The organism is Glutamicibacter soli (assembly GCF_003309065.1).
Classification (GTDB): Bacteria; Actinomycetota; Actinomycetes; order Actinomycetales; family Micrococcaceae; genus Glutamicibacter; species Glutamicibacter soli.
Genome location: NZ_POAF01000006.1, coordinates 225,134 through 279,528, shown reverse-complemented (window position 1 = coordinate 279,528; position 54,395 = coordinate 225,134). Strand labels below are relative to the sequence as shown.

The following is a 54,395-nucleotide window of genomic DNA, read 5'->3' as shown; positions in this document are numbered from 1 at the left end:
ACGGCTGGCGCTTGGAGGACTGCACCCTGGTGGTCACGCTGGAACCCTGCGCGATGTGCGCCGGAGCGATCGTGCTCGCGCGCATCCCGCGGGTGGTGTTCGGCGCCTGGGACGAGAAGGCCGGGGCCTGCGGCTCGGTGTTCGATATCGTGCGCGAACCGCGGCTGAACCACTGGGTCGAGGTCTATCCCCGCGTCAGGGAGCAGGAATGCGCCGGCCTGCTGCGCGACTTCTTCAGATCCAAGCGCTGAGCCGCAGCCGGGAAAACTGTGTTTCGGGCCACTTGCGCCCGATTGGAGCCCCTTCGTTTTGGCATTCGCCAGATGTTCGTTATAGAGTTATCAGGTCTGGTGACGTGTCCGAGCGGCCGAAGGTGCAACACTCGAAATGTTGTGTACGGTAACCCCGTACCGTGGGTTCAAATCCCACCGTCACCGCCAATGAAAACCCCTAGTTAGCTAGGGGTTTTCTTCTTTTAACGATCCGACGCTGCGCACCGGGCGCGGGCGCGTCGTCCAGTGGAAGGTCGCCGTGGCATGCCCCTCATGCGTGGCGAGAACGGCTTCCACCACCACGCCGGCCCGCACGCTTGCGCCCAGGAAACCTCAGTCTGAGGTGTCCTTTGTGAGCATCGCGTAAGCAGGACGAAATACACCACTAGCCTGCCGGGGCTGCCGGACGGGCTACGCACGCGTGCCCTCAGGAGCCCGGGTGCAGAACCCAGTCCTCCTCCGGCTGGATGAGGCAAGGGGCTCATCGGGTCGGAGAAGGAACAGGCATTGCCTACTGGGCCCGAAACACCTCCACACGCCGACCAGCTCCCGCCTCAATACGCAGGATCCTGTTTTTCTTTGGCAACGGCAGGACTTGAACACTAAGTTTCCCCGACACCCCCTAACCCTGTTCACCCTTCCCAGAATGCCAGGGCGATAATCTGTGGCGTCGAACTGAACCGTGCACCGAACAATCGAGGCACGCAGATGGATTGCTTTACTCTGCAACCAGTTGTCGCAAGCCGATATCGTAGACACAACGGATGCTGTCGCGGATGGCACAAGCGTCAATATTGCGCAGCAGACAACCGAATTTCGGCGAATGCCTAATAAATGCCCTCGTGTCCATGCTTACCACATACTGGTCGGTACGCTATCGTTCATAAAGTGCATCTCAGTCCAGATGCTGAACGAAGTCACTCGATCCACTAGGAGGAAGTTATGGGTTTCATTGGTTGGATTGTTTTGGGCCTCATCGCCGGTGCGATTGCTAAGGCGATCAAGCCAGGCGAGCAGGGTGGCGGCTGGATCGCCACGTTGCTCCTCGGCGTTGTCGGCGCCGTCATTGGTGGCTGGATTGGTTCCGCGGCATTCGGTGTCGGAGTGAACGAATTCTGGTCGCTTTCGACGTGGTTGCTGGCCATCGGTGGTTCGCTGCTCGTCCTCATTATTTGGGGACTGCTTACGCGTAAACGGGCCTAGCCTGCACGACAAGGACAGGGGTCCTACTTTGCGAAGTAGGACCCCTGCTCCATTGATCGCTCTCCACCAACTCAGGATTGGCTCTTCAATGCCACTTTCGCCGTCCGGCACGGTCACGGGGAGGGTCTTGGCTTTCAAGCATGCTCGCGACCCATATGCACGAGAAGAGGCATCTTTGGCATTCTGTTGGGGGGGCAAATTAGAAAGCTGGTCTCTGCCGCCATCACAGCACCAGAGACCAGCCGAAGAAGTGGTAGATCACCGTATCCCCCCAGATATCAGTCGCCTGCACAGAGGCCTCTGCGCGCCTACGTGGCACGGCACTTCTTGCAATGAGAATACCTGCGCCTGGATGGTTGGCCATGGGCAATCCCATTCTCCGCAGATGCGTGATGCTGGTTGCTTCGGCGAAAATCGAAATCCTTTCCTGTCGAAGATCGCTAGCCTACTGACTTTTCCACTTCCTGAAAATCCAAAATGAAACGGATGGGGAAGCAAGTATCGACGGTAGGGATTTCCCGCCAGCGCGCCACAGTTTAGATCGCGTCAAGTATCGACTTCTTCCGCTCGGGAAGGTCGGAGGCCGCGGTTGTTCCGCCGTAGATATGATGATGGTGCCTTTCGCATCGTCGTGCTTGAGCCATATGTCGCAGCCAGCGATACCCGCAAGACGAATCGCGGACCAAACGCCACGGCGAACCAAAAACCCCGGCGGACCGGTCGCATCCAAACGGCCCGTGGCCACCGCGCCCGGGAGATGCCATTCGGTTGCCGCGCGGTTCCATCCGCGCGCACTATCTGCAGATCAACAACATTTCAGAAGGATCGTATCCATGGGCATCGAACCCGGAATCTATGAGCATTTCAAGGGACAGCGCTACGAGGTGCTCGCCGTGGGCAGGCACAGCGAGACCGAGGAGCAGTTGGTCTTCTACCGCACGCTCTACGGCGACTACAGCTTCTGGGCCCGCCCGCTGGAGATGTTCGACGATCTCGTCGAGCGCGGGGACTACGAGGGCCCCCGCTTCCGACGCATCGCCTAGCCGATCTGGTGTTCCTGCATCTGGGTTTCCAGCGAGGCGCCGTTGAGCTCCAGGTAAAGCTGGCCCTCGGTGACCGACAGGGACATGATGTTGCGGCGGGTCAGCTCTGCCGCGGCAGCGTCGACGAACTTCGAGTCGAAGGAACGCACCACGATGTCCTCGGCACGGTGGATGGTTTTCCCGCTCCAGGAGGCCAGCAGCCGCTGCGGGTCGCGGTGGGTGTAGACGGCCGCACGGTCCGCCAGCTTGCTGCCGGCATGCAGGCGCTGCGCGTCAGGCGCGCCGACCTCGATCCAGGCGGTGGTCAGGCCCGTGAGGTCCTTGACCAGCACGGCCGGCTCCTCACCGTTGGACACCCCGGCCGCGGCGAAGGCGATGCCCTCCTCGAATTCCAGGCAGTACGCCAGCACCCGGGTGACCAAGTAGGCGTCGGTTTCCGAAGGGTGCTGCGCCACGCGCAGGGACAGTTCCTCGTACACCCCTCGATCCATGTCGGAGAGCTGGATGTCAAAGGTCCGTATAGTTGCGCCAATAGCCATGGTTCACGATTTTACCGGCCGGCGGCCGGCGGCAGCGCCGCCAAGGAAGCAAGCCACGGCAGGAATAACGCGACCGCGTCGGGCATGAAGCGCCAGCGCTCGGCGTCGACCTGGGCGAGCAGCTCGGAAACCTCCATCCATTCCCCGCCCAGCACCTCCGCGGCCTGCAGTTCCAGCGGGCCGGGAGCGATCGTCCAATAGCGGAACGCGCGGTACCTGGCGTGCGCGTCGGCGTAGTCCGCCTCGCCCAGGCTCACCAGCTCGCCGCGCACCCCGAGCTCCTCGGCCGCCTCCCGGCGCGCCGAGTCGAACGGGTCCTCCCCGGCCTGGATGACCCCGCCCGCGGTGAAGTCGAACAATCCGGGGTACAGGTCCTTGCTCCAGGTCCGCTGGTGGACGTAGACCTGTCCCTGCGGGTTGAACACCACGATTCCGGTGGCGCCGTGGCGCAGGTTCTCCCTCCGCACCCGGGACCGCGGGGCCCGGCCGATGACGGCTCCCTGCTCGCTGTACAGCGCCGCCTGCTCTTCCATGAGTCCAGCCTGCTACGCGGCCTTGTCCCGGGAGCCGCGCAGCATTCCGGCGACCACCAGCGCGAAGGTGCCGACCAGCACCAGCAGCCAGAGGCCCAGCGCGTAGGAGTTGGTTTCTGCATGGTAGGTCGCGCCCATGGCCAGCGGCGGGAAGTAGCCGCCCAGGCCGCCGGCGGCCGCGACCACGCCGGAGACCGCTCCGACCTTCTCCGGCGGGGTGGACGGGCCGATCCAGGCGAACACCGCGCCCATGCCCAGACCCATGGCGGAAGCCATCAGGATGAACACGGTTCCGGTGAGGATGCCTTCCTCCGGCTGCTGGCCCACGATGTAGGCCAACGACACGATGCCGGCCAGCGAGATCAGCGCAATGACCTTCGGCCCGAACTTGTCCGCTAGCACGCCGCCGATCGGACGGGCGATGACCGCGGCCACCGCGAACAGCGCGGTGCGCGTGCCGGCGCCCACCGGGTCCACCTGGTCGGGATAGATGGTGGTCAGGTACTTGGGCAGGAAGGTGGAGAAGGCCACGAACCCGCCGAAGACTATGCCGTAGAGGAAGGACATCTGCCAGGTGATCGGCAGTTTCAGCGCTCCCATCACCTTGGGGACCAGCGGCTGGGCGTTCGGCGTCCAGGCCGGGGACTCGCGCAGGAAGAACCACACCAGCGCGGCCATGGCCACCAGTAGCCCGGCGATGAACAGGTGGGTGCCGAAGTAGCCCAAGCCGCTGAGCAGCCGTGGGGTGAAGAACGCGGAGACCGCGGTGCCGATCATGCCCATGCCGAACACGCCGTTGGCGAAGCCGCGCCGCTTCGGCTCGTACCAGGCGCTGGAGAACGGGACGCCCACCGCGAAGATGGTGCCGGCGATGCCCAGCAGGGTGCCTGCGACGATCAGCAGCACGAAGCTTCCGATCGTTCCGGCGAGCGCCACGAGCAGCACGGCCGGCACCGACGCCAGCAGCACCACGGTGAACATCTTGCGCGCCCCGAAGCGGTCGGTCAGCGCTCCGGTGACGATGCGCCCGAGCGCTCCGACCAGCACGGGAGTGGCCAGCATGAGGGAGATCTGGCCCTCGGAAAGGTTCATGCCTTCGGAGTAGTACTTCTGGATCGGGGCGATCAGCATCCATGCCCAGAAGCCGACGGCGCTGGCCAGGGTGGCCAGCAGAACCTGCGGAAATTGGCCGCGCAGCTCGGGCTGGGCGGTCGCCGATGACGGTGCGGAATTCGTGCTCATTTCAACCCTCCACGGGGCAAAGTTACAGAGTTTTCACACAGCTTCTATTGAGCACCCTAAACGCAGATCCAGCCCCGCGCCAGAGTCCGGGACTAAATTCGCGCCAGTGAACACCGGGTACTCGATCTACACCTTTTAGAACCCCACCCCTTGAAACTCTCGAACTTTAGGACGAAGCTGGTGGCACGAGCCACAGTTAGGGAGACCCAGCCATGACAGATCGGCCACACCGCACACCGCCGGCCACTGATGGCCCTCTCGCTGATTCGCTGCTTTCCATGGGCAGATTCCTGCGCCGCGGCGATACCAGTGAAGACCTGCGAGCAATGTTCCTTTCCGGAGGGCGCCAAGGCGACGTCTTCTACCGCGACCGATGGTCTCACGACAAGGTGGTCCGCTCCACCCACGGGGTGAACTGCACCGGGTCCTGCTCCTGGAAGGTGTACGTCAAGGACGGCATCATCACCTGGGAAACCCAGCAGACCGACTACCCTTCCGTCGGCCCGGACTCCCCCGAATACGAACCCCGCGGCTGCCCGCGCGGCGCGGCGTTCAGCTGGTACACCTACTCCCCCACCCGGGTCCGCTATCCGTACATCCGCGACGTGCTCGCCAAGCTGTACCGCGAGGCCAAGGCCGCGCACCCCGACCCGGTGGAGGCCTGGGCCTCGATCGTCGAGGACCCGGCCAAGGCCAGGAGCTACAAGAAGGCCCGCGGCAAGGGCGGGCTGATCCGCAGCACCTGGGACGAGGCGCTGGAAATCGCCGCGGCCGCCCAGGTCTACTCGGTCAAGACATACGGCCCGGACCGGATCGCCGGGTTCTCCCCGATCCCGGCGATGTCCATGGTCTCGCACGGCGCCGGCTCCAGGTACCTGAACCTCATCGGCGGCACCATGCTCTCCTTCTACGACTGGTACGCCGACCTCCCGGTGGCCAGCCCGCAGGTGTTCGGCGACCAGACCGACGTGCCTGAATCGGCCGACTGGTGGAATGCGCAGTACCTGATCATGTGGGGCTCGAACGTCCCGGTCACGCGCACCCCCGACGCCCACTTCATGGCCGAGGCGCGCTACCGCGGGCAGAAGGTCGTCACCGTCTCCCCCGACTACACCGACAACACCAAGTTCGCCGACGAGTGGGTCGCACTGCAGCCGGGCACCGACGCGGCGTTGGGCATGGCCATGGGTCACGTGATCCTCAAGGAGCACTACGTCGAGAAGCGCACCGCGCCCTTCGAGGACTACATGCGCCGCTACACCGACTCTCCGTTCCTGGTGGAAATCGACAGCGCCACCGGCACCCCGGTGCCCGGCAAGTTCCTCACCGCCGCGGACCTGGGGCTGGACCAAGAAGAGAACGCGGCGTTCAAGCCCGCCCTGCTGGATGCGAGCGGCACCGCCCGCGTCCCGCGCGGCACCTTGGGCCACCGCTTCTCCGGCGCGGACAAGGGCCAGTGGAACCTGGATCTGGGAGACATCACTCCCATGCTCTCGGTCATGGACCTGGACAGCTGGGACGGGCAGGCGGCGGCGATCAGCCTGCCGCGCTTCGACCTTGCCCCCGAGGCCGGGCAGGAGCATGCCGGCGGATCCGGGGTGCTCTCCCGCGGCGTGCCGGTGGTGAGGATCGCCGGCAAGCAGCTGACCACGGTATTCGATCTGATGCTCGCCCAGTACGGCGTGGGGCGCGATTCGCTGCCCGGCGACTGGCCGAGGGGCTTCATGGACGCCTCCACCGTCGGCACGCCGGCCTGGCAGGAGGAACACACCGGGGTCCCGCCGCAGCAGGCGATCCGCATCGCCCGCGAGTTCGCCGACACCGCCCAGAAGTCCGGGGGCCGCTCAATGATCCTGATGGGCGCGGGCACCAACCACTGGTTCCACTCGGACACCATCTACCGCACCTTCCTGGCGCTGACCATGATGACCGGCACCCAGGGCGTGAACGGCGGCGGCTGGGCGCACTACGTCGGGCAGGAGAAGGTCCGCCCTATCACCGGCTACCAGCAGTACGCGGCCGCCGGCGACTGGGGCCGCCCGCCGCGGCACACCATCGGCACCGCCTTCTGGTATTTGGCCACCGACCAGTGGCGCTACGACGGGCTGCCGGCCACTTCGCTGGCTTCCCCGCTGGCCACCGGCAAGTTCGACGGCCGCACCACCGCCGACTGCCTGGTCGAATCGATCAAGCGCGGCTGGATGCCCGACTACCCGACGTTCAACCGCAATCCGCTGGACCTGGTGGACGAGGCGGAGGCGGCGGGCAAGGAGCCCGCGGCCCACGTGGTGGACTCGCTGAATGACGGCTCGCTGGCCTTTGCCTGCGAGGACCCGGACTCCCCGCAGAATTTCCCGCGGGTGGTGCTCATCTGGCGCGCGAACATCCTGGGCTCCTCCGGCAAGGGCAACGAGTACTTCCTCAAGCACCTGCTGGGCACCGACGCCTCGGTGCGCGCCCCGGAAACCCCGGAAGGCTCGCGCCCGGTGGACATGGCCTGGCACGAGGCGGCGCCGGAGGGCAAGCTCGACCTGCTGGCCACCGCGGATTTCCGCATGACCAGCACCACGCTGTTCTCCGACCTGGTCTTCCCGGCCGCCACCTGGTACGAGAAGTACGACCTGTCCTCCACCGACATGCACCCGTTCATCCACTCCTTCAACCCGGCGATCGCCCCGCCGTGGCAGACGAAAACCGACTTCGAGCTGTTCGGCCAGATGGCCAAGCGCTTCGGGCAGTTCGCCGCGACCCACCTGGGCAAGCGCAAGGACCTGGTCGCGACCCCGCTGCAGCACGACACCCCGGATGCCATGGCCACCGTTAAGGGCCAGGTGCCGCAGGATGCGCCGCGGGTGCCGGGGCTGACCATGCCCAAGCTGGCGGTCGTGGAGCGCGACTACCCGAACCTCTACGAGCGCTGGAGCACCCTGGGACCGCTGACCGGGAAACTCGGCATGGTCACCAAGGGAGTGAAGTACCAGGTCGCCCCGGAGATCGAGACGCTGCGAAGCCTGAACGGGGCCACAGCCGAGGGCGCGGTCAAGCTGGACACCGACCAGAAGGCCTGCGAGATGATCCTTGCCTTCTCCGGAACCTCCAACGGACGGCTGGCCACTGCAGGCTTCAAGCAGCTGGAAGAGCACACCGGGCAGCAGATGGCGTTCCTCTCCGAGGAGCACGAGGGCTCGCGCATCTCCTTCAAGGACGTGCAGGTGCAGCCGCGCAGCGTCATCACCTCCCCGGAGTGGTCAGGCTCGGAGCACGGCGGTCGGCGCTACACGGCGTTCGCGATCAACGTCGAGCACCTCAAGCCCTTCCACACGCTCACCGGGCGCATGCACTTCTACCTGGACCACGACTGGATGCAGGAGCTGGGCGAGACGCTGCCGATCTACCGGCCGCCGCTGGACATGCACCGGCTGTTCGGCGACGCGCGGCTGGGCGAGGTCGGCTCGCACCAGTCCGGCAACGCCGAGGTCGCGGTGCGCTACCTGACCCCGCACTCCAAGTGGTCCATCCACTCCGAGTACCAGGACAACCTGTTCATGCTCTCGCTCTCCCGCGGCGGCCCCACCATCTGGATGTCCCCGCAGGACGCGGCGAAGATCGGAGTGAGGGACAACGAGTGGATCGAGTCCTACAACCGCAACGGCGTGGTGGTCGCCCGCGCGATCGTCTCGCACCGCATGCCCGAGGGCACGGTGTACATGTACCACGCGAAGGACCGCACTGTGGATGTGCCGATCGCGGAAACCAGCGGCAAACGCGGCGGCATCCACAACTCGCTGACCCGCATCCTCATGAAGCCCAGCCACCTGATCGGCGGCTATGGGCAGCTGGCCTGGGCGTTCAACTACCTCGGCCCCACCGGAAACCAGCGCGACGAGGTCACCACGATCCGCCGCCGCAACCAGGAGGTGCAGTACCGATGAAGGTCATGGCCCAGATGTCCATGGTGATGAACCTGGACAAGTGCATCGGCTGCCACACCTGCTCGGTGACCTGCAAGCAGGCCTGGACCAACCGGTCCGGGGTGGAGTACGTGTGGTTCAACAACGTGGAGACCCGGCCCGGCGTCGGCTACCCGCGCACCTATGAGGACCAGGGCAAGTGGCGCGGCGGCTGGACGCTGAACAAGCGCGGCCGGCTGAGGCTGCGCGACGGCGGGCGCCTGCACAAGCTCTCGCGCATCTTCTCCAACCCGAAGCTGCCCGAGATCCACGACTACTACGAGCCGTGGACCTACGACTACGACATGCTGCTGAACTCGCCTTCCGGCGAGCACACCCCGGTGGCCACCCCGAAGTCGCTGCTGACCGGAAAGGACATGAAGATCTCCTGGTCCGCGAACTGGGACGACAACCTGGGCGGCTCGCTGGAGACCATGGACCAGGACCCGCTGCTGGCCAAGATGAGCGAGGAGGTGAAGGCCGAGTACGAGAAGGCCTTCATGTTCTACCTGCCGCGCATCTGCGAGCATTGCCTGAACCCCTCCTGCGTGGCTTCCTGCCCCTCGGGCGCGATGTACAAACGCGCGGAGGACGGGATCGTGCTTGTGGACCAGGACGCCTGCCGCGGCTGGCGCATGTGCGTCTCGGGCTGCCCGTACAAGAAGGTCTACTTCAACCACCGCACCGGCAAGGCCGAGAAGTGCACGCTGTGCTACCCGCGCATCGAGGTCGGCCTGCCCACGGTCTGCGCCGAAACCTGCGTGGGACGGCTGCGCTACCTGGGCCTGGTGCTCTACGACGCGGACGCGGTGGCCGCGGCAGCCAGCGTGGAGGACGAGCACCAGCTGCTCGACGCCCAGCGCAACGTGCTGCTGGACCCGAACGACCCGGCGGTCATCGAGGCCGCCCGCGCCGAGGGCATTCCGGAGGACTGGATCGCCGCCGCGCAGGCCAGCCCCATCTGGCGGCTGATCCGCGACTACGAGGTCGCGCTGCCGCTGCACCCGGAATACCGCACCATGCCGATGGTCTGGTACATCCCGCCGCTCTCCCCGGTGGTGGACGTGGTCACCAACACCGGCAACGACGGCGAGGACGTGAACAACCTGTTCGCCGCGATCGACAAGCTGCGCATCCCGGTGGGCTACCTGGCGGAGCTGTTCGCTGCCGGGGATCCGGCGCCGGTGGAACTGTCGCTGCGCAAGCTGGCGGCCATGCGCTCCTACATGCGCGGCATCTCGTTGCACGATACGCGCGAGGAGTCCATCGCGAACGCGGTGGGCATGAGCGGCGCGCAGATGGAAGAGATGTACCGGCTGCTGGCCATCGCGAAGTACGAGGAACGCTACGTCATCCCGGCCGCACACGCCGAGCAGGCCCACGACTTGGAGGAAATGGGCTGCTCGCTGGACTTCGAGGACGGCCCTGGCATGGGCGGCGCCGGACCATTCGGCTCCTCTTCCGGCGCCTCGGTCCCGGTGGCGGTGGAGAACTTCCACTCGCTGAAGAACCGGCAGACAGCGGACCGGCCATCCAGTCCGGGGCGCGTGAACCTGCTGAACTGGGACGGCAACGGCAAACCCGAGGGATTGTTCCCGCCTGAGGAGAAAAAATGATTCCGCGGCTATTCAACCGGGCGACCCCCACCCGCCCGCTGCCCGGGCGGCTGGAGCCGGTGAGGATGAACCGCTCCGAGCGCTCCAGGGTGCACATGCTGGCCTCTCTGCTGCTGGACTACCCGGACGAGGCCTGGTTCGCCCGGCTCGACGAGCTCGAGTCCCATCTGGTCCGGGTTCCCCCGCAGATCGCCGGCTTCTTCGCCGGGTTCATCGACGCCGCCCGGCAGACCGGGGCCGGGCAGCTGCAGCGCGACTACGTGGACACCTTCGACTTGAAGCGCAAGTGCAGCTTGTACCTGAGCTACTTCGCTACCGGGGACACCCGCAAGCGCGGCACCGCGTTGGTCACCTTCATCGAGGCGTACCGGGCCGCCGGCTGGGACTTCGAGGCCGAGGAGTTGCCGGACTACCTGCCCGCGGTGCTGGAATTCTCCGCGCGCAGCGAAGACGAGATCGCCGAGGCCCTGCTGGCCGCCCATGTGGAGGGCATCGAGGTGCTGCGCGCCGCGCTGGAAGCGACTGGCAGCATCTGGGCACCGCTGGTCCGCACCATCACTCTGTCCCTGCCTCCGGTCGACGCAGCCACCCAGGAGCGGGTGCTGGCGCTGGTCAGCGAAGGGCCTCCCACCGAAACCGTGGGCCTTTCATTCCTTGGAAACCTTCCACCGTTCAGTCCTAGGGGGAACCCGTGAGTACCGGATCGCTTCTGCTGTGGGTAGTGCTTCCCTACGCCTGCGCCGTGGTCTTCATCGTCGGGCACATCTGGCGCTACCGCTTCGACAAGTTCGGCTGGACCACCCGTTCCAGCCAGACCTACGAAAGCCGGCTGCTGCGCTGGGGTTCGCCGATGTTCCATCTGGGCATCCTGATGGTGATCGCCGGCCACGTGGTCGGCCTGCTGATCCCGCGCGAATGGCTGTACGCCATCGGCATCGACGAGCACATGTACCATCTGGGCGCGACATGGCTCGGCACCGCGGCTGCCATCCTGACGCTGGCCGGCCTGGCGATCCTGATTTACCGCCGCCGCACGGTCGGCCCGGTCTTCCTGGCAACGACCCCAATGGACAAGATCATGTACGTGTTCCTAGGGGCCACGCTGTTCTTCGGCACCTTAGCCACGCTGGTGTACCAGGTTTTCGGGGCGGGCTACTCCTACCGCGAGTCGATCTCCCCGTGGATTCGGCAGATGATCATCTTCCAGCCCCACCCGGAAATGATGGAGCAGGTTCCGATCTTCTTCCAGCTCCACGTGATCACCGCATGCCTGTTGTTCGCGTTGTGGCCATTCACCCGTCTGGTCCACGTGTTCTCGGCGCCGATCCCGTACCTGTTCCGCCCGTACATCGTCTACCGTTCGCGGGATGAGTCCCGGGGTGCCGGCGCCCGCCCGGTACGCCGCGGCTGGGATCCGATCACGACTCCTCCGAACAATCGCGGACGGCGCCGTCGATAACCGTATAAGCATTTGTGCCGGTTCCACCACTCTGGTGGAACCGGCACAAATGCTTAAAACGTTGTGGATCAGCTACTCACCTGCTTGAAGGAGAACCTGGGCTGCAGCACTCCGAAAATCAGATAGAACAGAAGCCACAAGGCCGCGCCGACCATGAGGAATATGCCGGGCACCTGCAGATAGTCCATGGCGTTGCCCAAGGCGAACCAGCCGCTGAGATACATCGCGGGCAGCACCGTGACCAATATGATCCCGAAATGGATCACTGACTGCGTCTGGAGCTTCCACGCCTTGACTTGGTAGACCGTCGGCGCGCCGCTGACGGCCCCACGATCATGCCGAGGGCGAAGGTGCTCCGGGCATTTGCGGCATCTCCTTGGAGAAGTAGAGCCACCCCTATTATTGCCATGACGATGAGCGTGATACCTGCAAGGCTGAGGCGTAATGGCTCCATGGCTCCATGGCTCCATGGCTCCATGGCTCCATGGCTCCATGGCTCCATGGCTCCATGGCTCCATGGCTCCATGGCTCCATGGCTCCATGGCTCCATGGCTCCATGGCTCCATGGCTCCAGCCTAGGACACCAGGGAAATTTATTCTACGAATTTGAGGATCTCGCTTCGGTGCGATCCATCTGTGTGTGATGGATCCACCGGACCACTGCGTCATCCTCAGACGGCGGCATTTGCTGTACTGCGAATTCGAGTGGCCGTTTTTCGCACGCGCGCGTGGTGGGCAGGCTCCAGCCCCGGAATAGGGGGTAGGGGCCTGCCCACAGGGCATAGCGTCCATGCCGTCATGCCAGCGTGGCGGGTTGGTGGTGGGTTAGTAGATGGTGATGCCGTCGGGATCGGGTGGCGGGTATTTCACCGGGACCGGCGGGATGAGGTGTTCCCCGTCGTAGAACATGCGGTTCAGCCGTCCCATTCCGGTGGTCGGCGGGCTGGAGGAAACGTATTCGACGCCGGAGGTGGGGCGGATGCGGATGCGGTGCGGGGCACTGGATTCGACTTCTTCTTCCCAGCCGGGCGCTTCCTTGGCGAGGTTGCAGCTGGCGCATTTGAAGGCGCCGTTGCCGAAGCTGGTGCGCCCACCCCTGGCGGCTTGGCGGACGTGGTCCAGGTGTTCGGGCTTGTTGGTGCAGTAGGGGGTGCGGCAGAACTGGTCGCGCAGCTGGATCAGGTGGCGCAGCTGGCCGCGGTAGCTGCGTTCGTGGGAGTCCATGGTGACCAGGTCCTGGGAGTTGGGGGCCATGAACAGGCGACGGAACATCGGGTAGGCGTGCACGCGGGCGGAGAAGTTCTCCTGGATGTGCTGGGGCGGGGTGGCACCGAAGGAGGCTTTAATGTCGGCGATGAGCTGGCGGGCGTATTCGGCCGGAATGCTGCCGTAGCCGGGCAGGCTGGCGGTGTCTGGGGTGCGCATGAACAGGGCCCGGTCGGTCATGACCAGGTTCACGTGCAAGGTGACCGGCAGGGGTTCATCGAGTTTGTGGCCGGTGATGGCGCGGGTGAACAAATCGGCGCGTAGTTGACTGCGCGAGCGGGGGTCGCCGGCAGCCAGGGCCTTGTCGACTTCGCGGGTGAGGAAGTCCTCCAGGGCCAACCCGATCTCAGGAGAGACTTTCCCGTTAATGTGCATGCAGTCCTTACCCTTGCGGATGCGCACGTAGCGTTCGGCGGTGGCGTGTTCGATCTCTTCGGTGCGTGGGGTTTCGCGCATGAGATCGACCGCTTTTTGGGCGGTGTCCTTGGCTTGGGTGGTGCTGGCGCCGTCGAACAGGTCGGGGTGCTGCTCGTAGAAGCGGTCGAATTCGCGGCGCTCGGCGGTGGTGGAATCGTCCAAGGGGGTCATGATGGCCAGAATCATCTCTTCGCCGAGGTGGCCATGTTCGAAGCGCGAGAAAAGGTAGGGCATGTCGGGGATGAGGTTGCGCATACGACGCAGGTAGACCAAGGAGCCTTGGGGTGTTTGGTGGCGGGCCAGGGCAATGGCGTGGGCGGTGCCGCGTTCGACGCTCAACGGGTGGTGCTCGGGGGTGGTGCCGGTCAGGGAGTCCAGGCGGGCGGCGGCGCGGGCCTGGATGGAGGCGTAGAAGGATTTGAACCGTTCGCATTGTTCCAGCACCCGCAGCTGCAGAGCGGGGTCGGTAGAGCCCAGGGCGGTGTTGATGAAGGTGGCATCCCAGGGGTCCAGACAGGGGTTTTGTTCGAAGGTCCCGGCTTTCCAGGGAGTGACTTCGAAGTAGTCTTCCTCTGCTTCGTATGAGTCGAACATACCTCCATTATATGACGGAATAACGGGAATGTGAAGACTTATTTTGACCTGAAAGCGCCCCGCATGTTATAGGTGTGGTTCGAAAGTTGGGACATAGTGTAGGTTGATGAGGCTGGGTGTGGGGGCGGTTGGTGGCGGGATGTGGACAACCACTCGGGCAACAGCAAACGCCCTCCGACCCTGCGGTGCAAAAGCAGCCCGGTGCCGGAGTGCGTTCAATGCCAATCGTCCAATGCCGGCCATCCACAGAAAAGCAGGTTGACTGGGTGGGCTTATTCGTCGGGGTGCTCGTCGGCCCAACGGTGCGCGCGCTCGATGAGCTGGGCGGAGAGCCCGGCGAGATCACCCTTACCGCTGCCGACGGCCAGACCGAGCAGGAAGGTGCTCAGCGGGGCGGCCGGACGGGCGACCTCGTGGGCGACGTGCTTGGCGGCGTCGAGCACGGTGGCGATGTCCACGGCGGAGGCGTCGAGCTCCAGCTCCGCGGCGGCCGCGGTCAGCCAGGCCTCCAGGGCCTCGGGCGGCAGGTACTGTCCCATAGTGTTCCTCTCCTTCTGGCGGGCGCGCTCCAGCGCCTGCGGGGTATCGATGTCGCTGCTGGTGTCGTTGTCCACCGGCAGCTGCTGCAGGTCCAGTTCGCCCAGCACCCGGCGCACCGGCGCGTTGGCGACCCCGTCCCCCAGGGCGGTGCAGGCCGTGCGCAGGGCCTGGGTGCGGTAGATCCCGGCGAGCCACTGGATGCGGCCGTCCGCATCGCGCAGCAGCGCGCCGTCGCCGGCCGAGCCTTCCGCCAGGGCGGCGGCGTGCGCGGCGGCCAACGCGGAGGCCACTGCGGCCGGGCGCTGCAGGTCGCAGGCCAGCACCATGGTCCACGGCGCGGTGAGCTCGGGCAGGCCGGCGGCGATGGCCGCCAGCGGTCCGGAAAAGGGCGGGTCCTCGCGCAGCACCGCGTCGGCCAGGGTGCCGGCGGTGGCCGGGCCGATGACCACCACGCGCGAGGCGCCGGCGCGGCGGGCGGCGTCCACCGCGCGGTCCACCAGCCGGCGCCCGTGCAGCAGTAGCCCTGCCTTGTCGGCCCCGCCCAGCCGCGAGCCGCGCCCGCCGGCCAGCACCAGCGCCTGGAACTGCCCGGCGCTCACGGCTGCAGCCTGAGCACGTCGACGGTGTCGCCCGGGCGGACTTGGGAAGTGTCCGGGCCGATCAGCGCGTAGCCCTGCGCGGCGCCGAAGCCGCCGACCGAGTGGGAGATGCTGGCGGCGTCCACGGCCGGGGCGCAGCCGCCGTGCTCGTCGAACACCACCGGCAGCGCCTGCAGCCGGCCCGGCGGGGATTTCCAGCCACGCAGCACGGTGCTGCGCAGCACCGGGCGGCGCAGGGATGCATGGCTCTGCAGGGCGCGCAGGGCGGGGCGGACGAACAGCTCGAAGCCGACCGCGGCGCTGACCGGGTTGCCGGGCAGCGCGAACACCAACGCGCCGGCGCGCAGCCGGCCCACGCACTGCGGGGCGCCGGGTCGCAGGGCCAGACGCACCGCGCGCACCTCAGGCTCCTGCTCGAGGACCTGGCGCATGACGTCGTATTCGCCCGGGCCCACCCCTCCGGTGGAGATCACCGCGTCATGCTGCGCGCCCAGCGCGTCCAGCCGCTGGCGGACCAGCCCGGGATCGTCGGGACAGTGCTCGACGGTGGCCGCCGGCAGCCCGGATTCGGCCAGCAGGCCTGCCAGCAGCAGCGAGTTGGACTCCGGGATCTGCCCGCGGGACAGCGCGCTGCCCGGGGTGCGCAGTTCCGCGCCGGTGACCAGCACCGCGATCTTCGGGGCGGGGCGCACCAGCAGGGCTGCGGCCCCGGCGGCGGCCAGCGCGGAGAGGCGGGCGGCGGTCAACGGTTCCCCGGCCAGCGCGACCGGGGCGCCGGCGGCGCGGTCCTCCCCCGCCCGGCGCACGTCGCGCCCGGGCTGCACGGCGGTGTTGATGCGCACCGTGCCGGGGTGGAAGCCGCTGGTGTCCTCCACGCGCACCACCGCATCCGCGCTGCTGGGCAGCGGGGCGCCGGTCATGATGCGCACGGTCTGCCCGGGACCCAGCACCGGGTCGGCCCCGCTGCCGGCCGGCACCACGCCGAGCACCTGGAGGTCCACCGGGGCCTGCGCGGTGTCCGCGGCGCGCACCGCGTAGCCGTCCATCGCGGAGTTCTCCCACAGCGGCAGCGGGTGCGCGGCGGCGACATCCTGCGCCAGCACGGCTCCGTGCAGGGCGGCGAAGTCCCCCGGCTCGGCCAACGAGAGCTGCACCGGCGGCAGCGGGCGGACCAGCTGGAGCACCGCGCGCAGGTGCTCTTCGGGCGGGACCGGGGCGGCGCCTGGGCCTGCGCCGGAACGGGAATCAGGCGCCATCGATGGCCTCCTTGAGCTGTGCGGGGGCGCCGGCCGGCAGCGTGGCGACGACGGCGCGCATGAAGCGGGTGGCCGGCGCGGCGAAGACCTGCGCCACCGGCCCGTGGTGGGTGGCGGCTCCGCGTTCGAGCACCAGCAGCTGGTCGGCGAGCGCCTGAGCGTCGGCCGCGGCGTGGGAGACGATGACCGCGCTGATGCCGGTGCGCTGCAGCTGTTCGCGCACCAGCAGGCGCATGTCCACGGCGGCTTCCACGTCCAGCGAGGCGAAAGGCTCGTCGATCAGCAGCACCCGCGGCTCGGCGGCCAGCGCGCGGGCCAGGGCGATGCGCTGGCGTTGGCCCCCGGACAGGGCGGCGGGGCGCTGCCCGGCGATCTCCCCCAGGCCCAGGCGCGTGAGCCAGCGGGCCGCCTCGCGGGCGGCGGCGGCCTTGTCCATGCCGCCGGCCCGCGCCCCGAAGGCGATGTTCTTCGCCGCGTCAAGGTGCGGGAACAGGTGCGGATCCTGCCCCAACAGGCCGATCTGCCGGCGGTGCGGGGGCACGTGGGTGCGGGCGTCGGCCAGCACCGCGCCGTCCAGCTCGATCCGCCCGGCGCCCAGCTTCTGGATGCCTGCCAGCGCGTGCACGATCGTCGACTTGCCGGCGCCGCTGGGGCCCATGAGCGCCAGCACCTGGCCGGACTCCACGGTGAATTCGGCGCGCACGGTGAAGCCGGTGCGCGGGATCTCCAGCCGGGCGGTGAGCGTCATTTCAGCGCCCCGTTCATTTAAGGGCTCCTGGCCGCCAGGCGCGCACGCAGACCAGCACCAGCACCGCGGCGCCAAGCAGCAGCAGGGACAGCGCCACGGCGGCGTCGCGCCCGTCGCCGGCCCCGTTGAACGCGGTGTAGATGGCCAGCGGCATGGTCTGGGTGATGCCCGGGGCGTTGCCCGCGAACAGCGCGGTCGCGCCGAATTCGCCGATGGCCCGCGCGAAGCACAGGATCACCCCGGCGACCAGGCCCGGGGCGGCCAGCGGCAGGGTGATGCGGGTGAGCACCATCCACCGCCCGGCGCCCAGGGTCGCGGCGGCCTGCTCGTACCCGGTGCCCAGCGAGCGCAGCGAGCCCTCCACCGAGAGCACCAGGAAGGGCAGCGCGACGAAGCTCTGCGCGATCACCACCGCGGCGGTGGAAAACGGCAGCGTGACCCCCCAGACGGAGTCGATGAACTGCCCGATGGGGCTGGTGCGCCCGAACAGGAACAGCAGCGCCACGCCCCCGACCATCGGCGGCAGCACCAGCGGCACCGCCACCAGGGCGCGCAGCAGCTGGGCGAGCTTCGGGCCGCTGCGGGCCATGAGCACCGCCAGCGGCACCCCCAGCAGCACGCACACCACGGTGGCCGCGGCACCGGTGCGCAGGGAAAGCCACAGCGCGTCCAGCGCGGCGGGGCTGGTCACGTCGGTGAGGAAGGTGTCCCAGCCGGCGCGGCCCACCAGCGCCACCAGCGGCATGACCAGCAGGGCGATGCCCAGCAGCGCCGGGGCGATGGCCAGCCCCGGGGCGCGCACCCCGGTGTCGCTAGCCATCGGCGCCCGCCGAGGCGCTGCCGAAACCGTGGTCCTTGAGGATCTGCTGGCCCTCGAGGCCCAGCACGAAGTCCACGAAGTCTTGGGCGCCGGGCTGTTCGCCCAGCGCGGTGATCGGGTAGGAGTTCACGACCTGCTCGGCTCCCGCGGGCACGATGGATTCCACTGCATCTTCGCCGGCCACGTCGGTGGCGTAGACCAGGCCCGCGTCCGCCTCCCCGGCGATGACCTTCTGCAGCACCGCGGTGACGTTCTGCTCCTGGCTCGCGGCCTTCACCTCAACCCCCTGGTTCTGCAGCAGCGTGGCGGAGGCCGAGCCGCACGGCACCTGCGGGGCGCACAGCACGGTGGTCGCCCCGGCCAGGTCCGCCAGGGACTTGACCTTGCCCGGGTTGCCCTTCGGCACCGCGATGACCAGGGTGTTGGTCGCGAAGATGACCGGGTCGCCGCCCAGCCCGGCGTCGGTCACCACTGCCATGTTCTTCTCGTCGGCCGAGGCGATCACGTCCACCGGGGCGCCCTCGACGATCTGGGTGGCCAGCGTGGAGGAGCCGTCGTAGGCGATGGTGGAGATCGCGGTCTCGGGGTGCGCGGCGGTGAACTCCTTGGCGATCTCGTCGAAGGAGCGCTGCAGCGAGGCGGCGGCGGAGATGGTCAGCGTGCTGGTGGGCGCCGCGGTGGCCACTGCGTCGCCATCCTGAGAGCCCGGCTGGCCCGCGCATCCGGCCAGCGCCAGGGTCCCGGCGGCCAGCAGGGCGAGGGCGCGAAGTGCGGCGGGCGGCGAAAGGCGCATGGGGTTCCTTAGAAGTGGCGGACGGTTCTCTCCTGTCTGCCATGCTACAACCGCCAAGGCCGCTGACGGGAGCAAGGTGACCGCCGGTGAGCTGGAACTTTCGCGCCTCTTCGCAGCGGCCGGGCAAGGGGCTACGCTGGTAGGATGAAGGCACAACCTGCGGCAGCGCTGCTCGACGCACGCTCCCGGCCGCTGCACGACCTGCGGATCTCGGTCACCGACCGCTGCAACTTCCGCTGCGTGTACTGCATGCCCAAGGAGATCTTCGGGCGCGATTTCGCCTTCCGCGAGCGCTCCGAGCTGCTCAGCTTCGAGGAGATCGAACGCCTCGCCCGCGTGGCGGTGTCCCTGGGGGTGCACAAGCTGCGGCTGACCGGCGGCGAGCCGCTGCTGCGCCGCGGCATCGTCGACCTGGTGGGCATGCTTTCGAAGCTGGCGACCCCGGAGGGCAAGCCGGTGGACCTGGCGATGACCACCAACGGCTCCGCGCTGCCGGTGATGGCGCAGCAGCTGAAGGCCGCCGGGCTGCGGCGCGTGACCATCTCGCTGGACTCGCTGGACGATGCGCGCTTCAAGGCGATCAACGACGTGAACTTCCCGGTCTCCCGGGTGCTGCAGGCCATCGACGCGGCCGAGCAGGCAGGGCTGGGCCCGGTCAAGGTCAACACCGTGCTCAAGCGCGGGGTCAACGACGACGAGATCCTGTCCCTGGCCGAGCACTTCCGCAGCTCCGGGCAGATCCTGCGCTTCATCGAGTTCATGGACGTGGGCACCACCAACGGCTGGAAGCTGGATGCGGTGGTCCCCTCCAGCGAGGTCGTCTCGCGCATCAACGAGCGCTGGGCGCTGGAACCTGTGGTCAAGACCGAGCCCGGGGAAACAGCGAACCGCTGGCGCTACGCGGACGGGGCCGGGGAGATCGGCGTGATCTCGAGTGTCACCAACGCGTTCTGCGGGAACTGCTCGCGCGCCCGGGTCTCCGCCGAGGGACAGCTGTACACCTGCCTGTTCGCCGGCTCCGGGTACGACCTGCGCGCGCTGCTGCGCGGCGGGGCCGATGACGCGGAACTGGCCCGGGCATTGACCGGTCGCTGGCGCCAGCGCGACGACAACTACTCGGAGCTGCGCGCCGCGCTCACCCCTGGCAACCGCAAGCGCATCGAGATGTCCTACATCGGCGGGTAGCTAGCTTGGAAGTTGCCCGCTGTGGGCGCCAAGCAATTCGTCAATTGAACGAATCCTCCGAGTCGGGAAGGCTCGGGTGATAGGCGACCTTGAACCGCTCCGACCAATCAGCGGGACGGTGGGGCCAAGCCTCGACCAGCCATTTCGGCGGCTTGTCTGCGAAATCGATGAAGATGCTCTCCGCCCTCAAATCCCATAGTGAGGAGCCGGCGTCCAACAGCTTGACGCCGTTCAGGTACAAGTGCTGGAAAGGCCGAGTCTGCGACGCTTCGACGAGGCCCCTCACCGAATTGGCCCAGCGGATGCTGACGCTGGGAGGCCATCCATTTTCCGGCGGGTAGGCCTTGAACGCTCCTGCCTGATCGATGTTGAGCTCCTGAAGTCCAGAGACTTCGTTCCACGCCGCAGGGCAGTCGGACTTTCGGGTCCGGAACAATGTCAGTTCCCGAAGGTCCGCACGCACGTCGAGCAATATGTCGATGGTGGAGCCGTCGACTTCCAGGGCATTGAGTCGCGGTGCGCCCACCAGATTCTCGGTCATTCCCGGAAAATATCCGGTGGACAGCCTACGCAGTCGAAGATCCGAAACCTCAATTCGCTCCGAGACGACGACTTCGCCATGCGGCGCCGCACTCAGGAATTCCAGATTCTCCAGTGCTTCAAGTCCCGACAGGTCGGCAACGGCTGTTCCGCGGGCGTCGGATTCGTCCAACTCCACGGTGAGGGCCCCGACCTCGGGGCAAGCCGCAGCGAGTTCCTCGATGAAATAACCATTTTGGGGAAGCGAGCGGACACGAACATGAACCAGCTTTTTCTTGATGCCCGAGCCCAAAAGAATTTGTTCCTTCTGAGTGTTCCAAATCAGACCGCTGGCGGATTCGGTTCGGACGGACATTTAGACCCCTTGTGACTTTGGCTCAGCCATAAATGGCCAGAATAAGGCTCAATTATCCTTGTCCGCTCGCCGAACCGTAAGTACCGTCTTAGCCCATGGACTTCTGGCCGTCCAGGGACTCGCGGATGATGTCCGCATGCCCGGCGTGCTGGGTGGTCTCCGCGATGATGTGCAGCAGCGTGCGGCGTACGGACCAGTGGGTGTCCACGAACCACGGAGCCTTGGGCAGCTCGTGCGTGGCGTCCAGATCGATGTCAGCCAGCAGCGCATCGGTTTCTGCGGCGATCTGAGCGTAGCTTTCCAGCAGCCCTTCAAGTGTCTCGCCGGGCTGCATGGTGAATTCGACGGCGAAGGCTTCCCACTGTTCCGGCGTCGGATTGCTGAAGTCCATCCCGTCCCAATTCATGGCCGCCTTGCCCTTGACCATGAACTGTTGCCACTGGCGCTCCACCGCGCTCACGTGCTTGACCAATCCGCCGAGGGTCAGTTCGCTGACGGTGGTGCGGGTTGTGGCCTGCTCGTCGGTCAGGTTCTGGGCGGTGAAACGCAGGAAGTGGCGGGCGTTGGCCAGGGCTTGGTGCAGGTCGGCGCGCTCTCCGGTGAGCGTGGTTTCGGTGGCCTTCATGGTGGTGCTCATGGTCTTGCTCCTCGTTCTTGATGTGCTGATAAATCCACGATAGGAGCCATAAGTGCCAGTTTCTGTCCTAAATAGAGGCAGAATATTTTTATGAGTACCAGCCAACGATCCCTGCGCCTGCTCTCGCTTTTGCAGACCCGGCGCTACTGGTCCGGCGAGGAGCTGGCGCAGCGCCTGGAGGTCTCGCTGCGTACCCTGCGCCGCGACGTGGACCAGCTGCGCGAACTGGGCTACCCGGTGCAGGCCGAACGCGGTGTGGGCGGCGGCTACCAGCTGGCCGCCGGTGCGGCGCTGCCTCCGCTGGTGCTCGACGACGAGGAAGCGGTGGCACTGGTCGTCGGCCTGCAGTCGATAATCCACGGAGGCGAGGATGCGCTGGCCGATGCGGGGCTGCGCGCTCTGTCCAAGGTGGTTCCGGTGCTCCCGGCCAAACTTCGGCAGCGGGCCCAGGCGCTGGCCGCGAGCACCGTCCCGCTTGACTCGCAGCATTCCACCCCGGAACCGGTGGATCCGCAGGTGCTGGTGGTATTCGCCCAGGGATGCCGCGACCGCGAACGTATTGCCTTCGACTACCGCGATGCACGGGGCAATGCCAGTTCACGACGAGTGGAGCCGGCCAAACTGGTCAACGTAGGCAACCGCTATTACTTGGTGGCCTACGACCTGGACCGTGCTGATTGGCGCAGCTTCCGGGTGGATCGGGCGGAAAATGCCGAGCCTCGGGCGCTACGCTTCGCACCCCGGGAAATCCCGGGCGGCGATGCGGCGCAGTTCGTCCGCGCCGGACTGCGCGGAGCCGGAAACCTGCGGGTCAGCGCCCGGGTGCATGCCAGAGCGGACGAGCTGGAGTCGCGGATCGGCAGGTGGTTCGAGATTCAGCAGCTTGATGAGCACAGCTGTTTGGTACGGGCCGAGGACTCGGACCTGCGCTGGGTGGCGTTCGGTCTGGCGCTATGCGAGGCGAAGATCAGCGAGGTGCAACCTGCAGAACTGCGCGAGCTGCTGAATGGTTGGTCCTCAAGACTGCTGCAGGGTTCTGAAACGTAGACAGATGTCTTGGTTGACGCTAACCCGGCTCGTCGCACCTCCGGAGGACTGCCGGGCCTACTTTCGAGCGCTACTGCCCTCAACTCTTCAATTATGCCAAGTTGATTCGACCGGTGTGCACATGTCGTGCCCCATGCGTACGTCCTGCATACGTCGACCGAGCGCGGTCCATTACCTTCCTGAATCGAACACCCGAACTAGGCGAAGTTAATAATCTTCGAAGGGTTGCGCATCTAGCGGCGAGCCTACAGGCCCACCCATTCAGAAGACCCGGAAGCAAAATGCTGGCGCTTCCAAATCGGTACCTCCGCCTTGATGCGTTCCACCAGGTTCTCGATCGCGTCAAAGGCTTCCTTGCGGTGCGAGGCGGCGCTGGCCGCGATGAGCGCGGCATCCCCGATGGTCAAAGGGCCGACACGGTGCACCGCGGCAAGCCTCAGGCCGGTGCGCGCTTCTTCTTCGGCAATGATGTTCTCTAGGAACTTCTGGGCTTCGGGATGGTGAGAGTAGTCCAGGGAATTCACCGACTTCCCGCCGTCGTGGTTGCGGATGATGCCATGGAACATGACCACGGCGCCCGCGGTGTCGCTGAGCACGGCAGCCTGCACGGCGGCTTCATCGATAACGTCCTCGGTGATCAGCGCGTAGCTCAATCCATTCCTCTTTTCGAGACGGTCAGTTCGGGCGCGAGCGCGGCCACCGCCGGTACTCCCCCGGGCACGTAGCGGGTCGTGATGCCCCGACGCGCCAACAGCTGGGCGGCGCGGATGGCACGCGGTCCCTTGGCACAGTATATGGTCAGTTCTTCGGGCAGTTGTGGCAAGTCCTGCCCCGCGTCCACCGCAGCTTCCAGCTGTGGCAGCGGCAGGAAGATCGATCCGGGGATGCTCAGCTCCTCGCGCTCGTCCTGGTTCCGCACGTCCAGGAGCACCGGAGGGTTCTGGGAATGCAGGGCGGCAACCAGGTCTTCGGGAGCCATCTGCGCCGGTTCCTGCAGCCCGCCCGCGCAGAACAGTTCGTAGTCGATCAGCCTGGTCACCGGTGTCGCGGCAGGATCCCGCGAGTACTCCAAGGTGCGGGTGTTGGCACCCAGCGCGTCGTAGACCAGCACCCGGCCCACCAGCGGCGCGCCGATACCGGTGATCAGCTTCAGGGCTTCGGTCGCCAGCAGCGAGCCGATGGTGCCGCACAGTCCCGGCAGCACGCCCCCGGTGGCGCAGTCGGCCACGGTGCCCGGGGCCGGAGGAACGGGGAACAAGTCCCGGTAGCCCGGGCCGTGCTCATGCCAGGCGACGGAGACCTGCCCGTGGTGCTGCAGGATGGAGCCCCAGACCAGCGGGATGCCGGTCAGCTGGGCTGCATCATTGCTCAGGTAGCGGGTCGGGAAGTTGTCGCTGCCGTCGATCACCAGGTCGTAGCCGGAGAAGATTTCCAATGCGTTCCGGGAAGTCAGCCGCAAGTTGTGCTCGATGATCCGCACGCCAGGATCCAGCGCCCGCGCGGCGGCGGCCAGCGAGGCGGTCTTGGGCAGCCCGATGTTCGCGGTGGTGTGGGTGATCTGGCGGTGCAGGTTGGACAGTTCCACCACGTCGTCATCCACGATGCCCACGGTGCCAACCCCGGCTCCGACGACGTACGGGATGCTGGCGCTGCCCAGTCCCCCGGCGCCGATTACCAGCACGCGGGCGGCGGCCAGGCGGCGCTGGGCAACGGGCCCGAATCCGGGCAGGGCAAGCTGGCGTTGGGCCCGGGCCTGCTGCTCGTCGCTCAGCGCCGGGGCCGGGTCGACCAGGGGCTTAAACGCGCGATCACTCATAGTCGGATCCTACGCGCCCGGCCGCGCCGGATGATAGGCGATAGCATGAAGTCATGTCGCAGATTACGATACGCTACTTCGCCGCCGCGGCGGCCGCGGCGGGCACCGAGCAGGAGAGCTGGCCGCGCGCCGAGTCCCTGGCCCAGCTGCGGGCCGAACTGGTCGGCGCCTACGGCGATCCCATGGCCCAGGTCCTGCGCGCCGGAAGCTTCCTGATCAACGGGGTGGTGAGGCGCGATGACGGCGAGCTCGGCCCGGAAGGCGAGCTGACCGTGGACGTGCTGCCGCCCTTCGCCGGCGGATAAGCCATGGCCTGCACCCTGGATGGACACCGCGCGGAAATCGCCGCACTGCTGGTCCCGGCGATCGCGGCGCTGGGTTCCGAAACGCTGTCGGTCGAGGCCGCGGACCTGCCCGGACGGGTTGCCGCGGCCCAGCTGCCTGCACTGCTTCCCATCCCCGCCTTCACCAATTCCCAGATGGACGGGTATGCCGCCCGCAGCGCGGAGCTGTCAGGCGCCAGCAACGAGCACCCGGTCGTCCTGCCGCTGGGCTTCACCGCCGCGGCCGGGGATCGGCAGATCGAGCTGCTGCCCGGCACCGTCTCCCCGGTGATGACGGGGGCAGTGATCCCGGCCGGGGCTGACACCGTCGTTCCCGTGGAAGCCACCTCGGACGGCGTTTTCGGGCAGCTGGTGCGCGCCGGCGAAGGCGGGCCAACTGGCTCTGCGACCTTCACCGCACCGTCCGAGCCCGGGCGTTTCATCCGCCCCGTCGGCCAGGACCTGCAGGCAGGCGCACTGGTCGCCGAGGCCGGGGCGCGGCTGACCCCCACGCTGATCGGCGCGCTGGCGGCCAGCGGCGTGCGCGAGGTAGCGGTGCGCAGGAAGCTGCGGGTGCTGGTGTGCACCACCGGCAACGAACTGATGGGCGGAACCGCTCAGGCCGGACGGATCCCGGATTCGAACTCGCCCATGCTCGCCGCCGCGCTGCGCGGCTACGGCGCGCAGGTGGACACCCTGCGGCTGCCCGACGACGCGCAGGCACTGGGCCTCGCGCTGGAGGCGCAGGCCCGGCAGGTCGATCTCATCCTCACCGTGGGCGGCATCAGCGCCGGCGCCTACGAGGTGGTGCGCGAGGCGCTGGCCCCGCGCGGCGGCAGCTTCCACCACGTGGCGCTGCAGCCCGGGGGACCGCAGGGTTTCGCGCAGCTGGACGGCACCCCGGTGCTCTGCTTCCCGGGCAACCCGGTCAGCGCGCTGCTCTCGCTGGAACTGTTCCTCGCCCCGGCCCTGCGCCAGCTGGCCGCACTGCCCGAGCCGGTCCCCGAACCGTACGAACTGGCTGCGGAGGTTCACTCGCCTGCGGGCAAGCACCAGGTGCGCCGCGCGCTGCTGGAGCAGGGAAAGGTCCGGGTGCTGGATCCGGGATCGCACCTGGTCCACGACCTGGCCCGTGCGGACGCGCTGGTGCACATCCCGGTGGGAGTCGAGCAGCTGGCCGCCGGAACAACGATCGATGTTTGGAGAATGAATGTCTGAGAAACTCACCCACCTGCGCGAGGACGGCAGCGCCCACATGGTCGACGTCAGCGACAAGGCCGTGACCAAGCGCGTGGCCACCGCGCAGGCGCTGTTCACCACCCGCCCGGAGGTGGTGCAGATGCTGATGACCGGCAACCTGCCCAAGGGCGAGGCGCTGGGCACCGCGCGCATCGCCGGCATCATGGCCGCCAAGCGCACCTGGGAGCTGATCCCGCTGTGCCATCCGCTGCCGATCTCCAAGGTGTCGGTGGACTTCGAGGCGCAGGACTCCGCGGTGCTGGTGACCGCGCAGGTCACCACCAAGGGCGTGACCGGGGTGGAGATGGAGGCGCTGACCGCCGCCAGCGTCGCGGCGCTGACCTTGTACGACATGGTCAAGGCCGTGGACAAGCAGGCAGAGGTCACCGAGGTGAAGGTGCTGGCGAAGTCCGGCGGCAAGAGCGGGGACTGGGCCCGTGATGCAGGTGAGTAGGCGCGCCTCGGTCATCGTGGCCTCCACCAGCGCCGCGGCCGGGCGCGCCGCGGACACCACCGGACCGGTGCTCGCCGGCTGGCTGGCCGAGCGCGGCTTCACCGTGGCCGGCCCGCTGGTGGTCGCCGACGGGCAGCCCGTGCGCTTCGCGGTGGACGCGGAGATCGCCACCGGCGCCTCGGTGGTGCTGACCACCGGCGGCACCGGGGTCTCCCCCGATGACCAGACCCCTGAAATGGTCGCCCCGCTGCTGGACGTGCAGCTGCCTGGCATCATCGAGGCCGTCCGCCGCCGCGGCGAAAGCTCCACGCCCATGGCGGTGATCACCCGCGGGGTGGCCGGATTCGCCGGCCGCACGCTGGTGGTGACGCTGCCCGGCTCCTCGGGCGGGGTGGAGGACGGGCTGGCAGTGCTGGATCCGATCCTCGAGCACCTGCTGACGCAGCGTTCCGGTCCCCGCGCCGACGACGGGCACGGCCCGCGCCGCTAACGAGATGCAGGTCCCGGGTATTCGCCCGGGACCTGCTGCTTTCCGACCGCTCCTAGTTGGCGTAGGTGTCCATCAGCTTCGCCTTGGCGTTCCACAGCGCCAGCGAATCGCCGCCGTTGTTGAGCACCGCGACGCCGCCGTCCAGGTAGACCGCCTGCACGCCGTTGGTGCCCGGCCCCGGGTAGAGGCGCAGCTGCTCGCCCGGCTCCAGCTGGTAGCCGGCCGGAATGCGCATTACGTTGTTCGCCGCGTCGCGCACCAGGTAGCCCTCCAGGGACAGCGTGCGCCGCCCGGTGTTCTCCAGCACCACATGCTCCCCGGTTTCAGGCTGCAAGTCGTTGCCCGGCACGTCGTTCACCGATTCCGCGATCACCAGCCCGTCGTTGGACGGGAAGGGCTTGCGCCCGGACAGGTGGCGCGCCACCTGCTGCGGGAAGTCGCCGGTGATGCGCTCGACACCCAGATCCAGCGACTGCTCGGCGGCCTCGGTCGAGTTCACCGTGTAGACCCCGAGCTGAAGTCCGGCGTCCTTCACGCGCTGCGCGCCGGAGGCATCCAGCGTGCGGTAGCTGGTGCCGAAGGAGTCGGCGAACTGCGCGTAGCTTTCAAGGGTCGCGGCGTCCGGCACGCTTCCGGCCAGCTGCTGCAGCGGCACCTCGGGAGCCAGCTGGGCGAAGGTCCGGTTCGAGGCGGCATCGAAGCCGAGCACCTCGATCCGGTCCTGCTCCAGCAGCCGCGACCAGCCCTTGTCCTCGGCGAGTGCGTCGGCGACCAGCTGCTCCACCCCCGGGGACTTCGCCGGGGACTTGATTTCGATGTAGACGCCGGTGGTGCCGGCCAGGGCTCCGGGCACGCTGTCGAAGTGCGGGATCTTCTCGCCGGCGAAGGCCGCGGAGAAATAGGATCCGGCATCCAGCTGCTGCAGCTCCTCCCAGGTGAAGGAGGTGATCGGGTCGTTTTCCCGGCCCGGGAACACGTCCTTGGCGTTGGTGGTCCGGTTCGGGGTTTCGTCGTGGAAGATGAAGGGCACGCCGTCCTTGCTCAATTGGACGTCGATCTCGATGTAGTCGGCGCCCGACTGGCTGCCGGCCTTGATGGCGGACAGGGTGTTCTCGGGGGCCACGCCGGCCGCCCCGCGGTGGCCGATGAGGGTGGCGTCCTGCGCCGAGTGGTCCACCGGAGCCGCCGCCGCTGGAACCGCGATGCCTGCTGCCATGCCCAGAGCCAGGGTGCCGAGTGCGAGAGGTCGCAACGTCATGGGTTTGTTCCTCCTGTAGGTCTCCTTGATGCCGTCAACTGTGCCGAAGTCCGGCAAAGGACCAGCCACGGAGGAATTAACGCTGGATGAGAATCGAGGAAACACTTGATTCATCCTGAGGTCGAAGGGACCGCCGCGCCGCCGGATCCGCAGCCCGCGGAAACACCGCACCGGGAAGGTTTCCTTGAACGATTCAAAGTAACCCCGCCCACACCCGGTGGTGCAGCGCGTCACCCGGGAGTGTAACTTGACTCACTTCCCCGAAGTTGGCAGGATATAGCAGACCAACCAGTTGGTTGGTTAAATTTCAGGCTTGACGTATTTCCCGGGAGGACTTCCACGTATGACGACGACGCAGCAGCACACGAGCAGACCCCCGAAGCTGACCAGCAAGGGGCTTGCGGCGGGAAAGCTCGGGCTGATGCAGTCCACCGTCATCGGCCTGGCCTCCACCGCGCCGCTGTACTCGCTGGCCGCGACCCTGGGCTTCATCGTCATGGCCGCCGGGGCGCAGACCCCTGCGGCGCTGATCGTCGCGTTCATCCCGATGTGCCTGACCGCCTTCGCCTACCGCGAGCTGAACACCGCGATCCCCGACAGCGGCACCGCCTTCACCTGGGCTGCCAAGGCCTTCGGCCCGAAAACCGGCTGGATGGCAGGCTGGGCGGTGATGGTCGCCGGCGTGATCGTGATGTCCAGCCAGACCGAGGTCGCTTCCAAGTACCTGTTGCTGCTCATCGGCGACGGCTCGATCGCCGACTCCAAGGTGCTGGTCACCGCGTTCGGCGCGCTGATCATCATCGCCATGACGTGGATTTCCTACCGCGACGTGGAAACCGGCGCGGTCACCCAGTACCTGCTGATGGCCCTGCAGTACGCGGCGATCATCGCCTTCTGCATCGGGCTGTACTTCGCGATCCAGACCATGCCGGAACTGGGCCTGAAGTTCTCCTGGGACTGGTTCAACCCCTTCGCCACCGACAACCCTGCAGGCTTCGTGCAGGGTGTGCTGATCGCGATCTTCATCTACTGGGGCTGGGACACCTGCCTGGCGCTGGCCGAGGAAACCAAGAACCCGCGCACCACCCCGGGCCTGGCGGCACTGCTGTCCACCGCCATGCTGCTGGTGACCTACATCGGCATCACGGTGCTGACCATGATGTTCGCCGGCATCGACGACACCGGCAAGGGACTGGGCAACCCTGAAGGCGCGGACGACGTGTTCTTCGCGCTGCGCTTGGACGCCATGGGATCCTGGGGCTGGCTGCTCGTGCTTGCCGTGGCGATCTCCGCGTTGGCCACCTGCCAGACCACCATCCTTCCCACCGCCCGCGGCACCCTGTCCATGGGCGTCTACGGCGCGCTGCCCAAGCGCTTCGGCGTGGTCAACGAGGCCTTCAAGACCCCTGCATTCTCGACGCTGTTCACCGGCTCGGCCTCGCTGGTCTTCTACGTGGGCATGACCATCATCTCCGGCGACATCCTGGCCGACACCATCGAAAGCACCTCGCTGGCAGTGGCCCTGTACTACGCGATCACCTCCTTCGCCTGCATCTGGTACTTCCGCTCCTCGCTGACCGACTCGCTGCGCAACCTGTGCTTCCGCCTGGTCATGCCGCTGGTCGGCGGGCTGATGATGTCAGCGGTGTTCATCTACTCGGCCATCAGCATGCTCGACCCGGAATACGGCACCACCACCATCCTGGGCATCAGCGGCACCTTCGTGATGGGTGTCGGCTCGCTGGCCCTGGGCCTGGTGGTCATGGGACTGTGGGCGCTGCGCCCGGCGTCACGCGACTACTTCGCCGGCCGCTCGCTGAACCGCGACACCCCGGTACTGGTTCCGGAGCAGTAGGCGTCCCGAGAACTAGGCGCCCCTAGCCCCGTTACCCGAGCAACTTCCTCCACCCGGCTACTCCACCAAAGGAACACCTTCCATGCAGATCCTGATCATCGGCGCCGGCGGCGTCGGCTCCGCCGCGGCCCGCATCGCCTCCCGCCGCAGCTTCTTCGAGACGCTCACCATCGCCGACTACGACCCCGCCCGCCCGCAGCAGCTGATCGAGGCCATTGGCGACGCCCGCTACGCCGCCGCCCAGGTCGACGCGTCCTCCGAGGACTCGCTGGTGGAACTGATCCGTTCCACCGGGGCCACCCACGTGCTCAACGCCGTGGATCCGCGCTTCGTGATGCCGATCTTCAACGCCTGCAAAACCGCCGGGGTCACCTACCTGGACATGGCCATGAGCCTGTCCCAGCGCCACCCCGAACAGCCGTTCACCCAGACCCACATCAAGCTGGGCGACGAGCAATTCGCCGTGGCCGATGAATGGGAGCGCGACGGGCAACTGGCCTTGGTGGGCATCGGCGTGGAGCCGGGCCTGTCCAACGTGCTGGCCCGCTACGCGGCCGACGAGCTGTTCGAAACGATCGAGGAGCTCAGCGTGCGCGACGGCGCCAACCTGAGCGTTGAGGGCTACGAGTTCGCCCCGTCCTTCTCCATCTGGACCACCATCGAGGAATGCCTGAACCCGCCGGTGATGTTCGACAAGGCCAAGGGCGGCTGGTACACCACCGCGCCGTTTTCCGAGCCGATCCTCTTCGAGTTCCCGGAGGGCATCGGCGAAGTCGAATGCGTGAACGTGGAGCACGAGGAAGTCACCATGATGCCGCGCTGGCTTGACGCGCAGCGCGTGGACTTCAAGTACGGCCTGGGCAACGAATTCATCGAGGTGCTCAAGACCCTGAACAAGCTGGGCCTGGATTCCACCGACCCGGTCCCGGTGCGCGGCGTGCAGGTTTCCCCGCGCGACGTCGTCGCCGCCTGCCTGCCGGATCCCGCCACCCTGGGCCCGCTGATGAAGGGCAAGACCTGCGCCGGCGTGCTGGTCACCGGCACGCTGAAGGACGGGTCCACCGGCTCGCGCTACCTGTACCACGTGGCTGACAACGAGGACACCATGGCCCGCGACGACTCCCAGGCAGTGGTCTGGCAGACCGCGGTGAACCCGGTCATCGCCCTGGAGCTGCTGGCCAACGGCACCTGGTCAGGCGCCGGCGTGCTCGGCCCGGAGGCCTTCGAGGCCACCCCGTTCCTCGACCTGCTGGCTGCGGCCGAACCGGCGGGCTATGGCTCGCCGTGGGGTATCGTCGAAAAGTAAACTTGCAGCCCTGAGCCCCTGGAGAAACCGCGCCCATGAGCACCGCAACCAAGCAGGAGATCATCCTCGACGCCTACGTGGCGCTGCTCTACGAGCACGGCGCCCGCGAGGCAACGATCGATGCCACCGCCAAGCGCAGCGGCTTGTCCAAGGCGGGGCTGCTGCACCACTTCCGCTCGCGCCAGGCGCTGGACACCGAACTGGTGAGGCGCCTGAACGAGCTGATCGACGCGGACGTGGCGACGATGAGCGCGGATCCCGCGCAGGCGGTGCACTACTATTTCGCCTCTTCTATGGAGGAGGACTCGCCGCTCGAACGCATGGTCGTGGCTGCCACCCGGCTGGCCCAGCGCGGCAACGAGGATGCCTCCGCGGCGCTGCGCCGCGGGCGCGACCTCTGGTACCAGGTGCTCAACGACGCGCTGGGCGACCCGATGCTGGCCAAGCTGGCACTGCTGGCCGGCGACGGGGTCAGCTACCACCTGGACATCTCGCGCGGTCACCAGGACGGCTTCCTGACCGCCGACACCCTGCAGCAGCTGGTGAGGCAGCTACTGGCCTGCAGGCCGGCGGCCGAGACAGCTTGAGCGCGATCCTGCTCCTCGACGGACTTGCTTGTCTGCGGGCCCGCCCCTGGTCCAGTCGTAGCCGGAATCGGTGACGATGGTTTTCCACGGCCCATCGGGCACGTCCACCTCGTCCACGAAGCGCCAGGACACCCCCGCCTGCGTGCCGTTCAGCTCGGCGTCGTTGTGCTTGGTGCCCTTCGGACCGGTGCCGCCGTCGCCGAACACGTAGTCGAATTCGTCGTATTCGGCCGGGCCGGCGTCCTGCATCTGCGCGAAGCAGGTGTTCCCCTTGTACTGCAGTTGCACCCAGCGGTTCTTCTTGCAGGAGAACTCCCGATTCTCCAGGTCCCCGGCGTAACCCGGATCCTGCGCCTACGGGGTCTGCCCGCGCAGGGCGAAGGCGGCGACGTTGTTCACGTCGGCGAAGGGCAGGTCCAGGTAGAAGGGGGTCTGCTTCGGAGTCATGGAGCTGGGGAAGAAGCCGTTCTCCGCGCTGCGCGGCTCGGTCTGGCAGACGCCGTCCTCGATGACCCCGTTGCAGCCGCCGGAGCGCTCATACCGCCAGCCTTCGTAGGCGCTGATGACCTGGGAGCCGTCCGCGGCCTCGGGGTCGAAGACCGCCCCCACCCAGAAGGTCGTCGCCACCAGGCGCAGGTGCCAGGGATGCTTCCGGCCGCGCAGGCCGTCGCCGGTCGCCCGAGGCCCCGAGCTGGCGGCCGACAGCCTCCACCCCGGACAATGTGTCTTCGAACTCGGCGCGACTCCTATTTCCTGGCGGCCAGCGCCTGTTCCACCTGGGCGGCGGCGGCCGTCAGCTGCGGCAGGATCGCCTGCGCGGCCTCGGAGGCGTCAGCCGGTCCGGTCGGACCCACGCTCATGGACACGTTCATGGCCGCGGCCACGGTGCCGTCCGGGCGGTGCACCGGGACCGCGACCGAGCGCAGCCCCACCGACAGCTCCTGGTCCACCACGGCGAAGCCTTGGGCGCGGACCAGCGCCAGTTCGGCGCGTAGCGCGGCCGGATCGGTGATGGTATTCGGGGCCAGCGGACCCTGGATGCCGGCCAGCGCCGCCTCGATGGCCTGCTCGCCGGCGTGGGCCAGCAGCACACGCCCCATGGAGGTGTGGATGGCGGGGAACCTGGTGCCCACCGAGATGCCCACCCGCATGATGGAGCGGGTGTGCACGCGGGCCACGTACATGATCTCGCTGCCTTCCAGCACGGCGGCGGAGGCTGATTCGCCCACGGCGGCCGACAGGCTTTCGAGCACCGGCTCGATCAGCTGCGGCAGCGTGGCGCTGGAGAGGTAGGCGTAGCCTAGCTGCAGGACCTTGGAAGTCAGCTCGAAGTACTTGCCGTCCGAGCGGACATAGCCCAAATCCTGCAAAGTGAGCAGGAAGCGCCGGGCGGTGGCGCGGGACAGGCCGGTGCGGGCTGCCACCTCGGAGAGCGTCATGGAGGCGTGCTCCGCGTCGAAGCTGCTGATCACCTGCAGGCCGCGGGCCAGGGACTGCACACCGGCGGTGCCCGTGCTCTGCTCGCTCATCGGCCATCCTTTGAAATTCGTCGAAAAATACCAGCGGGGGCGCCCGCAACGGGCACCCCCACTAATCTACTTGGTCTGCCAAAGCCGATCCGCTTAGGCGCGCTCCAGCGTCACCGGGATGCGGGCTTCCAATTCCTCGAAGCTGACGCCGTGGGTGGAGCGTACGAACACCTTGGAATCGCGCAGCTCGAACACCGCAACCTCGGTGTAGATGCGCGAAACGCAGCCCAGCCCGGTGACCGGGTAGCTCAGCTCCTTGACTAGCTTGGATTCGCCGGCCTTGGTGAACAGGCTCATCATGACCCAGGTCTGCTTGGCACCGATAGCCAAATCCATGGCGCCGCCCACTGCGGGGATGGCGCCCTCGGCGCCGGTGTGCCAGTTGGCCAGGTCCCCTGCCTCGGAGATCTGGAAGGCGCCGAGCACGCAGACGTCCAGGTGCCCACCGCGCATCATCGCGAAGGAGTCCGCGTGGTGGAAGAAGCTGGCGCCGGGCAGCTCGGTGACAGGGATCTTGCCTGCGTTGATCAGATCCGGGTCGATGTCCTCTCCGGTGGCGACCGGGCCCATGCCCAGCATGCCGTTCTCGGTGTGCAGGGTGACGCCCTGGTCGGCGGTGAGGAAGTTCGAGACGTTGGTCGGCTGGCCGATGCCCAGGTTCACGAAGGCGCCGGCGGGGATGTCCGCGGCCACCTGTTGCGCCATTTCATCGCGGGTGAGTTTTTCTGGCGTGTACGTAGTCATTAGTTACTGCCTCCCAGCGCCACCACGGTGTCGACGTAGATTCCCGGGGTGATCACGTTTTCCGGATCGATGCCGCCGGCCGGCACGATTTCGTCCACCTGGACGATGGCCTGTGCGGCGGCGGTGGCCATGATGGGGCCGAAGTTGCGTGCGGTCTTGCGGTAGACCAGGTTGCCGAAGCTGTCCGCGCGCAGCGCCTTGATCAGCGCGAAGTCAGCGTGGATCGGCGATTCCAGCACGTAGCCGCGCCCGTCGATGACGCGGGTTTCCTTGCCCTCGGCCAGCAGCGTGCCGTAGCCGGTCGGAGTGAAGAAGCCGCCGATCCCGGCGCCGGCTGCGCGGATGCGCTCGGCCAGGTTGCCCTGCGGGACCAGTTCCAGCTCGATCTCCCCGGCGCGGTAGGCCTCATCGAAGTGCCAGGAGTCGGACTGGCGCGGGAAGGAGCAGATGATCTTCTTGACCCGGCGCTCCTTGATCAGCAGCGCCAGGCCGGCGTCGGCCTGTCCGGCGTTGTTGTTGACCACCGTGAGGTCGGTGGCGCCGCACTCCATGAGCGCGTCGATCAGTTCCATGGGCTGCCCGGCGTTGCCGAAGCCGCCGATCAGGACGGTGGAACCGTCGGTGATCTGCGCGACCGCGTCGGCCGCGCTGGTGGCGATGCGTGGTGCCATCTTTTTGCCTCTCTAGGTTCAGAATGTCGTGGGGCCGGGGGTTCGCATCCCCCGTTGGTCAGCTGTCAGGCGGTGGTGTTTTCCAGGACCACGGCAAGGCCCTGGCCTACGCCGATGCAGATGGCGGCCACGCCGTAGCGTTGGCCGGATTCGGCCAGGCGGCGGGCCAAGGTGCCAAGGATGCGCAGGCCCGAGGCGCCCAGCGGGTGGCCGATGGCGATCGCTCCGCCCCAGGCGTTGACGATGGATTCGTCGATGTCCCAGGCGCGCACGCAGGCCAGCGACTGGGCGGCGAAGGCCTCGTTCAGCTCGACCGCGGCGATGTCCTTCCAGGTCAGCCCGGCCTTGGCGACTGCCTTGTTGGCCGCTTCCACCGGCGCGAAGCCGAAGAACTGCGGATCCAGCGCGAAGGCTCCGTTGGAGACGATGCGGGCGATGGGCTTGGCGCCCAGCAGCTGGCCGCCGCGCTCGGAGCCGATGAAGGCCGCCGAGGCGCCGTCGGACATCGGCGAGGCGTTGCCGGCGGTGACTGTGGCGTTCTCTCCGGTGCGGAAGACTGTGCGCAGCCCGGCCAGGGTCTGCGCGGTGGAGTCCGCGCGGATGGTTTCATCGCGGGTGACTTCGGCTCCGCGCTTGTTCGCCGGCGGCACCGGGACCACCAGGTCCTGGTACTTGCCGGCGTCCCAGGCCGCGGCGGCCTGCTGGTGCGAGCGGGCGGAGAATTCATCCTGGTCCTCGCGGGTGATCTGGTGGCGTTCGCGCAGCTGCTCGGTGGCCTCGCCCAGCGAGACAGTCCATTCGCCGGGCATGGCAGGGTTGACCAGGCGCCAGCCCAGGGTGGTGTTTGACAGCTCGAGGTTGCTCATCGGGAAGGGGCGCTCGGTCTTGGGAAGCACCCACGGGGCGCGGCTCATCGACTCGACGCCGCCGACCAGCACCAGATCGGCGTCCCCGGTGGCGACCTGGCGGGAGGCGGCGATGGCAGCGTCCAGCGAGGAGCCGCACAGGCGGTTCATCGTGGTGCCGGGGATGGAGGTGGGCAGCCCCGCCAGCAGGGTGGCCATGCGCGCGACGTTGCGGTTTTCCTCGCCGGCGCCGTTGGCGTTGCCGAAGATCGACTCGTCGATGGTTGCCGGGTCCAGCGAGGCCGAGCGGGCCACCAGCTCGCGCACCACATGCGCGGCCAGGTCGTCAGGGCGGTGCCCGGACAGCGTGCCGCCGATCTTGCCGAACGGGGTGCGGATTGCGTCGTACAGGTAGGCCTTCTGCATAGTCACTGCTCCATCACGATTGAAAAGTTCACTGTGTGAACTTAAGTTCATAATAAGAACTTTACCAGTCCCACACCTGCGACCTCAAGGGTTTGGATGAAAGCGATCGATTCAAGGAGTTCGCAGAGTGAACATTTGTCCACACTGCGAATGAGGTGCTAGTCTCACTAGGTCATGATAAGCGTCACCATTCATGGCGAGTAGTTTTCGAAAGGACCTGAATTGGCCACGACATCCGCCGGCACCACCCGAGTCAAACTCGGTGGCTGGATCGCCGCCCTCTGCTTCTTCATCGTGGTTTTCGAGGGCTACGACATCGTCGCCCTGGGCGCGACGATCCCAGTGCTCACCGACCCGAACGTCGGCGGCTTCAGCGTCGATGAAATGAACTGGGTCAACACCTTCTCCCTGATCGGCGTGGGCGTCGGCGCGGCCTTCATGGGCCGGCTGGCGGACCGCTTCGGGCGTCGCCGCCCGCTGCTGCTCGCGGTGCTCGTCTTCTCGATCTTCACCCTCATCTTCCCGATCATGCCCTCGGCCACCCTGATGGGCCTGGTGCGCTTCATCGCAGGTCTCGGCCTGGGCGGCTGCATGCCGGTGGCGTTGGCGCTGATGCAGGAGAACGCCCCGGTGGGACGCCGCGCGCTGGCCAACAACCTGCCGATGGTCGGCTACCACCTGGGTGCGGTACTGGCCTCGCTGGCCGGCAAGGCCGCCGGGGTCCACTGGTCGCTCCTCTACTACCTGGGCGGCGGCCTGGGCCTGGTACTGCTGGCGCTGCTGTGGTTCAAGCTGCCCGAAAGCGACATCACCCCGTCCGGCGAGCGGACCTCCATCATGGACGTGCTCAAGCCCAAGTACCTGCGCAGCTCCATCGGGTTGTGGATCGCCGCGTTCATGGGCCTGGTGCTGGTCTACGGCCTGAACGCCTGGCTGCCGAAGATCATGGGCGCCGCCGGCTACCCGGTGGCCGATTCGCTGACCATGCTCTTCGTGCTGAACCTCGGCGCGATCGCCGGCCTGATCATCAGCGCCTACGCGGCCGATGCCAAGGGCATCAAGCTCATCTCGCTGCTCTGGTTCGCCGCCTCCGCGGTCTTCCTGGTCCTGCTGGCAGTGCCGTTCGGCAGCCAGGTGCTGCTGAACACCGTGCTGTTCGTAACCGGCGTGTTCGTCTTCAGCTCGCAGTGCCTGATGTACGTGTATGCAGGCCACGTGTACCCGCGTGACATGGTGGCCACCGGTATCGGCCTGGCCTCGGGCATCGGACGCTTCGGGGCGATCATCGGCCCCTACGTCACCGGCCTGATGGTGGCCGCCGGCACCGCCTACCCGGGCGCGTTCTTCCTCTACGGAGGCGCGGCGCTGATCGCGGTCCTGGTCATCGCGCAGATCCCGAAGCCCAAGAGCGCCTAGCGGCGCACTCAATCAATTCCATTCGAGCAACGCCGGGCCCCTCCCAAGGGCCCGGCGTTCGTCGTCCGACCGCCTGCCGGATCGGGCAGTTAGAGTAGGTTCCATGGCCAATTCGCCCAGTGGGGATTCGATGCTGGACCGGCTGGTCCGCATCCTCGACGCGTTCGACCAGCACACGCCGTCGATGAGCGTACTGGCGCTGGCCCGGCGCGCGCAGATTCCCAAGGCGACCATGTACCGGCTGCTCGACGAGATGGTGTCCCACGGACTGCTCTCCCGCGGCAAGGACGGCCAGGTAACCCTGGGCCTGCGCTTGTGGGAGCTGGCCAACCGCAGCGCCGCGACGCAGGGCCTGCGCAAGGCGGCGCTGCCCTTCATGGAGGACATCAACGCGCTGCTGGGGCAGAACACCCAGCTGTCCCTGCTGCACGAGGACGAGGTGCTGATCATCGAGCGGCTCTCCCGCCCGGGATCCGTGGTCAACCAGGCGAGCGTGGCCGGGCGCATGCCGGTGCACCGCACCTCGATGGGCATGGCGCTGCTTGCCTTCTCCCGGCCGGAGGCCATCCACGGGTTCCTTGAACGCCACCGCGAGCTGATGCTGGCCACCCACCCGAACTTCCGCGCGGAAATGGCCGAGATCCGCCGCAACGGCTTCGCCTCCATGGACGGCTACATCGATGAGGAAACCACCGGCGTGGCCGCGCCCATCCTGGACCTGCAAGGCTACGCGCTGGCGGTGCTGTCCGTGGTGGTGCCGCGCGGTTCCGCGACACTACCGGCCGCCGCGCTGGCGTTGCGCACCGCGGCGCGCGGCATCTCCCGCGCGCTGGGCTACGCGGCGGACGCCTAGAACCGGCTCCTAGAGAAGGCCTCCGCGCGCGCCGAGCGCGGTTTCCAGCGAGCGCAGCACCGCCCAGGGCACCACGCCGCTGGTGCGCGGGTTATGCGCCGAGGGCTGGTTCCTGATCGAAAAACTGTACTCCCCGCTGGCGCCACGGGCCTCGATCACGTGTTCGGTCAAGGCGGCGTCGGGGTCGGCCAGCAGGCGCACCGAGACCACATCCCAGTTCCCGACCGCCAGGGCCACCGCCGCGGCGACGTTCAGGGACTTGGGAAACTGCTGCGCGGCCTGCCGCGCCGATCCGGAATAAACCTCTACCGGCGCCGCGGAAGATTCCAGTTCGGTGCGCTGCGCTTGGCTCATCCATGGCTGGGCCAGGGTTGCAGGAAGCTTGCGGGTGGTGATGACAACCTCGGAGAATGCACCCATGCGGGCTCCGGAGGCCAGCAGGTCCAAGCCGCCCACCGCGCCGGAACTGAAGTACAGCCGGCCAGGCCCTGCCAGCTCCAGGCGCGCGGCGAATTCCCGGTCTGCCATCACTCCCACCGAGATCACCAACAGGTCCGCGCCGGCTTCAAGGATGCGCACCGCATGCTCACGCACTGCCTGCTGCCCGGCGCATTCGACAATCATGTCGCAGCGCTCCAGCGCCTCGTCTAGGGAAAACTGCTCATAGGGAAGATCCTGCCGGCGGCGCAGGATCACGCCTTCCAGCACTCCCCCGGCCACATGGCCGGCCGCTATCTGGGCGGCGACCAGGGATCCGATGGCCCCGTGCCCCAGGACTCCAATTCGTCGTTCGGCGCCCCTGGCCATGACCATCCATTCAGTAGTGCAGCATGATTGCCAGCCCCTCGGAAGGCCGAAGGGGGCTACCGCCAGCTTAGGCCACCTCACACGCCGAGGCCTAAGTCGTCACGGCCCTCAAGCCACCATCCCGCACACAGACACTTTTCCCATTCAATAAGAACAAAGGCGAAGTGTGAGGCACCGCACCGTCATGCTGTAGAGGATTCAACGTCGGCGTCCATGTTGACGACGCGGCCGCGCAGGCCGGTCTTCTCCCACAACACATGGCAGTACACACAAAGGAGCCTCCATGGCGCAGGCAGCCCGTATCCTCAAAACCAAGGTCGGCATCATCGGCGGCGGCCCCGCCGGCCTCATGCTCTCCCACCTGCTCTCCAAGTCCGGGATCGAGAACATCGTTGTCGAGATGCGCGACCACGAGACCATCAGCAACACCCACCGCGCCGGCATCCTGGAGTCCCAGGCGGTCTCCATGCTGACCGATTCCGGCGTCGAGGGACGCGTGCTGACCCACGGCGACGAGCACGCCGGCATCGACCTGCGCTTCAACGGCGAATCCCACCCGCTGGACTTCCGCGACCTGGTGGACGCCACCGTCACCCTCTACGCGCAGAACGAGGTGTTCGTGGACCTCGCTGCGGCCCGCGCCCGCGACAACGGCGACGTGCGCTTCAACTGCGAGGTCACCGAGATCCTGGACATGGAGACCAGCACCCCGAAGTTCCGCTTCACCGACGCCGAGGGCGTCGAATTCGAGGTGCACGCCGACGTGATCGTCGGCGCCGACGGCTCGCGCTCCTTCGCCCGCCGCCAGATGCCTGATTCCGTGAAGCAGGACTTCAAGGTCACCTACCCGTTCGCCTGGTTCGGCATCCTCACCGAGGCTCCGAAGTCCTCCCCGGAGCTGATCTACGCGAACTCCCCGCACGGCTTCGCGCTGATCTCCCAGCGCAGCGAAACCGTGCAGCGCATGTACTTCCAGTGCGACCCGAACGAAAACGTGGATAACTGGAGCGAGGACCGCATCTGGACCGAGCTGAACAAGCGCGTGGCGGGGCCTGACGGCTTCGAGCTGAAGACCGGGCCGATCTTCGACAAGACCGTGCTGGGCTTCCGCTCCTTTGTGCGCCAGCCGCTCTCGCACGGGCGCATGTTCCTGATCGGCGACGCCGGGCACACCGTGCCGCCCACCGGCGCCAAGGGCCTGAACCTGGCATTCGCCGATGTCAAGGTGCTTTTCGAAGCGCTCGACTCGTTCTTCTCCACCGGCAGCGACAAGCTGCTGGGCGGCTACTCGGACCTCGCGCTGAAGCGGGTCTGGAAGGCCCAGAACTTCTCCTACTGGATGACCTCCATGCTGCACACGCCGGTGGACGCCGATCCGTTCATGGCCCAGCGCGCCCTCGGGGAGCTCGACACCGTGACCTCCTCGCGCTATGGGATGCAGTACCTGGCCGAGTCCTACACCGGCTGGCCGCACTCCTAATTCCCGCACCCCACGCCCACCAAACCACGAAAGGAGCCCACCGATGAGCACCCAGACCGCACCGGACGAGTCCTTCGAGAACGCCCACGTCCTGGATCCCGCCGCGTCCACCGCGTCCCAGGAGGAAATCAGCACCGAAATCAGCGACGCCCACGCGGCCTACCGCCAGCAGGTGCTGGCCGGGGCCAAGGAAGAAACGCAGCCGCGCGTGGACTTCGCGCCCTACCGCTCCTCGCTGCTGCGCCACCCGACCAAGGACCTGCACCACACCGACCCGGAGACCATCGAGCTGCACTCCCCGGCCTTCGGCCAGCGCGACGTGCACATCCTCGAATCCGACTTGACCATCCAGCACAACGGCGAACCGATCGGCGAGCGCATCGTCGTGGCTGGCCGCGTGCTGGACGGCGACGGCCGCCCGGTGGCGGGACAGCTGATCGAGATCTGGCAGGCCAATGCCGCGGGCCGCTACGTGCACAAGCGCGACCAGCACCCGGCCCCGATCGACCCGAACTTCACCGGCGTGGGCCGCGCGATCACCGGACCGAACGGCGAATACTCCTTCACCACCATCAAGCCGGCCCCGTACCCGTGGAAGAACCACCACAACGCCTGGCGTCCGGCACACATCCACTTCTCGCTGTTCGGCACCGACTTCACCCAGCGCATGATCACCCAGATGTACTTCCCGGGCGATCCGCTGTTCGCCCTGGACCCGATCTACCAGGCGATCACCGACCAGAAGGCCCGCGACCGCCTGGTCGCGACCTACGACCACTCGATCACGAGCCACGAATGGGCCACCGGCTACAACTGGGACATCGTGCTCACCGGCAGCAACCGCACCTGGATGGAAGACGAAGAGGGGGAGAACTAAATGGCACAGGCACCTGAACTGAAGCTCGTCCCGACCCCGGGACAGACCATCGGCCCGTTCTACGGCTACGCGCTGCCCTTCGAGAAGGGCGGCGAGCTGGTCAACCAGGCCCACCCGGCCGCGGTGCGCCTGCACGGCGTGGTCTACGACGGCAACGGCGAGGTCATCCCGGACTCGATGCTTGAAATCTGGCAGGCGGACGAGCACGGCAACGTGGCCTCGGCCGACGGTTCGCTGGTCCGCGACGGCTACACCTTCACCGGTTGGGGCCGCGTGCCGGTGGACAACGTGGGCCACTACACCTTCACGACGGTGAACCCGGGCCCCACCGAGGAGGGCAAGGCCCCGTTCATCATGCTCACCGTCTTCGCCCGCGGACTGCTCAACCGCCTGTTCACCCGCATCTACCTGCCGGAGGACACCGAAGCGCTGGCCAATGACCCACTGCTGACCTCGCTGCCCGAGGACCGCCGCAAGACGCTGATCGCCACCCGCGAGGCGGACGGTTCGCTGCGTTTCGACATCCGCCTGCAGGGCGAGGACGAGACCGTGTTCCTGTCCTACCCGCGCGAAAGCTGAATACAAGAAGACCATGTGCCCCGCTAGGGTGGAAGCTGCAGGTGCCCGCGCACCGCGGCCTTCCACCCCGGCGGGGTATTGGACGTACTGCCACAAGTGAGGTTTTGCCATGATGAATGCCGACTACGGGGTGCTGAACCCGGTTTGGGCCGGCGGGGCCGGCGCCCGGCTGGCCGATGACGCGGCCTTCGTGCAGGCGATGCTGGATGTCGAGGCCGCCTGGGTGCGCGTGCAGGCGGCCGCCGGGTTGTGCACCGCCGCGCAGTCTGCCGCCGTGGAGGCGGTAGCCGACGTTGGGCGCTACGACCTGGCCGAGCTGGCCGCGCTGACCCCCGACGGGGCCAACGCGCTGATCCCGCTGCTGGGCATGATGCGCGCCCGGCTGGTCGACGACGGCGCTCCGGCCGGTTCAGGCACTGCCCTGCACCGCGGGGCCACCAGCCAGGACATCATCGACACCGCGCTGATGCTGCTGCTGTCCCGCGGCATCCGCGAGCTGCTCCCCCGGCTGCGCTCGGCGGCCTCCGGGCTGGCTGAACTGGCCCGCAGCTACGACGACACCCCGTGCATCGCCCGGTCGCTGACCCAGCATGCGCTGCCCACCACCTTCGGCTGGAAGGCCGCCTCCTGGCTGTCGGCGGTGCTCGCCGCCGGCCGCCAGCTGGAATCGGTGGCCGCCGGACTGCAGCTGCAGTGGGGCGGCGCGGTGGGCACCCTCGCCTCGCTGGACCAGTTCCTCTCGACCTCGGCCAGCGCCGCGGACAGCGCGCAGCTGGCCGCGCAACTGGCCAATCAGCTGCAGCTGAGCGACCCGCAGGTCCCCTGGCACACCAACCGCGTGCCGCTGCTGCAGGCAGGCTCCGCCTTGGGCGCGGTGATCGCTGCGCTGGGCACCTTCGGCACCGACGTGCTCACCGCCTCCCGCCCGGAAATCGGCGAGCTGTCCGAACCGCGCGAGGCAGGCAAGGGCGGCTCCTCGGCCATGCCGCAGAAGCAGAACCCCGTGCATTCGCTGCTGCTGCGCACCGCCGCGCTGGGCGCCCCGGGCCTGGTCTCCACGCTCTTCACCGCCGCCGGCACCGCGGCGGACGAGCGCCCGGACGGCGGCTGGCATGCCGAATGGCCGGCGCTGCGCGAGCTGCTGCGCCTGGCAATTGGCGCCGCCGAGCACGCGGATGTGCTGGCCAACGGGCTGACCGTCAACGAGCCGGCGCTGGCCCGCAACCTCGCCCTGGGCGGGGATGCGGTGCTCTCCGAGCGCATCGCCACCGTGCTGGCCCCGGTCATCACCGGCGGCAAGCCCTCCATCCAGAAACTTGTGCTGCGTTCGCTCACCGAGCCGATCGGGCTGCGCCAGCTGCTGCGCCTGGAGGTTTCCCACGCGGACCTCTCCGACGCCCAGCTCGACGCGCTGCTGGATCCCGCCGGATACCTGGGCAGCGCCGCACGCTTCACCCATACAGTTCTTGCCGATTATGCCCTGTGGAAGGAATCATGGCTGTCCCACAACTAACCCCCTCGCTGCTGAACCTCGATACCTCGCTGCCGACGCTGATCCTGGGCCCCTCGCTGGGCACCTCCTCGCTGCACCTATGGGGGCCGGCCGCGCCTTTCCTCAAGGACCACTTCCAGCTCATCGCCTGGGACCTGCCCGGCCACGGCGAAAGCAAGCCGTCCACCGAACCGTTCACCATGGCGCAGCTCGCCCAGGGCGTCATGGACGCCATCGACGCGCTGCGCGGCGACGGCGTCATCGGACAGGACGCGGCGCTGTACTACGCCGGCGTCTCGGTGGGCGGGGCCATCGCCCTGCAGCTGGCCAACGACCATGCAGGCGTTTTCAAGGCTCTGTCCGTGGTGTGCTCCGCGGCGAAGATCGGCACCCCGGAAGCCTGGACCGAACGCGCCGAACTGGCCGCCCAGGCCGGCACCCCGACCATGGTGGTCGGCTCCGCGCAGCGCTGGTTCGCCCCCGGCTTCATCGAGAAGGACGCGGTCACCTCCACCAACCTGCTGCACAACCTGCAGGATGCCGACCGCTTCTCCTACGCCCACGTCTGCGGTGCGCTGGCCGGGTTCGACCTGCGCGAGCAGCTGGCGGCCATGACCGATCCGATCCTGGGCCTGAACGGCGCCCACGACCAGGTCTGCCCGCCAAGCGACGCGCAGTTCATCGCCGAGCACGCCCCGAAGGGAGCCTTCGCCGTCATCGACACCGTGGCCCATCTGGCCCCGGCCGAGGACCCGGCCGCGACCGCACGAGAGCTGATCAACTTCTTCACCGCCAACTAGCAAAGGCCTAGCTACATGACTGACTCCCAGCGCCTGCCCGGCGACACCTACGACGCCGGCATGGTGGTGCGCCGCGAAGTGCTCGGCGGCGAGCACGTCGACCGCGCCACCAGCACCTCGAACGACTTCACCGACGAGTTCCAGGAGATGATCACCCGCTACGCCTGGGGCACCATCTGGACCCGCGACGGCCTGCCGCGCACCACCCGCAGCGCCATCACCCTGACCGCCATGATCGCCGGCGGCTACTGGGAGGAGCTGGAAATGCACGTGCATGCGGCCCTGCGCAACGGCATGACCCCTGATGAAATCAAGGAAGTTTTCCTCCAGAGCGCCATCTACTGCTCGGTGCCCGCGGCCAACGTCGCGTTCAAGATCGGCAAGAAAGTTTTGGCCGAGTACGAGGCCTCCTAGCTGTGTTGCCAAGGTTGAGAACACTGTCGGTCGGTACTCGGGCCTTCAGCGAAGCTTGCCCTCGACGGTAGTTCTCATAACCTAGCCACTCCTGCAAAGCAGCAACCGGCTCAGCCACCGCGCGGTACCGGATCGCGTACGCCCACTGCTCCAGCATCGTCCGGTTGAACCGCTGCACCTTGCTCTTGGTCTGCGGCCGGCACAGACGCAAATGCCGATGCTTCTTCGCTGGCCCCCGCGTCCGTGAATGCGTGGGGCCGGCGGAACAGCCCGTTGTCGTTCGGCACCCAGCGCACCTTTAACTTTGGCGCTATTACACCTGGCATTCGAACCAACGCTGAAAATCTTTGAGGCCACGGCACCGCGCGAGTTGCTTCTGCAACCGCCATCGCGTGCCGCGCACGGGCCACGTTTCGAATCGACAGGGTCATCTGCTACTCATTCATTGCCTGTCGGCGAACGATCTGACGGAAGCCACAAGGCTGTCGCGTACGCATCTGTTGCCGCACAGGCAAAAGCAAGTTCCGACCTTAAATACCTTTTTCGGAAGTGCGGCTAGGCCGCGCCCGAACGGACGGACTGCGCAACCCATCAGAAAGCAGTTCAAAACACTAACAGATAGTGTTTTGTGTCGCCAACCGCGAACTGCGTCAATCCCCCAGATGCAACAGGCGGCCGAACAGGGGCCAAACACGCACCGCATCTACAAGCATTCAGAATGATCTCAAGACAAAAATAGGTCATCTTGCTTGCTAATACTTGATAACTTAGCGTGAATGAATTGGGGTTTAGTCAACTTACGGCAATATAACATGACTCTGCCGCCAAACCGCTACAGGATATCCAAACGCACCACGCTTGCCTTAACATTTTGTCGCATTGGACATAAATGCGATGGATTTATATACATTAGTCTCGGATCCTGCAGGACCATCATCATTCACAAGAGAGACAAAGGAACTCGAAATGAGTCAAGCTCGAAAGACGACGCCATCGGCCAATCCGATCAAGCGTCGCACCCTGGCTGCGGCACTCTGTGGCGCCCTGCTGTTTGCGCCAGTTACCGGAGCCGCTAGCGCCATTGCCCAGCCCTCAATCTCGTCCGTCCAAACTGTCGCATCGTCGGCGAGCACCGTATCGTCCGGATCCATTGCTGCGGATAGCGGCACGCGCAGCGTCGCCTCCCCGGATCTCGGAACAGCTTCGGCCTCCGACGCGCAGAAGAGAATCAGCATCAAGCCAGTCATTGACTGGATCAAGAAAAATGCTCCTCAAATCTGGAACAGCATGAAGTCCGCCGTCAAAAAAGGATGGAACGCGTTTAAGAAATGGTGGAATAGCCTCGCTTCGTGGATCCGCTGGGGAATCGACTTCGTTGCCTCGGGTGGCCTCTGGGAGCTCTTCGACGCTCTCTGGCACTACTTCTTCTAGCATCTAGCGGGTCGCCCGCGAGCAACGCGGGCGACCCTGTAGAACCCAATTCGAAATGACAAGACTTCTTGCATATGTGGCCATCAGCGCCATGCTAACTCTCGCTAGCCTGGCGCTAGCATGGGATCACCTCGTGGCGAGCGAATGGTTTGGCGCGCTCGTTATGGCAACCGCGGCCACGGCCGCCTACCTGATCTGCAACAACCCTGAAAAATATCCAGAAGCCGGAAGCCCGTCTACCGGAAAATTCATAGGCGTGGTCGCCGTCCTATTCGCCTTGATCGCGGGAGTCGCCCAGTGGACGTCTCCCGCAGTGCTCATCGGGCTGGCCCTCGCCTCATGTGCCGAAGAGCTTGCCTTCAGGTACTTTCCCTGGAGGATGCGCAAGCATCTTCGTCCACGCCATCGATGGATGATCCCAGCTGCAGCGACTGTTGGATTCTGCCTAGCCCACCCGATCAGCAACCCCTGGCTAGTTGCTGATCGAGCATTGTTTTCCTTGGCGGCATTCGCCATATGTGCGCTGACTGGCTCATGGATTGCCTCTGCAGCCACTCACTTGATCGCCAATCTCATGGTTATATCCCTTTCGGAAACAGCCAGCGAGTTGTTGGTAGGTCCCGTGATTCTCGGCATGGATATTGCGCTGGTCCTTGCGGTCAGCTGGCTACTGCTCCTTGGCAACGCAAAGCGACCTTCATTGACTTCCTTTGTAGATCGGATTACGATCTAGTTATGAATCAAGCGGAGAAATGGCCCAGCGGGTGGCTCAAGGCTTCCTTGACGCTATGTGTGCTGAGGACCATCCATCGCCACAGCGGAACGTACGGGCATGAAGTTATCGGATTGTTGGCGGGCTACGGCCTCGGGAATGTTGGCGGAGGAACCCTGTATCCGCTCCTCCGACGCCTCGTCGACGACGAATTGGTCGAGACTGAATGGGTAGAAGGGGAGCACGGCCCAAGCCGCAAGACATATCGAATCACCGCCGCCGGCCTTGTTGCTCTGAAAACGGAGACCAAAATGTGGCGTGAGTTCACTGCGGTCACCAATCAATTACTAGACGAAGAGAAGCACTGACATGATGAACGACGAATACTTCAAGAACCTGGCCTATCAGCTTCGCTGGCGCCGCATGCCGGAGTCCGTCGTCGCACAAACCCTCCGGGAAGTCCGCGCGGAATCCGAGGCGGCTCAAAGCACCCCATTGGAACTTTTCGGTCCGGAGAAAAGTTTCGCCGAAACGTTCACCAAGGGGAAAGCCACATCGAAGGGTTTTTGGATCATCACCGTTGCTGTTGCCGTCGCCGTACTAGTGGTCCTCGGCCGGGTGGTTACCTCGTTTGCTACAGCCGGGGAGTCCAACCCGCTGATCAGCGTTCTGACCCTCGTCGGCGCGCTGGCCATAGCTTTCATCGGCTCGATCATTGGCGCAATGGTAGATCATCGAATCCCAAAGGGCGTTGAATAAGCATGCATATCCAAGTTTCTTCGGTATCCAAGCATTACGGGAAGGCGCATATCCTCAAGGAGATATCGTGCTCGATACCTGCAGGACAAATCACCGGCCTTTTGGGCCCTAACGGTTCCGGAAAATCTACGCTGATGCGAATGGTGCTGGGTCTGGGCACCCCCGATTCAGGCTCCATTCTTTACGACGGGGTCAGGTATTCCGACCTGCCGAACCCGGGAGCGGCAGTCGGTTCGCTGCTGGACGCAGCCGCTCGGCATCCAGGACGAAATGTTCGCGACAGCTTCAGTCTTGCAGCAGGCATGCTCGGGATCAGCAACAGCCGCCGCGACGAAGTTATTGAGCAAATGGGATTGGAATCTGTTGCCAAACGACGATTCAAGTCCCTCTCTCTCGGGATGCGCCAGCGCGTCGGGCTTGGAATTGCAATCCTGGGGCGTCCTCGGTGCCTGATCCTGGATGAGCCCGTCAACGGGCTGGACATCGAAGCCATCAGCTGGCTGCGCGGCTTGTTGACAGGGTTCGCCCAGGACGGGGGAAGCGTTTTGGTTTCCAGCCATCTCCTGCAGGAGCTGCAATCCTACGCTCATCGCGTGGTCATCATCGACCGCGGCAGCGTCGCGACGGAATCCACGCTGTCGGATCTCAGCAACCCGGATTCACAAGTCAGCGTCGAAGCCGACGAGCCGGAGAAACTCGCCAAGTTGCTGCTGGCTCATGGATTTGCCGTCTCGGACCATGCCGTCCCTGGTTGGCTCAAGGTCCAGGCCAGCAATCGACAGGTGGCGCAGATTGCCATGGAGCACAGAATACTGATCACCTCGCTGGGATCGCAACAGGAGCACCAGCTGGAGGAAGCCTACCTGCGCCTTACACAGGGTGAATACAGTGTTCACCGGACGGAAGTACTTTGACTATGAAAACCACTGATACACCAGAACGGCAACCGCTTGTTGGATCCCGGCCCACACTGGGCCGCTTGGTGGGGCTGGAATTTCGGAAACTGACAACGGTTCGTTCCGGGCAGTCAGTGCTGTGGAGCATGCTTGGGCTTGGGCTCTTGCTGTCCTTCGGAGTGTGCTGGGTGCTAATTGCCCAGGAGGAAGCCGAGTTGTCCTTCTCAGTCATCATGATGGCGTTTACCGTATGTGCGGCCTTGGGAACCCCAATTCTTGGAATTCTGGTCTATACGATGGATTGGCAGCATCGGGACATACTGATGATTCTGGCGTTGGAACCACGTCGCCACCGTGTTTTCCTGGCGAAACTGGTGACCTCCGTGCTCATCGGCGTCGCTCTTTGCGCGGCGTTCATCGCGACCGGCCTGGCAGTTAGTTTCGGGCTGGCCAGCGCCTTTGGGATGGCCTGGACTGCCCAAGGTTCGCTGGAGGTCCTCGGCATGCTAATTGTGTTGTCGTTTGCCGGTTCGCTGAGCGGTGCGGCATTGGGCTCCGCGTTGCTGTCGACGCCGCTTTCGGTGGTGATAGTGATCATCCAAGTGCTGCTCATCGACAATCTGCTGTTGTTGCTGCCCGGTGGCATCGGACCTTTCCTGCAAACCGCCTCGATGTCCAATTCCTTGATCGGCGACGGAAGTATGGGCACTGCGTTGTCCTCATTTGCCCTATGGGTTCTCCTGCCGTTTGCGGTGGGATTCATCCGCATGCGGCGCGCCGAACCGCATTAGCCGCCGCGATGTCGCGCATTGGCGCTAAAAAATCTGCGGGGCGGCTTGCACCCGAACAGCTTGGAGCTGCGCGAGTGCGGACCGTCCCGCTGGAGTGTCCTGAATGCCGGGTCCATGCGCACCGCAAAGGCTATCTTCGCAACCAAACATCGCGCCCACCCGCATCACTGATTCCCCACGTACGCACCTCGTCCACCGGTTGCACGGCATCGGTGAACCAGTAGGTCTCATCGGGGTTCCATCCGGCGATGACGCTGGCGCGCCGGGCATCCACCGCGATGATCTCCCCCGCTCCGGCCAGATAGGCGCCAAGGCCCAGATGCACCCCGTCGTAGTCCTCGGCCACGGCCTGCCAGTCCGGCTGGACCCAGAGCCCGTCGCGCCCGGTCGTTTCAAACCAGTTGCGCCGCATCGTTGCGCTGACTTCCAGCGGGTAGCGGCGGCACAAATCGGCCCAGTGCCTTGGCTCGGTGATGTGGAATACCGGCTTCCGGCATTCGATCTGCAGGCGCCGCACCAGCGCCGAGCTCCATCCCATGCCGTCCTCCACACAAGCCAGGCCGATGGGCTCTTCAAGCTCGAAGGTTCCGAAGCTGCGGTACAGCCCGCCCGGCGGATTCGACCACCAGTGCCCGCTGGCCAGCTGGTCCATCTTTTCCCCCAGGTCTGCCTTGCTGGCGCGTTCTTTCTCCGCGAGATCGAGGTTCCACGCCTTCAGCTGGGATTGCGCAGGTTCAAGGCCCGGTTCCCACTGGCCTTCGGCGCTTTCGCCCGTCCAGGTGATCATCCACTGGTTCGCCTGCGTGGATGCGCCCATCCAGCTCTGGATGATGCCGGTTGACGCGACATGCTCTGCTACCCGCTCCAGTGCTTGAACGAGTCGGGGGTCGCCGAACAAGGTGTCCTCGGCATCCGGAGGCTGCCAGTACATGGCCCAATCGACGCTGTCCGCCAGCGCTGAGCGAATCAGCTCGGGCATCGCTTCGGGCAGGGGCACGGTGCGGAGCATCTGCGCAATCTGGGCAATCGATGGCGCCGTTTCATCCGCGGCGGATTCCTGCGGCTCTGCACCTGCACTTTCCTCGGCCATGGTGAAGCGCACAACCCCGTCGCCTCGTTGCTGCGCCAATTCGAAGGACGCGTCGAACACCGAACGCATCAGGTGTTGCGCCTCGGGGGCGGTCCCGGACAGCACGATACTGCTGAGCAGCCGGCGGCCGCGGCGCCCGGCGAGCAGGGATTGTTTCAAGTCCATGGATGTTCCCTTCACCCGGAAGTTTCCACCCAGTCTGCCAGAGTGCGTGCTGGTCAGCGGAAATAAGGGAAATACTCTCGTTTCCCGGCACCGGTGGTGCTTAGTATTGAGCCATGCGAATTGCCGTCCTCGACGATTACCACGACATCTCCCGCACGCTCGCCGATTTCCAGTCCCTGGCCCAGGAGCTGGACGCCGAACTGAGCGTCTTCACCGAATTCCTGGGGCATGACGACGCCACCGTGATCGCGGCGCTTCAGCCCTTCGACGTCATCGTCGCGATGCGCGAACGCACGCCGTTTCCGCGCGCCCGGCTGCAGGCCCTGCCGAACCTGAAGCTGCTGGTGACCACCGGACGGCGCAACGGCTCCATCGACCTCGACGCGGCCGCGGAGCACGGCGTGGTGGTCAGCCATACCGGCTACATCGCCACCGACGCCGCCGAGCACACCTGGGCGCTGATCCTCGCCGCGGCCCGGCGCCTGGATGTGGAGATCTTCTCCGCGCAGCGCCCGCTGGAGCATCCCACAGGGTGGCAGAGCACCATGGGCATCGGCTTGTCGGGCAAGACCCTGGGCATCTACGGGCTGGGAAACCTCGGCTCCCGGGTGGCGAAGATCGGGCTGGCCTTCGGCATGCACGTGATCGCCTACAGCCAGAACCTGACCGCGGAGCGCGCCGCCCAGGTCGGCGTGCGCAAGGTGAGCGAGCACGAGCTGTTCGCCACCAGCGACGTGCTGACCATCCACCTCAAGCTCTCCGAGCGCAGCACCGAGGTGGTGGGCTCCAAGCAGCTGGCCTGGATGAAGCCCGACGCGATCCTGGTGAACACCTCGCGCAGCCGCATCGTGCAGACCGATGCACTGATCCAGGCGCTGGAAAACGAGCAGCTCTACCTGGCCGCGGTGGACGTCTTCGATGTGGAGCCGCTGCCGGAGGGCGACCGGCTGGCCGCAACCCGCGGGGTCATCGCCACCCCGCACATCGGCTACGTGACCGTGGAGCAGTTCGCGATGTTCTACCAGGACGCGGCCGCGGACATCCGGGCCTGGGCCAAGGGCAAACCGGTGCGGGTGCTGAATTAATCCCGTGCAGACAGCAGTGCCCTCGGCGCATCGTATTCCCGATGCGCCGAGGGCACTTGGTGGTGAGCGGATTTAACCTGCCACGAGGTTCATGCACCACACGATCCAGGGCAGCGCCACCAGGTCGATGAGCACCGCGCCGGCCAGCGGCACGATCAGGAACGCCTTCTCCGAGCGCACGCCGTACTTGGCGTTGAAGGAGTCCATGTTCGCCAGGGTGTTGGGGGTCGCGCCCAGGCCGTGGCCCATGAAACCTGCGACCATGGTGGCCGCGTCGTAGTTCTTGCCCATGATGCGGAAGACCACGATCGCGCTAAACAGGGTGATGAACACCAGCTGCACCAGCAGGATGATGGACAGCGGGCCGGCGAGGTTCGCCAGTTCCCAGATCTTCAGGCTCATCATGGCCTGGGTCAGGAAGAAGCCGAGGGTCAGCTGGGAGATCAGGTTGACCGAGTCGTCATTGATCTTCACCCAGTTGAACTTGTCGTTCAGGTTGCGGAAGATCACCGCGGCGATCATGGCGCCCACGTAGGCGGGCAGCGAGAAGCCGGTCATCTGCGCGATCCAGTCGCCCAGCAGCATGCCCAGCACCATGATGATGCCGATGATGGTGGAGGTGGAGAGGATCGAGGAGTAGTTGCTGATCTCGTCGCCCGGCTGCTTGATGGCCTCGTCGAGGTCCTCTCCGGTGGCCGGGCCGCCGGCGAAACCGCCGCCGCCTGCAAGCTTCTTCACGCCGTAGCCTGCGCCGACCTTCTGGGCGATCGTCTGCGGCTTGGCAGGAACTTCCAGCTTGTGGCGGTGCATCAGGAAGCTGGCGAGCATGCCGCCGATCAGGCTGCCTGCCACCAGGCCGAAGGTGGCCGAGGCGATGGCCACGGTGGTGGCGCCTTCGACGCCCATGGATTCAGCGGTAGGGCCGAAGGCCGCGGCGCCGCCGTGTCCGCCTTCGAGGCTGACCGCGCCGGCCATGATGCCCAGCATCGGGTCCACGCCAAGCAGCTTGGCCATGCCCATGCCGATGATGTTCTGCGCGAAGGCCAGCGTCCAGCAGGCCACCAGGTAGATCAGCAGCAGCTTGCCGCCCTTTTTGATGGTCGCCAGCGAACCTGCCAGGCCGATGGTGGTGAAGAACGCGATCATCGCCGGGGTCTGCAGGGAGGTGTCCAGGCTGATTTCCACGGTGCCGGTCTGGCGCAGCACGAGCACCAGCAGGGCGAACAGGAAGCCGCCGACCACGGGGGCCGGGATGCAGAACTTCTCCAGAAAGGCGACGCGGCGGCGGGCGAACTCGCCGAAGACCAGCAGGATCAGCGCCAGTGCCGCGGTCTGGACCAAGGATAGTTGTAATTCCATATATCTTAACCTCGGTTCAAGATCAGGTCATTGAGCAGTCGCGCGCCAGTGCGGGCGGTGCGCTGATCGATGTCAAAGAGAGGGTTGAGCTCAGCAATATCTGCGTGCTTGAGCTTGCCGCTGCGGGCGGCGGCCAAGACGATCTCGCGGACCATTTCAAGGCTGACGCCGAAGCCGGCCGGGGCGCTGACGCCTGGTGCCACGCTGGCCGGCAGCGCGTCCAGGTCGATGGTCAGGTACAGGTGGTCCACCGAGTCGGCGAAGTTCGCGATGAATTCGCGCACCGCCTGCAGGTTGCCCAGATGGCATTCGGTGTCCAGAAGCACCTCGACGCCAAGCTCGGCGGCGCGGTCGAAGAGCACCTTGGTGTTGGCTGCTTCGCTGATGCCCACGGCCGCATAGCGGAAGGGGCGCCCGGCGGCTGCCTGGGCCTTGGCGATCTGCGCGAAACCGGTGCCGGAGCTCGGCAGCGGCGCCTCGCGCAGGTCGAAGTGCGCATCGATGTTCAGTATGCCCAGACTCCAGCTGGAGTCTTCGCCGAGGGCGCGGGCCAGTCCGGCGTAGCTGGCGAAGGTGATTTCGTGGCCTCCGCCAAGACCCACGGTGAAGTGTCCTTCGCGCAGCAGCTGGGCCAGCACGTCAGCGAAGGCCTCTTGCCCGGATTCCAGGTCTTCGCCGTCGACCTCGATGTCTCCGGCGTCGTAGAGCTTGACCGGTTCGTGCAGGGCAATGGAGGACAGCGCGGTGCGCAGGGCCTGCGCCCCGTCGCGCGCACCCACTCGGCCCTTGTTGCGGCGCACGCCTTCGTCGCTGGCGAAACCCAGCAGCGCGGCGCCGGGTTCGGCCCCGGCTGTCCAGGCCTGGATGGTGTTGTGCCAGCGGGCATGCTCCGGACCGGGACCATCGTTGCGTCCGGTCCAGTCGGTTGCCTGTTTCCAGGTCATTTGATTCCTCCACTCAGGCTCAGTGCGGTTCTGCAGGTTTGTTGGATCAGTTCAGCTTGGCGTTCGAGGCTGCGCTGGGCGGGAGCCATTAGGCTCACCACTGCTTGCAGCTCTCCGTTCAGGTCCGTGACCGGGGAGCTGACGCACCAGACGCCTTCCTCCACCTCAGAGAGGCTGACTGCGTAGCCCGCTCGGAAGGCCGATTCGCAGGCCTGCTCAAGGCGTGTCCTCGACGGAGCATCGACATC

General features: G+C 66.3%; 57 protein-coding genes and 1 tRNA gene (2 of these 58 running past the window's edge). 32 read left to right on the top strand and 26 right to left on the bottom strand.

What is annotated here, in order from left to right:
* The 4 genes from tadA to C1H84_RS13765 form a co-directional block, all read left to right on the top strand.
* A protein-coding gene (gene tadA / locus C1H84_RS13780) for a tRNA adenosine(34) deaminase TadA (protein ID WP_053797340.1) crosses the window boundary here: on the top strand, positions 1-251 show its 3' portion. 223 nt of this gene lie to the left of the window's left edge; the window shows 251 of its 474 coding nt (coding positions 224-474); its start codon lies off the left edge, out of view; it ends in the stop codon at positions 249-251.
* A 98-nt stretch (positions 252-349) separates the two neighbouring features.
* A tRNA-Ser gene (locus C1H84_RS13775) sits at positions 350-440 on the top strand.
* A 774-nt stretch (positions 441-1,214) separates the two neighbouring features.
* Complete coding sequence (locus tag C1H84_RS13770) at positions 1,215-1,475, top strand: GlsB/YeaQ/YmgE family stress response membrane protein (protein ID WP_047117981.1); 261 nt, start codon at positions 1,215-1,217, stop codon at positions 1,473-1,475.
* An 833-nt stretch (positions 1,476-2,308) separates the two neighbouring features.
* Positions 2,309-2,518, top strand: a complete 210-nt coding sequence (locus tag C1H84_RS13765) for a DUF1653 domain-containing protein (RefSeq protein ID WP_047117982.1) — start codon at positions 2,309-2,311, stop codon at positions 2,516-2,518.
* On the opposite strand, the gene C1H84_RS13760 is transcribed toward C1H84_RS13765, so the two are convergent.
* From C1H84_RS13760 to C1H84_RS13750, 3 genes are read right to left on the bottom strand one after another with little or no spacing between them, the layout of a single operon-like run.
* Positions 2,515-3,057 (bottom strand): YaeQ family protein, encoded by a 543-nt coding sequence (locus C1H84_RS13760; protein WP_113607684.1) that lies wholly within the window; start codon positions 3,055-3,057, stop codon positions 2,515-2,517. The genes C1H84_RS13765 and C1H84_RS13760 overlap by 4 nt on opposite strands.
* A gap of 11 nt (positions 3,058-3,068) precedes the next feature.
* Complete coding sequence (locus C1H84_RS13755) at positions 3,069-3,590, bottom strand: NUDIX hydrolase (protein WP_047117984.1); 522 nt, start codon at positions 3,588-3,590, stop codon at positions 3,069-3,071.
* 12 nt (positions 3,591-3,602) lie between these two features.
* Entirely contained in the window at positions 3,603-4,832 is a 1,230-nt protein-coding gene (locus C1H84_RS13750) for an MFS transporter (RefSeq protein ID WP_053797337.1), read from the bottom strand.
* A 278-nt stretch (positions 4,833-5,110) separates the two neighbouring features.
* Here C1H84_RS13750 and C1H84_RS13745 point away from each other — a divergent pair, with 278 nt between their 5' ends.
* From C1H84_RS13745 to narI, 4 genes are read left to right on the top strand one after another with little or no spacing between them, the layout of a single operon-like run.
* A complete protein-coding gene (locus tag C1H84_RS13745; protein WP_244910911.1) occupies positions 5,111-8,764 on the top strand; it encodes a nitrate reductase subunit alpha in 3,654 nt (1,217 codons plus the stop codon).
* Entirely contained in the window at positions 8,761-10,398 is a 1,638-nt protein-coding gene (gene narH, locus C1H84_RS13740; RefSeq protein WP_053797335.1) for a nitrate reductase subunit beta, read from the top strand. Before C1H84_RS13745 ends, narH begins: the two co-directional genes overlap by 4 nt.
* Positions 10,395-11,093 carry a nitrate reductase molybdenum cofactor assembly chaperone gene (gene narJ, locus C1H84_RS13735; protein ID WP_113607682.1) on the top strand — a complete coding sequence of 233 codons (699 nt, stop codon included), beginning with the start codon at positions 10,395-10,397 and terminating at the stop codon, positions 11,091-11,093. The genes narH and narJ overlap by 4 nt, the downstream gene beginning before the upstream one ends.
* On the top strand, positions 11,090-11,857 hold the full coding sequence (gene narI, locus C1H84_RS13730; protein ID WP_053797333.1) for a respiratory nitrate reductase subunit gamma: 768 nt from the start codon (positions 11,090-11,092) through the stop codon (positions 11,855-11,857). Before narJ ends, narI begins: the two co-directional genes overlap by 4 nt.
* 68 nt (positions 11,858-11,925) lie before the next feature.
* Here narI and C1H84_RS18555 read toward each other — a convergent pair whose 3' ends face one another.
* From C1H84_RS18555 to modA, 7 genes are all read right to left on the bottom strand, one after another.
* Positions 11,926-12,123: a DUF3021 family protein gene (locus C1H84_RS18555; RefSeq protein WP_244910910.1), complete on the bottom strand. Its 198-nt coding sequence runs from the start codon at positions 12,121-12,123 to the stop codon at positions 11,926-11,928.
* Between the two features lie 559 nt (positions 12,124-12,682).
* Positions 12,683-14,134, bottom strand: coding sequence for an HNH endonuclease (locus tag C1H84_RS13720; protein WP_047117989.1), 1,452 nt, complete (start codon positions 14,132-14,134; stop codon positions 12,683-12,685).
* A 272-nt stretch (positions 14,135-14,406) separates the two neighbouring features.
* Positions 14,407-15,273, bottom strand: a complete 867-nt coding sequence (locus C1H84_RS13715; protein ID WP_113607681.1) for an NTP transferase domain-containing protein — start codon at positions 15,271-15,273, stop codon at positions 14,407-14,409.
* The gene (locus tag C1H84_RS13710; RefSeq protein WP_113607680.1) at positions 15,270-16,529 is read right to left on the bottom strand and encodes a molybdopterin molybdotransferase MoeA; all 1,260 of its coding nucleotides are present in this window, start codon (positions 16,527-16,529) and stop codon (positions 15,270-15,272) included. Before C1H84_RS13710 ends, C1H84_RS13715 begins: the two co-directional genes overlap by 4 nt.
* The gene (locus tag C1H84_RS13705; protein WP_113607679.1) at positions 16,519-17,277 is read right to left on the bottom strand and encodes an ATP-binding cassette domain-containing protein; all 759 of its coding nucleotides are present in this window, start codon (positions 17,275-17,277) and stop codon (positions 16,519-16,521) included. The genes C1H84_RS13710 and C1H84_RS13705 overlap by 11 nt, the downstream gene beginning before the upstream one ends.
* Before the next feature lie 13 nt (positions 17,278-17,290).
* Positions 17,291-18,097, bottom strand: a complete 807-nt coding sequence (locus C1H84_RS13700) for an ABC transporter permease (RefSeq protein ID WP_113607678.1) — start codon at positions 18,095-18,097, stop codon at positions 17,291-17,293.
* Positions 18,090-18,890, bottom strand: coding sequence for a molybdate ABC transporter substrate-binding protein (gene modA, locus C1H84_RS13695; protein WP_113607677.1), 801 nt, complete (start codon positions 18,888-18,890; stop codon positions 18,090-18,092). The genes C1H84_RS13700 and modA overlap by 8 nt, the downstream gene beginning before the upstream one ends.
* A 144-nt stretch (positions 18,891-19,034) precedes the next feature.
* Between modA and moaA the strand changes: the two genes are divergently transcribed.
* Entirely contained in the window at positions 19,035-20,075 is a 1,041-nt protein-coding gene (gene moaA, locus C1H84_RS13690) for a GTP 3',8-cyclase MoaA (protein ID WP_053797325.1), read from the top strand.
* Between the two features lie 40 nt (positions 20,076-20,115).
* Here the strand turns inward: moaA and C1H84_RS13685 are convergent, their stop codons facing one another.
* Positions 20,116-20,970, bottom strand: a complete 855-nt coding sequence (locus C1H84_RS13685; RefSeq protein ID WP_146956086.1) for a hypothetical protein — start codon at positions 20,968-20,970, stop codon at positions 20,116-20,118.
* A gap of 88 nt (positions 20,971-21,058) precedes the next feature.
* Complete coding sequence (locus tag C1H84_RS13680; protein WP_231736006.1) at positions 21,059-21,607, bottom strand: DinB family protein; 549 nt, start codon at positions 21,605-21,607, stop codon at positions 21,059-21,061.
* A gap of 90 nt (positions 21,608-21,697) precedes the next feature.
* Between C1H84_RS13680 and C1H84_RS13675 the strand changes: the two genes are divergently transcribed.
* On the top strand, positions 21,698-22,654 hold the full coding sequence (locus C1H84_RS13675; RefSeq protein ID WP_113607675.1) for a helix-turn-helix transcriptional regulator: 957 nt from the start codon (positions 21,698-21,700) through the stop codon (positions 22,652-22,654).
* A 245-nt stretch (positions 22,655-22,899) separates the two neighbouring features.
* On the opposite strand, the gene C1H84_RS13670 is transcribed toward C1H84_RS13675, so the two are convergent.
* Together C1H84_RS13670 and C1H84_RS13665 are read right to left on the bottom strand one after the other, a co-directional pair.
* Entirely contained in the window at positions 22,900-23,307 is a 408-nt protein-coding gene (locus C1H84_RS13670; RefSeq protein ID WP_047117996.1) for a molybdenum cofactor biosynthesis protein MoaE, read from the bottom strand.
* Entirely contained in the window at positions 23,304-24,470 is a 1,167-nt protein-coding gene (locus C1H84_RS13665; RefSeq protein WP_113607674.1) for a ThiF family adenylyltransferase, read from the bottom strand. The genes C1H84_RS13670 and C1H84_RS13665 overlap by 4 nt, the downstream gene beginning before the upstream one ends.
* Before the next feature lie 53 nt (positions 24,471-24,523).
* Here C1H84_RS13665 and C1H84_RS13660 point away from each other — a divergent pair, with 53 nt between their 5' ends.
* The 4 genes from C1H84_RS13660 to C1H84_RS13645 are packed head-to-tail and all read left to right on the top strand — an operon-like array spanning position 24,524 to position 26,976.
* Positions 24,524-24,775: a MoaD/ThiS family protein gene (locus tag C1H84_RS13660; RefSeq protein ID WP_047117998.1), complete on the top strand. Its 252-nt coding sequence runs from the start codon at positions 24,524-24,526 to the stop codon at positions 24,773-24,775.
* 3 nt (positions 24,776-24,778) lie between these two features.
* On the top strand, positions 24,779-26,011 hold the full coding sequence (locus tag C1H84_RS13655) for a molybdopterin molybdotransferase MoeA (RefSeq protein WP_113607673.1): 1,233 nt from the start codon (positions 24,779-24,781) through the stop codon (positions 26,009-26,011).
* Complete coding sequence (gene moaC, locus C1H84_RS13650) at positions 26,004-26,486, top strand: cyclic pyranopterin monophosphate synthase MoaC (RefSeq protein ID WP_113607672.1); 483 nt, start codon at positions 26,004-26,006, stop codon at positions 26,484-26,486. Before C1H84_RS13655 ends, moaC begins: the two co-directional genes overlap by 8 nt.
* A complete protein-coding gene (locus tag C1H84_RS13645; RefSeq protein WP_113607671.1) occupies positions 26,473-26,976 on the top strand; it encodes a MogA/MoaB family molybdenum cofactor biosynthesis protein in 504 nt (167 codons plus the stop codon). Before moaC ends, C1H84_RS13645 begins: the two co-directional genes overlap by 14 nt.
* A 52-nt stretch (positions 26,977-27,028) precedes the next feature.
* Here C1H84_RS13645 and C1H84_RS13640 read toward each other — a convergent pair whose 3' ends face one another.
* Entirely contained in the window at positions 27,029-28,234 is a 1,206-nt protein-coding gene (locus C1H84_RS13640; RefSeq protein WP_113607670.1) for a glycerophosphodiester phosphodiesterase family protein, read from the bottom strand.
* A gap of 343 nt (positions 28,235-28,577) precedes the next feature.
* Between C1H84_RS13640 and C1H84_RS13635 the strand changes: the two genes are divergently transcribed.
* The 3 genes from C1H84_RS13635 to C1H84_RS13625 all read left to right on the top strand — a co-directional run bounded on the left by C1H84_RS13635 (position 28,578) and on the right by C1H84_RS13625 (position 31,982).
* A complete protein-coding gene (locus tag C1H84_RS13635) occupies positions 28,578-30,089 on the top strand; it encodes an APC family permease (protein ID WP_113607669.1) in 1,512 nt (503 codons plus the stop codon).
* Between the two features lie 82 nt (positions 30,090-30,171).
* Positions 30,172-31,395: a saccharopine dehydrogenase family protein gene (locus C1H84_RS13630; RefSeq protein WP_113607668.1), complete on the top strand. Its 1,224-nt coding sequence runs from the start codon at positions 30,172-30,174 to the stop codon at positions 31,393-31,395.
* 35 nt (positions 31,396-31,430) lie between these two features.
* Entirely contained in the window at positions 31,431-31,982 is a 552-nt protein-coding gene (locus C1H84_RS13625; RefSeq protein ID WP_113607667.1) for a TetR/AcrR family transcriptional regulator, read from the top strand.
* On the opposite strand, the gene C1H84_RS13620 is transcribed toward C1H84_RS13625, so the two are convergent.
* From C1H84_RS13620 to C1H84_RS13595, 6 genes are all read right to left on the bottom strand, one after another.
* On the bottom strand, positions 31,947-32,270 hold the full coding sequence (locus C1H84_RS13620) for a hypothetical protein (RefSeq protein WP_113607666.1): 324 nt from the start codon (positions 32,268-32,270) through the stop codon (positions 31,947-31,949). The two genes, C1H84_RS13625 and C1H84_RS13620, sit on opposite strands and share 36 nt — an antisense overlap.
* Before the next feature lie 66 nt (positions 32,271-32,336).
* Positions 32,337-32,609, bottom strand: coding sequence for a hypothetical protein (locus C1H84_RS13615; RefSeq protein ID WP_113607665.1), 273 nt, complete (start codon positions 32,607-32,609; stop codon positions 32,337-32,339).
* A gap of 119 nt (positions 32,610-32,728) precedes the next feature.
* Positions 32,729-33,511 (bottom strand): IclR family transcriptional regulator domain-containing protein, encoded by a 783-nt coding sequence (locus C1H84_RS13610; RefSeq protein ID WP_113607664.1) that lies wholly within the window; start codon positions 33,509-33,511, stop codon positions 32,729-32,731.
* 93 nt (positions 33,512-33,604) lie between these two features.
* Entirely contained in the window at positions 33,605-34,255 is a 651-nt protein-coding gene (locus C1H84_RS13605) for a 3-oxoacid CoA-transferase subunit B (protein WP_047118007.1), read from the bottom strand.
* Entirely contained in the window at positions 34,255-34,926 is a 672-nt protein-coding gene (locus C1H84_RS13600) for a 3-oxoacid CoA-transferase subunit A (protein ID WP_113607663.1), read from the bottom strand. Before C1H84_RS13600 ends, C1H84_RS13605 begins: the two co-directional genes overlap by 1 nt.
* A 65-nt stretch (positions 34,927-34,991) precedes the next feature.
* Positions 34,992-36,197, bottom strand: a complete 1,206-nt coding sequence (locus tag C1H84_RS13595; protein WP_113607662.1) for a thiolase family protein — start codon at positions 36,195-36,197, stop codon at positions 34,992-34,994.
* Positions 36,198-36,419: 222 nt separating this feature from the next.
* Between C1H84_RS13595 and C1H84_RS13590 the strand changes: the two genes are divergently transcribed.
* Both C1H84_RS13590 and C1H84_RS13585 read left to right on the top strand, forming a co-directional pair.
* Positions 36,420-37,613 carry an MFS transporter gene (locus C1H84_RS13590; protein WP_181728144.1) on the top strand — a complete coding sequence of 398 codons (1,194 nt, stop codon included), beginning with the start codon at positions 36,420-36,422 and terminating at the stop codon, positions 37,611-37,613.
* A gap of 103 nt (positions 37,614-37,716) precedes the next feature.
* Positions 37,717-38,466 carry an IclR family transcriptional regulator gene (locus C1H84_RS13585; protein WP_113607661.1) on the top strand — a complete coding sequence of 250 codons (750 nt, stop codon included), beginning with the start codon at positions 37,717-37,719 and terminating at the stop codon, positions 38,464-38,466.
* 9 nt (positions 38,467-38,475) lie between these two features.
* On the opposite strand, the gene C1H84_RS13580 is transcribed toward C1H84_RS13585, so the two are convergent.
* Complete coding sequence (locus C1H84_RS13580; protein ID WP_053797308.1) at positions 38,476-39,273, bottom strand: aspartate dehydrogenase domain-containing protein; 798 nt, start codon at positions 39,271-39,273, stop codon at positions 38,476-38,478.
* Positions 39,274-39,556: 283 nt separating this feature from the next.
* On the opposite strand from C1H84_RS13580, the gene C1H84_RS13575 reads away from it, so the two are divergent.
* The 12 genes from C1H84_RS13575 to C1H84_RS13530 all read left to right on the top strand — a co-directional run bounded on the left by C1H84_RS13575 (position 39,557) and on the right by C1H84_RS13530 (position 49,504).
* Entirely contained in the window at positions 39,557-40,753 is a 1,197-nt protein-coding gene (locus C1H84_RS13575; RefSeq protein WP_113607660.1) for a 4-hydroxybenzoate 3-monooxygenase, read from the top strand.
* Between the two features lie 43 nt (positions 40,754-40,796).
* Positions 40,797-41,630, top strand: a complete 834-nt coding sequence (gene pcaH, locus C1H84_RS13570; RefSeq protein ID WP_113607659.1) for a protocatechuate 3,4-dioxygenase subunit beta — start codon at positions 40,797-40,799, stop codon at positions 41,628-41,630.
* Positions 41,631-42,209 carry a protocatechuate 3,4-dioxygenase subunit alpha gene (gene pcaG / locus C1H84_RS13565; protein ID WP_047118014.1) on the top strand — a complete coding sequence of 193 codons (579 nt, stop codon included), beginning with the start codon at positions 41,631-41,633 and terminating at the stop codon, positions 42,207-42,209.
* A 109-nt stretch (positions 42,210-42,318) separates the two neighbouring features.
* The gene (locus tag C1H84_RS13560) at positions 42,319-43,722 is read left to right on the top strand and encodes a lyase family protein (RefSeq protein ID WP_113607658.1); all 1,404 of its coding nucleotides are present in this window, start codon (positions 42,319-42,321) and stop codon (positions 43,720-43,722) included.
* The gene (locus C1H84_RS13555) at positions 43,704-44,501 is read left to right on the top strand and encodes an alpha/beta fold hydrolase (RefSeq protein WP_220124914.1); all 798 of its coding nucleotides are present in this window, start codon (positions 43,704-43,706) and stop codon (positions 44,499-44,501) included. The genes C1H84_RS13560 and C1H84_RS13555 overlap by 19 nt, the downstream gene beginning before the upstream one ends.
* Positions 44,502-44,516: 15 nt before the next feature.
* Positions 44,517-44,915, top strand: a complete 399-nt coding sequence (gene pcaC / locus C1H84_RS18410; RefSeq protein ID WP_047118017.1) for a 4-carboxymuconolactone decarboxylase — start codon at positions 44,517-44,519, stop codon at positions 44,913-44,915.
* Between the two features lie 966 nt (positions 44,916-45,881).
* Positions 45,882-46,346, top strand: coding sequence for a hypothetical protein (locus tag C1H84_RS18040; RefSeq protein ID WP_146956084.1), 465 nt, complete (start codon positions 45,882-45,884; stop codon positions 46,344-46,346).
* 76 nt (positions 46,347-46,422) lie between these two features.
* On the top strand, positions 46,423-47,079 hold the full coding sequence (locus C1H84_RS18295) for a CPBP family glutamic-type intramembrane protease (protein WP_160309065.1): 657 nt from the start codon (positions 46,423-46,425) through the stop codon (positions 47,077-47,079).
* A 2-nt stretch (positions 47,080-47,081) separates the two neighbouring features.
* The gene (locus C1H84_RS18290) at positions 47,082-47,426 is read left to right on the top strand and encodes a PadR family transcriptional regulator (RefSeq protein ID WP_047118020.1); all 345 of its coding nucleotides are present in this window, start codon (positions 47,082-47,084) and stop codon (positions 47,424-47,426) included.
* A gap of 1 nt (position 47,427) precedes the next feature.
* Positions 47,428-47,817: a hypothetical protein gene (locus C1H84_RS13540; protein ID WP_047118021.1), complete on the top strand. Its 390-nt coding sequence runs from the start codon at positions 47,428-47,430 to the stop codon at positions 47,815-47,817.
* Between the two features lie 2 nt (positions 47,818-47,819).
* On the top strand, positions 47,820-48,731 hold the full coding sequence (locus C1H84_RS13535; protein WP_047118022.1) for an ATP-binding cassette domain-containing protein: 912 nt from the start codon (positions 47,820-47,822) through the stop codon (positions 48,729-48,731).
* A gap of 2 nt (positions 48,732-48,733) precedes the next feature.
* Positions 48,734-49,504, top strand: a complete 771-nt coding sequence (locus tag C1H84_RS13530; protein WP_146956081.1) for a hypothetical protein — start codon at positions 48,734-48,736, stop codon at positions 49,502-49,504.
* A gap of 130 nt (positions 49,505-49,634) precedes the next feature.
* Here the strand turns inward: C1H84_RS13530 and C1H84_RS13525 are convergent, their stop codons facing one another.
* On the bottom strand, positions 49,635-50,759 hold the full coding sequence (locus C1H84_RS13525; RefSeq protein ID WP_113607656.1) for a hypothetical protein: 1,125 nt from the start codon (positions 50,757-50,759) through the stop codon (positions 49,635-49,637).
* 113 nt (positions 50,760-50,872) lie between these two features.
* On the opposite strand from C1H84_RS13525, the gene C1H84_RS13520 reads away from it, so the two are divergent.
* Positions 50,873-51,844 carry a D-2-hydroxyacid dehydrogenase family protein gene (locus C1H84_RS13520; RefSeq protein WP_113607655.1) on the top strand — a complete coding sequence of 324 codons (972 nt, stop codon included), beginning with the start codon at positions 50,873-50,875 and terminating at the stop codon, positions 51,842-51,844.
* A 72-nt stretch (positions 51,845-51,916) separates the two neighbouring features.
* Here C1H84_RS13520 and C1H84_RS13515 read toward each other — a convergent pair whose 3' ends face one another.
* The 3 genes in view from C1H84_RS13515 to C1H84_RS13505 are tightly spaced (at most 5 nt apart) and all read right to left on the bottom strand, a layout consistent with a single transcriptional unit that may run on beyond the window.
* Positions 51,917-53,203, bottom strand: coding sequence for a sodium/glutamate symporter (locus C1H84_RS13515; RefSeq protein WP_113607654.1), 1,287 nt, complete (start codon positions 53,201-53,203; stop codon positions 51,917-51,919).
* A 5-nt stretch (positions 53,204-53,208) separates the two neighbouring features.
* Positions 53,209-54,147 carry a formimidoylglutamase gene (hutG, locus tag C1H84_RS13510; RefSeq protein ID WP_047118026.1) on the bottom strand — a complete coding sequence of 313 codons (939 nt, stop codon included), beginning with the start codon at positions 54,145-54,147 and terminating at the stop codon, positions 53,209-53,211.
* On the bottom strand, positions 54,144-54,395 hold the end of the coding sequence (locus C1H84_RS13505) for an IclR family transcriptional regulator (RefSeq protein ID WP_160309066.1). 483 nt of this gene lie beyond the right edge of the window; 252 of the gene's 735 nt are visible here — the last part of the coding sequence; its start codon lies off the right edge, out of view; its stop codon occupies positions 54,144-54,146. The genes hutG and C1H84_RS13505 overlap by 4 nt, the downstream gene beginning before the upstream one ends.

Excerpts from the sequence above, each read along its gene's own strand:
- C1H84_RS13770 (WP_047117981.1), top strand. The coding sequence starts at position 1,215 with ATGGGTTTCATTGGTTGGATTGTTTTGGGCCTCATCGCCGGTGCGATT.
- C1H84_RS13765 (WP_047117982.1), top strand. The coding sequence starts at position 2,309 with ATGGGCATCGAACCCGGAATCTATGAGCATTTCAAGGGACAGCGCTAC.
- C1H84_RS13760 (WP_113607684.1), bottom strand. The coding sequence starts at position 3,057 with ATGGCTATTGGCGCAACTATACGGACCTTTGACATCCAGCTCTCCGAC.
- C1H84_RS13755 (WP_047117984.1), bottom strand. The coding sequence starts at position 3,590 with ATGGAAGAGCAGGCGGCGCTGTACAGCGAGCAGGGAGCCGTCATCGGC.
- C1H84_RS13750 (WP_053797337.1), bottom strand. The coding sequence starts at position 4,832 with ATGAGCACGAATTCCGCACCGTCATCGGCGACCGCCCAGCCCGAGCTG.
- C1H84_RS13745 (WP_244910911.1), top strand. The coding sequence starts at position 5,111 with ATGGGCAGATTCCTGCGCCGCGGCGATACCAGTGAAGACCTGCGAGCA.
- narH (WP_053797335.1), top strand. The coding sequence starts at position 8,761 with ATGAAGGTCATGGCCCAGATGTCCATGGTGATGAACCTGGACAAGTGC.
- narJ (WP_113607682.1), top strand. The coding sequence starts at position 10,395 with ATGATTCCGCGGCTATTCAACCGGGCGACCCCCACCCGCCCGCTGCCC.
- C1H84_RS13720 (WP_047117989.1), bottom strand. The coding sequence starts at position 14,134 with ATGTTCGACTCATACGAAGCAGAGGAAGACTACTTCGAAGTCACTCCC.
- C1H84_RS13710 (WP_113607680.1), bottom strand. The coding sequence starts at position 16,529 with ATGGCGCCTGATTCCCGTTCCGGCGCAGGCCCAGGCGCCGCCCCGGTC.
- C1H84_RS13705 (WP_113607679.1), bottom strand. The coding sequence starts at position 17,277 with ATGACGCTCACCGCCCGGCTGGAGATCCCGCGCACCGGCTTCACCGTG.
- C1H84_RS13700 (WP_113607678.1), bottom strand. The coding sequence starts at position 18,097 with ATGGCTAGCGACACCGGGGTGCGCGCCCCGGGGCTGGCCATCGCCCCG.
- modA (WP_113607677.1), bottom strand. The coding sequence starts at position 18,890 with ATGCGCCTTTCGCCGCCCGCCGCACTTCGCGCCCTCGCCCTGCTGGCC.
- moaA (WP_053797325.1), top strand. The coding sequence starts at position 19,035 with ATGAAGGCACAACCTGCGGCAGCGCTGCTCGACGCACGCTCCCGGCCG.
- C1H84_RS13685 (WP_146956086.1), bottom strand. The coding sequence starts at position 20,970 with ATGTCCGTCCGAACCGAATCCGCCAGCGGTCTGATTTGGAACACTCAG.
- C1H84_RS13680 (WP_231736006.1), bottom strand. The coding sequence starts at position 21,607 with ATGAGCACCACCATGAAGGCCACCGAAACCACGCTCACCGGAGAGCGC.
- C1H84_RS13675 (WP_113607675.1), top strand. The coding sequence starts at position 21,698 with ATGAGTACCAGCCAACGATCCCTGCGCCTGCTCTCGCTTTTGCAGACC.
- C1H84_RS13665 (WP_113607674.1), bottom strand. The coding sequence starts at position 24,470 with ATGAGTGATCGCGCGTTTAAGCCCCTGGTCGACCCGGCCCCGGCGCTG.
- C1H84_RS13660 (WP_047117998.1), top strand. The coding sequence starts at position 24,524 with ATGTCGCAGATTACGATACGCTACTTCGCCGCCGCGGCGGCCGCGGCG.
- C1H84_RS13655 (WP_113607673.1), top strand. The coding sequence starts at position 24,779 with ATGGCCTGCACCCTGGATGGACACCGCGCGGAAATCGCCGCACTGCTG.
- moaC (WP_113607672.1), top strand. The coding sequence starts at position 26,004 with ATGTCTGAGAAACTCACCCACCTGCGCGAGGACGGCAGCGCCCACATG.
- C1H84_RS13645 (WP_113607671.1), top strand. The coding sequence starts at position 26,473 with ATGCAGGTGAGTAGGCGCGCCTCGGTCATCGTGGCCTCCACCAGCGCC.
- C1H84_RS13640 (WP_113607670.1), bottom strand. The coding sequence starts at position 28,234 with ATGACGTTGCGACCTCTCGCACTCGGCACCCTGGCTCTGGGCATGGCA.
- C1H84_RS13635 (WP_113607669.1), top strand. The coding sequence starts at position 28,578 with ATGACGACGACGCAGCAGCACACGAGCAGACCCCCGAAGCTGACCAGC.
- C1H84_RS13630 (WP_113607668.1), top strand. The coding sequence starts at position 30,172 with ATGCAGATCCTGATCATCGGCGCCGGCGGCGTCGGCTCCGCCGCGGCC.
- C1H84_RS13625 (WP_113607667.1), top strand. The coding sequence starts at position 31,431 with ATGAGCACCGCAACCAAGCAGGAGATCATCCTCGACGCCTACGTGGCG.
- C1H84_RS13610 (WP_113607664.1), bottom strand. The coding sequence starts at position 33,511 with ATGAGCGAGCAGAGCACGGGCACCGCCGGTGTGCAGTCCCTGGCCCGC.
- C1H84_RS13605 (WP_047118007.1), bottom strand. The coding sequence starts at position 34,255 with ATGACTACGTACACGCCAGAAAAACTCACCCGCGATGAAATGGCGCAA.
- C1H84_RS13600 (WP_113607663.1), bottom strand. The coding sequence starts at position 34,926 with ATGGCACCACGCATCGCCACCAGCGCGGCCGACGCGGTCGCGCAGATC.
- C1H84_RS13595 (WP_113607662.1), bottom strand. The coding sequence starts at position 36,197 with ATGCAGAAGGCCTACCTGTACGACGCAATCCGCACCCCGTTCGGCAAG.
- C1H84_RS13585 (WP_113607661.1), top strand. The coding sequence starts at position 37,717 with ATGGCCAATTCGCCCAGTGGGGATTCGATGCTGGACCGGCTGGTCCGC.
- C1H84_RS13580 (WP_053797308.1), bottom strand. The coding sequence starts at position 39,273 with ATGGCCAGGGGCGCCGAACGACGAATTGGAGTCCTGGGGCACGGGGCC.
- C1H84_RS13575 (WP_113607660.1), top strand. The coding sequence starts at position 39,557 with ATGGCGCAGGCAGCCCGTATCCTCAAAACCAAGGTCGGCATCATCGGC.
- pcaH (WP_113607659.1), top strand. The coding sequence starts at position 40,797 with ATGAGCACCCAGACCGCACCGGACGAGTCCTTCGAGAACGCCCACGTC.
- pcaG (WP_047118014.1), top strand. The coding sequence starts at position 41,631 with ATGGCACAGGCACCTGAACTGAAGCTCGTCCCGACCCCGGGACAGACC.
- C1H84_RS13560 (WP_113607658.1), top strand. The coding sequence starts at position 42,319 with ATGATGAATGCCGACTACGGGGTGCTGAACCCGGTTTGGGCCGGCGGG.
- C1H84_RS13555 (WP_220124914.1), top strand. The coding sequence starts at position 43,704 with ATGGCTGTCCCACAACTAACCCCCTCGCTGCTGAACCTCGATACCTCG.
- pcaC (WP_047118017.1), top strand. The coding sequence starts at position 44,517 with ATGACTGACTCCCAGCGCCTGCCCGGCGACACCTACGACGCCGGCATG.
- C1H84_RS18040 (WP_146956084.1), top strand. The coding sequence starts at position 45,882 with ATGAGTCAAGCTCGAAAGACGACGCCATCGGCCAATCCGATCAAGCGT.
- C1H84_RS18290 (WP_047118020.1), top strand. The coding sequence starts at position 47,082 with ATGAATCAAGCGGAGAAATGGCCCAGCGGGTGGCTCAAGGCTTCCTTG.
- C1H84_RS13540 (WP_047118021.1), top strand. The coding sequence starts at position 47,428 with ATGATGAACGACGAATACTTCAAGAACCTGGCCTATCAGCTTCGCTGG.
- C1H84_RS13535 (WP_047118022.1), top strand. The coding sequence starts at position 47,820 with ATGCATATCCAAGTTTCTTCGGTATCCAAGCATTACGGGAAGGCGCAT.
- C1H84_RS13530 (WP_146956081.1), top strand. The coding sequence starts at position 48,734 with ATGAAAACCACTGATACACCAGAACGGCAACCGCTTGTTGGATCCCGG.
- C1H84_RS13525 (WP_113607656.1), bottom strand. The coding sequence starts at position 50,759 with ATGGACTTGAAACAATCCCTGCTCGCCGGGCGCCGCGGCCGCCGGCTG.
- C1H84_RS13520 (WP_113607655.1), top strand. The coding sequence starts at position 50,873 with ATGCGAATTGCCGTCCTCGACGATTACCACGACATCTCCCGCACGCTC.
- C1H84_RS13515 (WP_113607654.1), bottom strand. The coding sequence starts at position 53,203 with ATGGAATTACAACTATCCTTGGTCCAGACCGCGGCACTGGCGCTGATC.
- hutG (WP_047118026.1), bottom strand. The coding sequence starts at position 54,147 with ATGACCTGGAAACAGGCAACCGACTGGACCGGACGCAACGATGGTCCC.